Here is a 49,373-nt window from a genome sequence, read left to right as displayed (position 1 = left end):
CTGAATCTGCAGGCCGCGACTTTGTGCAATCTGTTGAAGATAATTTTCCGCTAAGTTTTTTTGCTCTTTTGCCGATTGCCAGCTCAGGACGCCAATAGTGACGGTAAAACCAAGCGTAATAGTCAGGCCACCGGCAAGCAGCATCTGGGTGCGGGTGGTCAGTGTTTTTTTTGCAGGTTGAGAAGTCATGCGGATTCCCCTGAAATCGATCGGCTTAATTGACTTCCCTGCCAGACAGACGCTTTTATGTTCCTTAAGGATCTATCGGCGCTCAATAAACGAACTTTAATTCTCATGACTCAAGTCAGACCTTAATCACAACGTTCATCATCAGGGGGAAAGCGCATGATTTCGAAAGAGAACGCAGAACATTATTTCTGGGGTGAGCAGTGTGAGGGTTGGCATCTGCTTAGAAGACACGATCTGAGCATTATTTATGAGCAGATGCCGCCTGCAACACATGAAATACGGCATTATCATGTGCGATCGCGGCAGTTCTTTTTTGTGCTGGAAGGCCAGCTCAGCCTTGAGGTGGAAGGTGTGGTGCATCATCTGCAGACGCAACAGGGAATTGAAATTCCCCCCGGCGCAAAACATCAGGCTCGCAATATCAGCGATAACAGCGTCACTTTTTTAGTCATTTCTCATCCCACAACGCGTGGCGATCGTCACGATGTCGTCTGAACACCGGGCGGGAAAGTGAAATTTTGGTAACTTATCGCGATGATTTTGACCTGAAACAATAAACGGGCGGAAAAAATATGTCAGTTTGTGCCCTCTTTTTTGGCGGGATGAAAAACCGGACTTATTCATGTGGAATCATACTGGCTGGCTTCACAGCTCTGCGCTTTGTTTTGGCTGGCTTGCCAGATATCTCCATCACTACGCTTTTGCCATCACACATTTGACTGGCTGATCGTAATGCAGGCAAGCACGGCGTAAACCAGTCAGTGCGCGCGAAGCGTTATGGAGAGAGCGTTGTGCGGGATAACAGGAGGGCAGTTCACAGGTAATGAACTGCCTGGAATGAACCATCAGGCCGCTTTAACGGCGCGGACTTTTTTCTCACTTTGCGCAGTCGCGTCAGCTGTTTCTGACACATTTTGCGCCGTGCCAGGTAATTTGCTGGTGCGAAGAATATGCTGTACCGCGTCTTTTTGCTCTGCCAGCAACAACCCTAAGGTTTCAGCCTGCGATTCGTCCATATCGGCCTGGTGTGCCAGTAACCAGTCGGTGAACGCCTCTGCCATATCCAGCATTTTATCGTAGGCATCGGCCTCTTTCTTATTGGCAAATGTCATCTTCTCTTCACCCTTTCTGACTACTACAAATTTGGTTTCGACAGCCATTTTATTGCCCTCACATACTGTTTATTTATACAGTATAACACAGTCGGCGACGTTTTCCAGTGAAGAAAAGACACAACGGTTAAACCTGCCCTGCTTACGCCATTCGGTGTGCATCAGGCCAGTAATTCTTCCATAAACTCAGCCAGCGCTTTACGGGGATCGTCCTCTTCCGACACGATCATTTCGATTCCCCATTGCCCCAATACTTCTTTTGCCACCGGGTTATTGCGATTGGTAAAAAGGTAAGATTTGGGTCGGGCGGTTGCCAGGCCTGTGCGCCCCCACATTTTTGTCAGCCGATAGAAGAGCAGACGAATATTAAAATCACTGATGCTGTAGCCAACAAACAAAACCGAATTGCCCATGACATCATGGGTCAGCTTGATATCTAACGGCGAATCAAAATAGAGGCGTTCAAAGTAGCTGCTTTCATCCAGTACGATAGAAGTATCGTCATCAAAGTCGCCATGAAGTTTGATGATATGACGTTTATCTTCGGTGAGTGAAACCAGATCGGCTGCATTCGCCACTTTTGAATAAGGCACGCCATGGGCCTCATGCGCGGCTTCCAGCCACCGATCGTAATTCGTGGTATAGATGCGTGAAAAGTTGCCCTGAGTGATCATGGTATGAATTTCAGAGCTGCGGACATCAATATCAGGCCGGTGCCATTCGCGATCCATCCAGCTTCGTAACGGTCCTAACGAACCTTTTTTCTGCTTGTAGTACTCAGCCAGAGAGAGGTGCGTACCGTAAGTATTAAAAATTTTCGGATCGTACCCCAGTTCATTAGCCAGATGAGCGATAAGCTCATGCCATTCAGGCAGGCCGAGATTACGGGAAAGACCGGCTCCGGCAAACAGAATGAGCTTGCCGGAATCGTATGCGCGTTTGAGCTCAGGTTTCATGCCACGCCTCGTGCAGTTTTTAAAAAGGCAGCAAAACGATCCAGCGCAATGCGACGGTTGGAAATTTCGTTTTTCTTCTCGCCCATCTCAGCGAAGGTTTGATCGTATCCTTCGGGAATAAAGATACAGTCCCACTGGAATCCATGGGGACCGGCAGGTTCAGGTGCAATAGTGCCGCGCAATTCGCCGAAAAACTGGTACATTTTGCGTCCGTCGCAATAACCCAGTACGGTTTTGGCGGTTACACCCTGACTGTCGAGGCCCTGTACCAGCGATGCAAAGCGATCGGCACCGAGGCGATTCCAGAAAATACGCGTCAGCCCCGCAGGCAAACCATTCAGGCCATCCAGATACAGCCCGGTGTGCTCAACAAAAAGCGGACGTCCGATAATAGAGAAGGCCTTCGTCAGTTTATCTCGCACTAAATCCAGTTCATTTTCCGTTTGAATTTCTTCAATGCGACGCGCGATGGGTACGACGTCCACGCCCACAGGTTCCAGTATTCCGCGGACCTCCGCCAGTTTTTGCTCATTGGCCGAAAGGAATCTGATTTTCATGCTTCTTCCACGTTGATTACGCTGCCTCAGTCAAATTTATCATTGAGACAGAACAAGAGGTTATCGCTGGTGAGTGTAGCGCAAATTCGCGCCTTTCTGGCGTGAACATTTGCGCAAAACGCGGGGTTACAGAGTAGAGCGGATAAAACAGAACAACGCAGGACGTGAATAAGTCCGAATAAGGCATGATGTAAAACACCGCTCCGTTTAATAAGCACCCGCTGCATTGGCTATTTAAAGACACACAATCTTTTGCGCATCGTCTGCGTTTTTGCACCTTTCCAAAGCGCGGAAATACCGTAAGCCACAGAGAAACCGGCCGCGAAGTTCTTTCAGGGGCTCTGTTCGCCAGCCAGACTGATGCAGGCATCATCATAGTACTGACAGTATCAAGTCACTAACGTTTTATTTTCCATCCAGTGCCTGACAGATGAATCGAAAATATTACGCATAGCATAAGCCGTTTATCCTGCGCTCTCTGTTCCGTTCGTCAAAGCCGCATCACTCGTCAGGGGCTGAACCTGTCTTTCACTGGCAGAGAGTGCTCTGGCGAGGCTGTATAAAAGAATCGGGAAGAAAGTCGGACGTGACGCCCTGACAAGGACCCGTGTATTTGTCGGTGGCAAAGCTGTTTTGCAAACGGCAGCGATGAACGTTTATATCTTTTATTGCTAATGTACGGCATGTGCAGACCAGTGCCGCCCTTCACACCGACTGTTCACCCTTCCGGCATTTCAAAATTCATCCTGAGGAAAATGATAAAGACGCCGCACTACGCATGTTTTTGTGAAAAGCGGTTTTGAATGGTTCCAGAAACCCCCTGCACGTTATTCTGTCAGACAGAGCGACTCACTTTTCAGACGTGGAATGAAAAGCATCCCATAGCGGAAAAGATGACAATATCCGCCTTAGCGAAAAGTGCAAGAATCTAATGGCAGCAATACGTTGTGTTTTCATAAGCAAACGGCATCACGTCCGCAGCCATATAAATGTTGTTGATCTGATAAATTCTTATAGCGACGATAACCTCCCGACTGGCTTTAAGTACAGTGACGGAGAGAGGCCATCAGGATGATATTAGCTACCCGTTTTTATTCTTGCCGTCACTTGTCAACGCTCCGCTTATAGCTCTGCTTTACAGCACGAAATGTGTGATTAAACCTTAAGACAGACAGGCGCGCGTACCCACAATGTTATCCATCATAGCGATCTATATTGCGCTGACTAACCGTGTTAAAAGAAGGATTTGTCCTGTAAGAAAAGTTGCAGACTTCAGTAATCGTCTGGCTTCACAAAAACTAATCCCGTGAACAGGAATGAACAAGACGGTTAACGCATTATCCGGCGATTAAGACACAACCATTTTGGAGCAGAATGAAGATAAGGACAATTTATCATGGGGAATTATTAACCTGACGTTATCATTTACCTGCGCTGGAATGAAGCGACTTTATTATGCCGTAATATCCCTGTAACTGGTAAGGAGGCAATGCATTACACACTGATTTTTATTGCTTTTTTAAGTAAATAAATGGGCGTTATTTTCAATACGTCACCGTAATATGCTACCGTTTATCACCTGGACCTCAACGAAAAAGGCGCTGACAATGCGTCTGGCATTTAAATTTTATGTATGTTTAATGCGTTTAAAATGCCGTAATAATCCTAAGCGGTAACAAATTTGTACATTTCAGACAGAAGAGATATTTCTTTCCTTGATTATTTTTCGTAGAATGACCCTGTTTAAATATTCGCTGTAATTTAAGGATTAACCAATGGATGCGCTCAAAGCATTAAATAACCTTCGTATTCTACGCGCACAAGCCCGGGAAATTGAGCTTGATGTGTTAAATGAAATGCTCGAAAAGCTTTCTGTCGTTGTCGCTGAACGCCGTGAAGAAGAAGAAGCTGAGCAAGCTATGCTGCGCGAGAAAGCAGATAAGTTAGCTAAGTATAAAGAAATGCTGATGAATGACGGCATTGATATTTCTGAACTGGTTGATTTGCCCACAGAGACAAAAACAAAAGCTAAGCGCGCACCTCGCCCTGCTAAATATCGCTATACCGATGAAAACGGTGAAACTAAATCGTGGACAGGCCAGGGCCGTACACCATCGCCAATTAAAAAGGCGCTGGACGCTGGCGGTTCGCTTGACGATTTCCTGATCTGACAAAATGCGCGGTATTGATTTCGATACCGCGCATTTTATTGGAAACATTGTTTTAAGAGATTATCTGCTCATCATCATTATTGATGAACTGGCTAATTGTAGCGTCTCATTCTCATACCGATGAGGGAGATGATGGTAGCTGTCGCTTTCAGTAATACGCTCAACCGTTTCTGAATACCGCTCCAGCGCAGTCCGCATTTGCACAACATAATCATGCGTATCGTAAACCCGATCGATTCCCTCTAATGCATGATTCATAATTTTTCTTGCCACATCGTTTGGCGTGTCCAGCGCGGCGAGTTTCGAACGTGCCGTTCGACGTAAATCACGCGGCGTGAAAGGTTCCAGCCCTAATCCCCGAGGCGCACGCAACATCCGGCGTAGTGCCTGATTCAGCGCACCTTTCGAAAGCGGCTGCATGACATCACGCGGCGCAGGTACGAGCCAGGGAGAAGCCGGATCGCTGGCGGCAATTAAGGCCTCAATACAACGGCGCATTAACGCTGAAATGGGTAAAGTATGTTCGCGCTGGGACTTGTTACGTGTTCCCTGCTTCCATAATCCGGATTGCAGATTAAATTCTGATTTCCGCGCCTGAACAACTTCGTCAGGCCGACGGGCGCTGACCAGACACAGACGTAAGGCCCAGCGTACCTGTTCTGACAACGACCAGTTATCCAGACCATGCCAGAAAACCCAAATCTCCGCGTCTGACAGTTGCCGGCTTCGTGGAGGTGACGCACGGCCCGCAATATCACGTTTCCTCAGTGAAGCCACGGGCGAATGCGCCAGGTAACCCTGCATTTCGGCCCAGGACAAAAACTGTTTAGTCAGAGCAAAAACGCGCCGGGCTTCCTCTTTTTTACCTTCAGAAATCAGGATGTTATAGAGCCTGTTTAATCGTAAACGCGTCAGGTTTTTTAGCGGTAAAGTGCCAATATTCGGCAACACATGCCTGAGTAGTGATGATATGGCAATTTCGGGACGACGTCGGGTGACAAGCAACGACAGTTTTACCCACACGCGGATAACCTGCTCCACTGTTCCTTCGTCGCCAAAATTATCCAGATCAGACAAGGAAGCATGTCTGATCTGATTGAGCCAACACATGACGTGACGGCCCACATGCGGCGATGTCATTTCTGTCAAAATTTCTGCCACTGCCTCTCCTGATCGTAAAACTGTCGGCCAGATTCTACCTTTCAACAGCCTGTGACTCCAGACCTGTTAAGTCTGGAGTCACAATGGTAGCGCTGTACGCTTTTTAAGAAAGTCATTAAGGAAAAGACTCTCATTATTTTTAAATGGACTGGTTAATAAACCCGCAGAGAACAACGCGATAAATGATGGATTATTTCCACAATGGCGCTTTCTCAGGAGATAAAGACGATGAATGGGATACGTCAGCTAACTGAAAAGTATGCGGTCAAAAATTCCGCGATGCGTTTTGTGCATTTGACAGCTATTCGCTGTACGGAGATCCGGGCAGGAAACCTCTGCGCACGTTCAGATGAACAGGCGCAGTAATAGCAAGTGAGATAGCTTCACTAATACCAGGAGGCGCAGATAAATTACGGGGTTCTGATCGTCGTGCTACCGCTTCATGAGTACGCCCCCTGCCATAAATTATGAGGCGCACCGCCAGTAAGATCTCTGCAATACCTGGCTCGGGCTACGGGAGAGATTATCGATAACAAGGCACTCTCGGGTTGACCATGTGGTCAGAATGCATTTGATACAGCGGCACCGCACTCTAACATTGAAAATGAAACAATTGCGCGTAACACCAGCCGCTTCAGCTCTTGCTAAACGTATAGTTAAAAACTCGTCCGTTTTGAGTTTGCACAGTAAGCGTCTTTCCCGCCGATGTATCCAGGGCCCTGGCCTGACTGTATTTCCACATCATGACCTGCTGCCCGTTGGGATAAGGTGATTCTGTATCAGGCGGTCCAAACATACGAATGAGCTCCGCGCGTGTCGTCTGACCGGGTTTAATCTTCTGAATAGTCGCCGTATCGAAATTGTGTCCCACAGAGTTAGAACATGCAGCAAGAACCCACACCAGGCCCATGATAATTAGTGATCGCATTACGTTGTTCCCGGAGATGAGTTTGACATGCGTTGCATCGCGCTGTGTTACAAGGGTTGTACTATTATGATATCGGCAAAATAAGCATTCACTGCAATAAATGTCCGAATGCGTATTATGGCCTACAGACCGCCCGATGGCGTACTAAAATTCCGTACTGGCATGTCGACATTATTAAAAACGTTGCGTGATGAATTATCGCTGCTCTCAGTCAATACGATTTCCGGTTTCGCCACCGCGAGACAAAGGCTGAAGGTGACGGCTATGGCCGTGCTGCATGTGGACGACTCGCCTGTTCACTCTGCCGACAGTCGTTAATTCTGCCGCCTGAATCACATCGATAAAGCACTAATTTTCAGTCGGTTAGCCAGACATCACTCTTTAAACACCCATTAACTTCGTGTGCCACACAGGATTGATCGCCACGTCATGCTGAACGCCAGCTTACCGGCAAAAAAATGCAGGCCGTTAACTGGCCTGCTCGCGTTATCCTGAAAATGGTTGGAACGATTTTTATGTCTGTAAAAAAGGAACAACTGCCCCTTTGTACAGAATAAAAAAATCACTTATTAGTTACACTGTCACTTTTTTTTAGTATGGCAGACAGTCGCTTCATTTTTTCAGCGAAGGCCTTAGCACACAGGCGTTCTTATAGACTCTCCAGATTCAGTGAAAGCCAGTTACCCTGTGCATAGCGTGCCAGACCGGCCTCCTCAAAGCGCCACAGATGGAGCCAGCCGTTATCGAGCAGTTTCCGGATAACCTCATGCTTACCAATCACTGCGTCAATGGCGCTTTGCGGCGCGTCGATAACAACGGTCAGGCGCAACGGCTCGTGCATCCAGTGCTCGCCGTCATGGAGCGACTGACGTGATAAACCGATCCGCAGATCGCCGCCATTACCCTCAAAGACACCGATACGGCCCCCCACTACGTTGTGCAGCACCTTATTGCCGCTCCCCAACCTTTGCGGATCGCATGTTGACGCGTGGTACTGCCAGTTGATCCAGTGTGTGACCAGCATGGGTGCGGTCATCAGGCCTTCCAGTAGACTGCCATCACTATCCTGACTCGCATCGTAGTCATGCAGAAAGCTGCGCCCGCCCAGGACTACGCCACGACTTCTGTGACGAGGGGCAATAAGAAAGGCTGCGTTGCCCGAAAGACCCCATTCGGGACGGGTTTGTGCCCCGTCATTAGCGCGACGGCGTAGTTGTCCGAGCAACACATCTTCGGGCGCACGCGGGTCCAGCTTAAGGGCGGGTGCCCGCTCGCGGCGGACCTGATCACTGGCTTGATTAAAAATTGGTTGCAATCGCTCACAGCGGGCGCGCGCACTTTGCGGCAACAAATCGAGATCAAACCACTCGATTTCATCGGTAGTCGTGTTATGCAGGGCGGCCACAAACGTCGTAGAGTCCGGAATCACTGTTCCTTGCGCTTGCAACCCCTGGCGAACCTGTGGTTCGTTAAGCAATTGCGCCAGGCTGCGTGCATTCACTTCACCGGTCTGGCCACAACAGGCACCACAGTCCAGTGCCGCTGCGTGGGCATTGTTAGCTGACTGGCTGCCATGTCCAACGAGGAGCACTATAGGTGCCAGATGCTGTTCCAGGCCCATGGCATGAAGAACCCCGGCAGCGAGCTTAACTTTAGCCTCAGTATCCAGCCCAACCAGTTGTGGGCGGCACGTCTCCCGAAACCGCGCAGGTAAGCCAGCAAGATCATCTCTGGCACGTGCTTTATTGCCCGGGCGTAACCAGTTTACCAGCTTGACCGAGTAGCCCAGTCCAACCGCTTCCACTAACGAGAAGGCAGCCCCCGGCCAGCGGTTAATCGCATTCCATTGATCGGCCATGGCAAATCGGGCGTGACGCGAACGACTGGCCTGGCTTTGCAGTGCCGCATCGGCTTTATATTGCGAACCCGCCTCCACGATACGGTCAGCGACCTCCAGGGAAGGCGCAAGTAAGCCGGGTAACTGGGGACGGCGGGCTTGCGTGCCCAGCGGTGTGTAGGCAACGGGAAGGCCAAAGAATCCTGCACAACCGATGGTCTGTATACCAGCACTCACGGTCTCAAGCGCACGGCGCAACGGTTCACTGCGCACATCAATGCAGAAAGCAGCCTGGGCTTCGATTGCCTGATGTTCCGTACCATGACCGTTTGCCGAGGCCAGCCGATGTGCCAACTCACGCTGATAGCCAATCTCCAGCGCCAGTTGCCATACTTCGTCAACCAGCATCGCCTGTTCCGCCGCATCCAGCACCTGGTGAGCCTGTTTCCAGGCGTGCTGAAGCGAAGCAAGCGCGTGCCGGGTTGCTGCATCATCTTTGCATTCCAACAGGATTACGCCCCAGGCTAAGCGAATCGTCAGCAACTCGCGCAGGTGTGGGTCCTTACCCCCCGCCAGTCCCGCCTGCCAGCTCAGATAGGCACACCAGGAAGCCCACCCATTCACGGTAAGCAGCACCGATTCCAGATAATCCGCCCATACAGCTTCAGGCAGGCCCAGACGTGCGATAAGCCAACGCTCCGCATCGGTAGCATTATCGGGTAAGGCATTGATAGCATTTGTGATATGGGGCAACCCCATTAACAAACCGATACCCTGATCGTGCCCCAGCGTATCCCGCCAGAAGGCATATAAGCCCTGCCGCTGAGGTTGCCAGTTCGCCTGATCTTCATCGAAGTAGGCGGCGCAGGTTTGACCAACCTGGTGCGTGATAGCCTGCCGCCAGGATAATCTCTGGTGCCGATCAGGATCGTTGTCGAGCACATCAATTAGCAGCGGCAATTGCACTGGTGAGGTTCTTGCCTGTAACGCATCCAGGCACTGTTCAGCCGTCAGACCGGTCGCTTGTGCTTCGGGCAGCTGATGTAGCGCCAGATTGAGATCGGCAAGGCTGATACGGCCCTCGCGCCAGGCCAGGAACTGCTGATCTCGCGATGGGAATACCCGGATACCGCCGAGTACCGCCATCCGGGCGGCCACCCTGCGTACCGGCATGCCAATACGCAACCAGTGAGGGTTGACAGCAATGGCGCGGTCCAGCGGCCATGTTGGTGCAATCGCCTGGCAGGCCTGGCTGCAAGCCTGCTCAATTGCAGCATGCCGGGAACAGGCGTTTTGTGTCGATTGCGTCAGGCTCGCCGAACCGGTTTTTTCGTTATTGACTAAGGTATCCATCAGTAGGCTCTCCAGTTTATTCGTATGGTTCAGCTCAGCCTGTCAGCAACAGGCGCGGTTGGCACTTCAGGTTCAACGTGCATAGAAACCCGGGATGTGAGGTTAACTGGCCATAAGCGCAGCGCCAGACGTGTGAAGGCTTCGTCAAGGTAAAAACCCGCATAACTCCATTGACGCAAGCGCGACAGGTGTTGCGGCTGCTTTTGCAATAACACCTGACAGAGATACAGGGCCGCCATGCCTGCCAGCGCGATCAGACCCAGACTGTCATCCGGCATATCCTGCAGGCCAAGCGGCAGCGCATGTGCTGACAGCGCAACTGTCGTCAGACAGATCACCGTGACGCACCCGAAAAGAAGCTGCGCCGACTTTCCAGACCCGCCCTCTGAAGCCTCGGGTAACCACAGTAACGGTGCCCAGGCCATACCAAGCACCACACTCCACCACCAGGGCCAGGCGGCAAGACCTGAGAGCATCAGCACCAGAAACACGGCGGTAATTGTCAGCACGGGGGCAAAAAACACGCTAAGGGTGCTGGGCAAAGCGGCCCGGTGCAAAGCCTGCAGGCGAGTGTCTCTTACACCTTCCGAGGCCGACAGGAAAGCATGGGCTTTATAGAGTGAATGGCCAATCAGATGCAGTGCCGCCAGCGTATAAAGGCCAAGCGCGCATTCGAGCAGCATGAAGCCCATCTGCGCAACGGTTGACCAGGCCAACCGCACTTTAATACTGATGCGAGTCAACATGACAATGCCTGCCAGCACAGCGGTCGCCAGCGCGAAAATCAGCAACAGGATGCGCGCAGCGTTTGCCTGATCTAACATGGGAGCGAAGCGCATAAGCACAAAGCCACCCAGATTGACGACGCCAGCATGCAAGAGCGCGGATACCGGTGTTGGCGCCTCCATCACCTGTATCAACCAGCCATGCACGGGTAGCAAGGCCGTACGAAAGATGACCGCCATTACGAGCAGAACGGCACTCGCCTGTAAGGACAGGGACATGCCATGCTGAGCGATATGCATCCCCAGAGCTGACAGCGAGAAACTACCTACATCCCACCAGGCGAGCGCGGCAGCGCCAAGCAACATCACGTCAGCCATGCGATCCGCAATGTGCTTTTTGTGTGCCGCAAGCCGCGCAAAAGGCCGATCGGGATAAAAGCAAAGCAAGTGCTGAAGTGCCACACCGACTGCGGCCCAGGCCGCGATGAGCAGCAGCCAGTTATCGGCGATCACGAGCAGATGCACGCTGCACAGCACAACGGCCAGTGCGCCAATATAGCCTCGCTGGTTGGCTTCCCCTTCAAGGTAACGCGCAGAAAATGAAGCGATAACCTTACCCAGCACTTGCACCAGTAAAGCCAAAACCAGGCCAAAAGAGGTTGCCATTATTACGCCCGTCCATTGCGCACCACTGATGCCCGCGGCAAGACACAGTCCGGTTAAGGCAATGGTACTCAACGAGACTCCCTGTAATACACGCCAAAGCATCGGCGTGGTAATCCAACTAAACCGCGTCAGTCCCGCTAATGCGGCCATTAGAAATGCTGGCGCCAAAAAACAGACCAGATGCAGAACATCAAGGATATTCATTGTATTTCCCTCATACGCTTAATTAGCCGTATGATCATTGACCTGAACTATTCTGTAAAATATATTTATTTGCACATTTCAATATTAAAAAACGAATAATGAACCTCAACCAGTTGAATTTTCATCACCTTTATTATTTCTGGCGCGTGGCCAGGCTTGGGCATCTGACGCGGGCTGCCGAAGAGTTGGCCACCTCGCAATCGGCCGTTTCGGTGCAAATTCGGCAACTGGAGGATCGACTTGGAGAAAGTTTGTTAATCCGTAAAGGTCGCCGTCTGATGCTGACAGACACAGGTCAGCTGGTTATGGCCTATGCCGACAACATCTTTGGTCTGAGCCAGGAGATGTTGGGACGGTTAAAAGGCACGTCAGCCGGTGTTACACGGTTACGCGTGGGCAGCGTGGCAACGCTGTCGCGAAATTATCAGGAAAACTGGATTCGGCCCGCGCTTACCGACCCTGCCATAGTACTGACACTGGAGTCCGGATTACTGGAGGGCCTGCTGGTCAGGCTGACGCAGCATAAGCTGGATGTGGTGCTGGCTAATGAGACAGTACCTGCCGATCCCGATCGTCCGTTGCGCTGCGTGTTCCTGGGCAGCCAGTCTATCTCCGTCGTCGGCCCCGCGAGCAAATGGGCGTCACAAAGCCTGCGCATCCCGGAAGACCTGGATGGCGTGGAGATTGCCCTGCCCGGCCCGCGCCATGCCCTGCGTGCGCAATTTGATGCTTTATGTTCTAAGGCCGGCGTGACGCCAAGACTGCGAGCCGAGGTGGACGACATGGCGATGCTGCGTCTGATCGCCCGCGACAGCGGCTGGCTCACCGTGTTGCCCGAGGTTGTGGTTCAGGATGAGCTACGCGCCGGCATTCTTGTCTCCGTGGGCCAGTCAGATGAACTGCAGGAGCGCTTCTTTGCCATCACAACACCACACCGGCATCGTATTGACGTGCTGGAGCAACTGCTGGCAGGGGCGCAAAAATTACAGGTGCCCAACTGAGTATCACGCCGATTGCAGGTTGCCTGGCAATGTATTGAATCGCCAAATAACTAAAATATAAATATGCATTGGTATAAAAGATACAGACGAAAGTCGCGTAAATTTCACACATTTTCAGATGCCCAGGAATTTTCATTGCAATTTCCACTGCAGGCATTACCCTGTATATAAAACGCATACATTTTATATACAGGATGAGTATGGGCATCGTAAAAATATCCGACGTGATGCATGAGAATCTTCGTATTGCCAGTCAGGCAATGAGCCGTTCGATCAACTCGCAGGCTGAGCACTGGTTAAAACTGGGCATGCTGGCCGAGCTCTATCCGCAGTTAACGCAAAATGAACTGGCGCAAACGCTCATTCGTATAGAAATGAACGGCGGTGCTGATATTCGCCAGGTGCTGCATAAGAGTGACCTGGCCCCACAGGGAGAAGTGTAATGGGAACAGTGAAAATACATTCCGCCGAAGAAATCGAAAAAGCTCGCGCGGCAGGTCATGCTGCAGCACAGGTGCTGGCCATGATCACACCGCACGTTCGTCCAGGCATTACGACGGAAGAGCTGGACGATATTTGCCACGATTTTATTGTCAATGAACTCAACGTGACGCCGGCTAATATCGGTTATCACGGTTATACGCGAACCACCTGCACCTCTGTAAACCACGTTGTCTGTCACGGCATCCCTGCGGCAAAAAAACTGAAAGACGGTGATATCGTGAATATCGATGTCGCCATTATCAAAGATGGCTGGTATGGCGACACAAGCCGCATGTATTTTGTTGGCACACCGTCCGTGCGCGCCAAACGCCTGGTCGATATCACTTACCAGTCGCTGGTTGCCGGTATAAAAACTGTCCGTCCTGGCGCGACCTTAGGCGATATAGGGGCAGCCATTCAGCGCATTGCTGAAAATGCCGGCTTTTCGGTTGTCAGAGAATATTGCGGTCATGGCGTCGGCGAGATTTATCATACCGACCCACAAATTTTGCATTACGGTACGCCCGGTGAAGGGATGCCCTTGAAAGCTGGTATGATTTTTACTATCGAGCCGATGATCAATGCCGGAAAAGCGGGCACCAGCGTGCTTTCCGATGGCTGGACGGTAGTCACGAAGGATCGATCACTCTCCGCACAGTGGGAGCATACCGTTGCCGTTACCGACACGGGTTTTGACCTGCTCACGCCCTGGCCCGAGGGAACGGGCGATTATCCCGCTATCTGAGTCAATAAAGCCGCCCTTAACAGGCGGCTTTATTTTTGCAGTATAAGATATCGTGCCCTGTGCTTAAAGACCTCGCCATAACTTTAAACCATTACGTCCTGAGCGCTTAACGTCATATAACGCTTCATCGGCACGGCGCAACCATTCGTGTATCGAACTGGCTTTTTCTGCACAGGCAATACCAATACTGACTGAACAGGTAAAATCGGGCGAAGCAGGCAACCGTAACTGCGTAATGCGCCACTGAATATGCTCAGCGAGTTTGACGATGCCAGCGTCATCAGCATCACGGACAATGACGCCCAGCTCATCGCCACCGAACCGCGCCGGTGTGTCTTTCATTCCCACACTGTCACGTAATAAACCTGAAATTTCCGCCAGAAGAAAATCCCCTGCTTCGTGACCATAGGTATCGTTAACATGTTTGAAATGGTCAACATCGATCAGAATCAGATAGGCTTTACTGTCTTCCACGGCGGGTACGAAGAAATTCGCTTTCGAGTCGACGTTCAAAAAGACGTCGATTAGGAATTTGCAAACCCGGATCCATTAATGCAATGCGTTCAAGTTCGCGATTTTTTTGACGCAGCATATACGTCAGATTATGGGATACAACGCTTAACGCCAGCATATAAAAGGTCGCCAGCGGTAATGTCAGCCAGGCTGTACGGAGGCTGAACGTCATTGATACCGGCGCACCTTCAAGCGTCCAGACCAGAAGAAAGGCAAAAAGAAATGACTGAAATGCGGACAAGAGCTGTGGCCAGCCGCCTGCTGCGTAACGGTCGGAAATTAATACTGCCATGATCACAAAACACGGCATGGGACTCAGCGCCAGCAACGCGACCCAGATACCGCCAAACGCCGCATCAAGTGTCAGATTTATTCTTTCCCTCGCGGTTGAATCACGCGCGGAAGCCGCAAGGCGATAGGCCAGAGACGGCCAGACGATGACATTACCGATCAGTAACGCAAAAATAGAGATGCCGTGACCCTGTTCTACTAATACAGAAGCGATTGGCATGGCACATAAAATCGTCCCTAATTGGCGCATTGCGAACATGCGACGAACAAATCGCGTCGATCGCATTTTGAGATGATTATCATCGGGTGAGTAATAGGTCATTCGAAGGCGTAATTAGCAGTCTATATAATGCAGTTTATCTACAAAAAGAGCAGGCAGCATGACTTTTTAAGATTCTTTCCGCTTTATTTATTATTTTTTCTGGTGAGAAAAAAATGTTAGCTGCCCGCATTTAAAAAATACGTTTAAGCCCAACGCGCAACATCACCTCATTGTCATGCATCAGGCTGTCAATTTAGCAATACATTGCCGCTATCTCCTGCGGCCCTTCGCGACCGACGCAGACCAGTTAAAATCGCTGACTTCACTGGCAGTCAGTGAGGACGGTTTCTTTTTTCGGACAGGTTTTTTGTTTTCCTTTTCTGCTTTTAACTTTTCTTTAAGCAATTTATCCGCCATCACCTGCTGACGCGCTTCAAGGTTAAGCGCTTTCTCTTTTTTGACGTCCGGTTCTTTACCCGTACGCTGGCGGTATTTTTCAATCAAATGATGAAGCACTTCATTGACGGCAAGTCGCTCTTCATCGCTGAACTGATCGATGGAAATCATTTTCTTGTCATTCATCGTCGCTTTCCTCGTCGTGGGATCATCGGCAGTGTACAACAAGCCGGATGAATAAAAGGCATTTGCTTGCCTCTTAACGCATTTTAACCGGGAACGTGAGTATCATTTCGTCTCAGGACAGCTAAAATAAGCGAAAATTAACAACGAGAATCTGGATAATGAAAATCCCCCTGCCTGACGATCATAAAGCATTTATCACCGCACTTCTGGACGAACCCGTTGACGTCATTGAGATGCACTCTCCCCACGCTGAACACATTGATCGCGCTTATACTGTCGCGCTAAAGCAAAAAAATCATGAGGCTGAGGCAGACTGGAAACGAACGATCACGTTTCTGGCCCTGTTCGTTTTTCTCTATGCGGCGCTGGGTGCATCACTGACGCTGGACCTGAGTCCCGCCGGGGCGAGTCACAAAAGTATTGAATACGCATTAGAAGCCGTGCCGGTGCTTATCGCCTTTTCCGGCTTTTTTATTTCTGTGCTTTACCTGTTTCTTGTGCGCGCGGGTTCACGTCAACGCCGTAACTGGCAACGAACACTTTTAATTCTGGAAAGGTATACCACTGGTCATGTATTTAAACTGACGCATCAGCAAGGCGCGGGTACCAGCAACTACTCGCTTTCATCCATCATGCTGGCGCTCGCGATGTTCATTTGCCTCACATGGTTAATCATCTATAACTACCTTACCTTCACTACCAGCGGTGTGTTTGGTAGCGTCATTTCACTGTTTATCAGTACGATGGTTTATGTCATTTTGGATATTCAGCTCCTGAAACCGTGGCAGTCAGAGGCTGAAAACGATCCCTCCGGTGTTGATGAAAATAAAGCCGATCGCTAACCTTCCATGGCCCGATATGCATCGGGCCAGCCTTTGCATCTGGCAGGCGAAACAGGCACATAGGTTAATGCCAGGGATAACCTAAAACGCTTAAAGTATGTTGTAACTATATTATGCCTCGTTGATGCTCAGCTTACGTTCAGGCTCGTCAGGGAGGCTGCTCACGATGAGTGAGCAACCCCTGAAAACATCGCTGCAAGTGACAACGTCACCTGTGGTTTCCGCAGGACGTGATTTGGGTTGGTTGATATCTGATTAGTGAAATCAGTCGAATGGAAATTCACGAGCCAGAACGCGGGCAATCACATTCAGCGCGCCCTCGTCCGTATTACTCTCGGTTTTAAAACGCGCGACAGCCGAGACAGCCTCACCCGCATTGGCCATTGCAAAACTAAAGCAGGCCTGACGTAACATCTCGATATCATTCGCGCTGTCGCCGACAGCCACTACTTCACAATCGCTAATGCCCCATTTTTGCTGAAGCAAAGCGATACCGTGCGCTTTATGGCAACCCGGAATAATCAGGTCAATAAAGCCATAACCGCTGGAAACGGGATGCATGATGTGATCGATTTCGCCCAATTGGGTATGCAAACGCGTCATCAGGCTTTCAATCCCTTCGTGCGCCAGATTGAGCGAGAACTTAAAGACAGTGTCATCAATATCGTAAAGGTTGTCGCGCTTCTCGAGTCGGTAATAATGATTTTTTAGCATGCCGATCACGCTATCCGGCATGGACGCGTGAACATAAGCGCTTTTGCGGCCACAAACAACGACGCTGATATCCGGTTCTCTGGACAGAATATCGAGTACGCTGTGTACCCTTTCTTTTGCCAGCTCGCCACAAAATATCACTTCATCGCCATGCGACACCCACGCACCGTTTTCTGCCACGAAGGCAATTTCATTTTTGATGTCAGGAAAATATCGCTGTAACTGGTAATACTGATTGCCGCTGGCGACCACAAAATGAATACCTTTTTCTTTGAGCAGAGCATACTGGCGTGAAAAGCGCTGGACATTGTACTGCTTGTTTTCATCAAGAAAGGTACCGTCCATATCCACTGCAATCATCCTTACTGCCATTTTACTCCCCCTTTGCTCCCGGCCTTAACAGGCTAACTGTGTGGTTAAGCTTACTCGCTGTAAGGATTATTGAAAGTTACAAACGCTGAATTTCCGCCTGTTATGGCAAATTGTGCCGTCGCGCCCAGATTGAAAGTTAAAGCTCTGTTAATAATGACCATCACCTTCGAATGAAGGTTACATAAATTTCATTCGAAATAACATCATCTGTTAAGAGGTTAATCTATGCGCGAAGGACTTCACTACACCCCACTTCCTGAGGACATCTCTGCCTCTATCCGTAACTTTAAGCAGCGCGCACGTAAGCAGATCGGCGACGTTGAGCGCGTATTTCGGCAAGTCTGTCAGAAAACAGAAGAGGCCATTGCCGAAGCGAGGCAGGAAGAGGCTCAAACCGGGAGCGCCTGGCCCATCGTCACGGGCGAGGCGATAGCCTCAGGCACGGTTTCCCCGGAAACGCGGGCGCGTATCAAGCGGCGCGGCTGTGTCGTCGTCCGGCAGCATTTCCCCCGTGAGCAGGCACTGGCCTGGGACGCCGACATGTTGCGTTATCTGGATGAAAACCAGTTTGATGCACAGTACCGCGGGCCAGGAGACAATTTTTTCGGCAGTCTTGAGGCATCCCGTCCAGAAATTTACCCCATTTACTGGTCTCAGGCTCAAATGCAGGCCCGTCAACGCCCGGAAATGCATCAGGTACAGTCGTTTCTGAACCGGTTATGGACCTATGAATCGGAGGGGCAGCGATGGTTTGATCCTGACGTGAATATCCTCTATCCAGACCGTATTCGTCGACGGCTACCGGGCACCACGTCAAAGGGACTGGGTGCGCATACCGATTCAGGCGCGCTGGAACGGTGGCTGTTGCCTGCTTATCAACGCGTCTTTCACGCCGTTTTTAACGGGGATATTGATCGCTACGATCCCTGGAATGCCGCTCACCGCAGCGACGTCGATGAATACGATGTACCGGACACCACAAAATGTTCTGTCTTCCGCACTTTCCAGGGCTGGACCGCGCTGTCCGATATGATCCCGGGTCAGGGTTTACTTCACGTTGTGCCCGTCCCCATGGCAATGGCCTATCTTCTGTTACGTCCACTGCTCTCCGATGTGCCGGAAGATGAACTGTGCGGTGTCGCACCCGGCCGCGTCCTGCCTGTTAATGAAAAATGGCATCCCCATTTGATGAAGGGCTTATGCCCGGTACCGGCTATTACCGCCGGCGATTCCGTTTGGTGGCATTGTGACCTTATTCACGCGGTCGCGCCGGTCGAAAACCAACAAGGCTGGGGAAATGTGATGTATATTCCTGCTGCGCCACTGTGCGATAAAAACCACGCGTATGCGCATCATGTGGCGCATGCGCTGAAGCAAGGTCATTCCCCTGCGGACTTCCCACCGGAGCATTACGAAGCTGACTGGAAGAATCGCTTTACCCTGGCCGACCTTAACCCACTCGGGAAACGCAGCCTGTGCCAGTCCTGATAAAAAAGAGTAAGCGGGTTAATGCCCGCTTTGGTTCAGTAGGATAAAGGGAGCCGGTATGAATACGCGCCAGGAAAAAATTATCGAACTGGTCAATGTGCGTGGCAGCATCACCGTCAGTGAACTGGCTCGCGTTGTCAGTGTGTCTGAGGTGACGATACGGCAGGATTTAACACAACTTGAACAGCAGCGCGTGTTACGTCGCGTTCACGGTGCAGCCGTCGCGCTGGACAGTGATAATGTGAGCACACGGATGAACACACGTTTCAGCATCAAACAGGCTCTGGCCCGTTATGCCGCCGGACGCGTCAATGAGGGCGAATCAGTTTTTATCGAGGGCGGCAGTACGAATGCCTTACTGGCACTTGCGCTTGCCGGTCGAAAAAATCTGACGCTTATCACCGTCAGTCACTATATCGCTCATCTGTTGAAAGAAGCCGATTGTGAGGTCATTGTGCTGGGAGGCCGGTTACAAAAGAGCAGTGAATCGATGACCGGGCCACTGACGCGTTACTGCATTCAGCAGACCCACTTTCATAAAGCGTTTATTGGTGCTGATGGCTGGCACCCGGAAACCGGTTTTACCGGTCGCGACATGCTACGGTGTGACGTGGTGGACGCTGTCCTGGCAAAAGACGCTGAGAGCTATGTCCTGACAGACAGCAGTAAATTCGGACAGCTTTATCCCTATCCTTTATCGCCCGGTTATGCGCCGCGTCATGTCATCACGGAACACGGGTTGCCCGCGGATACCGTGAACCGGCTTACAGAGCAAGGCACCGAGGTGATACCAGTGACGATCGCTTAAAGGTGGCTGACGGTTTCAGGGTGCGACGCTGACAGAATCGCGCGAAACCAGACTGGCGATAAAAGGCTTACGCTGCATTAACTCGCCGCCATCAAGCATGGCGACCAGCCGGTTGATAGTTTCATTGATCATGTCGGTAACCGGAAACTTCATGCTGGAGAGCGAGGGAATCACATACGGAGCCAGCGGGATGTCATCAAAACCTATCACCGAAACTCTGGCCGGTACGGCAATGTTGTTTTCCGTGAGTTGTTTAATGGCACCAATTGCCATTTCATCGTTGCTGGCTACGATAGCGCTGAAAGACTCGCCGCTGGCGAGCAGGGATTTGACCGCCAGCATGCCGCTTTGTGCGGTCCACTTACCCTGCACAATCAACTGGGGATTAGGCGCAATGCCCGCCGCGCTTAATGCAGCCTGATAACCGGAAAGTCGTTCCTGACTGGTAGGAGAATCCAGCGAGCCGGTGATAAACGCGATATCACGATGCCCCTGTTCAAGCAGATGATTGACAGCCAGCCGCCCTGCTGCCTGCTGGTCGCTGAATACACAAAAACTTTCATGAATGCGCAGGCGGCGATTGATTACCAGAATGGGTTGTTTGTGGTCGGAAATAATAGCATCCAGTTCATCAATACTCAGAAAGCGCGGATAGATGATGATGCCATCGCAGCGTAGATCGAGCAAAAACTGAATCGCCGCGCGCTCCTCAGCGGCAGTGTGCTTCCCGTCAGCCAGAATTAACTGACGATTCTGCTGCTCCATAATCCTGGCGGAATGCGACATTAACTCGCTGAAAATATTGCCGCTGTACAGTGTGTTAGTCACCACCAGCCCTATGGTTTGTGTACTTTTATTTGCCAGATTACGGGCCAGTAAATTGGGCCGATAGCCTGTCTCAGCGATAGCCTGCAAAACGTGTTCACGTTTCTCTTTGCCGACGTAACCGTTGCCCGACAATACCCGGGAAACCGTTGCTTTTGAGACACCGGCGCGTTTTGCCACTTCTGAAATCGTTGTCATATGAGGATCGCCAGAATTCTCAGCCTGAAAGCAGTCTACCTAAGTCTTTCATTATTTGAAATATTTACACGCCAGCCCACAGGGCGCGCCAGATCATTGACAGTGACCTTAATCACAGAAATAACACAGGGTGATTATTGGCGCTTGTGTCAGCCCCAAAACAGCTTCATGATTTTGTGAAACCGGTTTCCTATTTTGCCGTGCCGATCGTCAGTGGTCACGCAACGTTCCCCTGGCGAAAGACGTAAAACAATAAGACAGCCGTCATGAGCGGAAACCAGAACGCACTTCCCTCTACCCTACGAGAGAAACATCATGTCAGGAAATTATGCCGGGATTTCACAGGCTATCGTTACCGCCTTAGGTGGCCTGAACAACATTAGCGCCATTACGCATTGTATGACGCGCCTGCGTTTTGTCGTGAAAGACGACGACAGTGTCGATCTGGCGGCCCTGAAGGCCGTCAACGGCATCATGGGCGTCGTGCATACCGATACACAGTATCAGGTGATCATCGGGAATAATGTTGCCAAAGCCTATCAGGCCGTTCTGGCGCTCGGTCAACCGCAGGCTGAAAGCGCTGCGCCAGTTAAACGTCGTATCACGCTGAAAAGCATTGGTGCCGGTATTCTCGATGCGCTTGTCGGTACCATGTCACCACTGATTCCGGCGATCATTGGCGGATCGATGGTCAAACTGCTGGCCATGATTCTGGATATGGCGGGCGTTTTTGACAAAGGCTCGTCCACGCTGATCATCCTGAACGTTATCGGGGATGGGGCATTCTTCTTTTTACCGGTCATGGTAGCGGCTTCTGCCGCACTGAAATTTAAAACCAATATGTCACTGGCGATTGCTATTGCCGGCGTCCTGGTGCACCCCACTTTCATCGATTTAATGGCCAAAGCAGCTCAAGGCCAGCATGTCGAGTTTGCTTCTGTTCCGGTGACGGCGGTGAAATATACCTATACGGTGATCCCCGCGCTTGTGATGACGTGGATTCTGTCCCATATCGAACGTGGCGTGGATCGGATTACGCCTGCCGTCACCAAAAACTTCCTTAAGCCGATGCTGATTGTGCTGATTGCGGCACCGATTGCGATTGTATTAATAGGTCCCATTGGCATCTGGATCGGCAGCGGTATCTCTGCGCTGGTCTACACCATTCACGGCTATCTGGGCTGGCTTTCCGTGGCCATCATGGGCGGGCTGTGGCCGCTACTGGTAATGACCGGCATGCACCGGGTTTTTACCCCTACCATCATCCAGACGATTGCAGAAACAGGTAAAGAAGGCATGGTGATGCCTTCAGAAATTGGGGCCAACTTATCACTTGGCGGTTCGTCGCTGGCCGTCGCCTTTAAAACGAAAAACCGCGAATTACGCCAAACGGCGCTTGCAGCCGCGGCCTCCGCTATTGTGGCCGGTATTTCTGAGCCTGCTCTTTACGGTGTCGCCGTGCGCCTGAAACGCCCATTAATCGCCAGCCTGATGAGTGGCTTTATCTGCGGTGCCGTTGCCGGAATCGGCGGGCTTGCCAGCCATTCAATGGCTTCGCCAGGATTATTTACCAGCGTGCAGTTTTTTGATCCGTCCAATCCCCTGTCGATTGTCTGGGTCGTGGCGGTAATGGTGCTTTCTGTCGTGCTGTCGTTCATTCTTACTCTCATTCTGGGGTTTGAAGATATCCCTGAAACGACCCAGCCGTCTGCGCCCTCGTCCGTCGTCACCGCAGAAAAAGCGAACGCGGTTAACGCCAGTTAATTAATGATTACAGTATCAAAGAGGATGTCATGTCTGAGTCAGTATTCCCGGAAGGATTTTTATGGGGCGGTGCCCTGTCCGCAAACCAGTCAGAGGGCGCCTTTCTTGAAGGCGGGAAAGGATTAACGACCGTTGACATGTTACCGCTTGGCCCGGCACGCATGCCGGTGAAACTGGGGCAGGAAAAACGCGTCACACTGCGCGATGATGAATTTTATCCCAGCCATACCGCTATCGACTTTTATCATCGCTATCGCGAAGATATTGCGCTGATGGCAGAAATGGGATTCACCGTCTTTCGCACCTCTATCGCCTGGAGCCGACTTTTCCCTCGTGGAGATGAATTAACGCCCAACGAGCAGGGGCTGGCGTTTTACCGTGATCTGTTTACCGAATGTCGTCGCTATGGCATTGAGCCACTGGTGACGCTGTGCCATTTTGACGTGCCGATGCATCTGGTAACGGAATATGGATCGTGGCGTCATCGTAAAATGATCGCGTTTTTCGCACGCTATGCACGAAGCTGTTTTGAGGCATTCGACGGCCTTGTGAAATACTGGCTTACCTTCAATGAAATTAACATCATGCTGCATAGTCCGTTTTCAGGCGCTGGGCTGGTGTTTGAACCGGGTGAAAATACCGAGCAGGTTAAATATCAGGCCGCCCATCATGAACTGGTTGCCAGTGCGCTGGTAACGAAAATTGCTCATGAGGTCAACCCGGCCAACCAGGTAGGCTGCATGCTGGCAGGCGGCAATTTTTATCCCTGGTCAAGTAAACCCGACGATGTCTGGGCGGCACTGCAAAAGGATCGTGAAAATCTGTTTTTTATCGATGTGCAGGCACGGGGCGCCTACCCAGCGTATTCCGCGCGTCTGTTTCGAGAGAAAGGCATTGAGATCGTTATGGCGGAAGACGATGCGGAGATCCTTAAAAACACTGTCGATTTTGTTTCATTCAGTTATTACGCCTCTCGCTGCGCATCTGCTGATATGCATGACCAGAACAGCAGCGCAGCCAATGTCGTCAAATCGCTGACTAATCCGCACATCGCACGTAGTGAATGGGGTTGGGGCATTGATCCGCTTGGACTTCGCATCACCATGAATATTATGTACGACCGCTATCAGAAACCGCTGTTTTTAGTCGAGAACGGTCTGGGTGCACGTGACGAGTTAACACCAGAAGGCGAAATCATAGACGATTATCGTATCAGCTACCTGCGTGAGCATATTCGCGCCATGGCTGACGCGATTGGCGACGGTATTCCCGTACTGGGTTATACCACATGGGGCTGCATTGATTTGGTGGCGGCTTCGACCGGTGAAATGAGCAAGCGCTATGGTTTTGTCTATGTTGATCGGGACGACCACGGTAACGGGACGCTGGAAAGACGCCGGAAAAAATCGTTCTGGTGGTATAAGAAAGTCATCGCCAGCAATGGCCGCGATCTGGATTGAGTCGGTGTGCAGCCACGAGACGTGGCCAGACGCGACGGCGGTGAAGCATTTAAAGGGATAAGGCGACAGATAATACTGTCGCCTTCTGTTCCGGTTATTTTTGCAGCAGCCAGTGTTCAATCTCGCTGGCTGGCAGCGGTTTAGAAAAAAAGTAGCCCTGAATCTGGTCGCAACCATACTGCTTCAGCAGACTCAGCGTCGCTTCGGTTTCGACCCCTTCCGCCAGAACCGTATAATTCAGCTCCTTCAACATCTGAATAATGCTTCTGACAATCACTCTGGACGCCTGATCGTTGTCCATGCGGTTAATCAGAGACATATCAACTTTGATAACGTCTAAGGGAATTTCCTGTAAATAGCTGATGTTGCTGTAGCCTGTGCCAAAATCATCCAGAGAGATAACAAACCCCTCGGTTCTCAGCGCTTCCAGGCCGTTTATAGCAACATGGCTTTCTGTAATGAGTTCATTTTCAAGGCACTCCACGCCCATAAAGGACGTAGGCAAATCAGCAGCCTGCATTTTACTGGCCAAATCTGCCGCAAAGCCGGGGCGTGAAAAGTCACGTTCACTGACGTTAACTGAGACAGGAATTAACTGATATTCCTGTTTCCACGTTTTGAGTTGAACGATGACACGATCGATGACCCAGTCCGTCAGCACCGAGATCAGGTTTGTTTTTACAGCCAGGGGAACAAAATCGGCAGGGAACAGCTCGCCTCGTTCCGGGTGATGCCACCGGATCAACGCTTCCAGCCCCACGGTTTTGCCGGTTTTTAAACACACTTTGGGCTGATAAGCCAGATAAAGACCTTCGTCTTTTTTCAGCGCCTGTGCCAAATCATTCATGATGAGAAAATCATCCGTGCGGCGCGAATCATAAGCATGATCGAAGGTCATGGCACCGCAATTCTGATAAATGCATTCATGCAGTGCGCTTACCGCCTGACGAACGATTTCATTGGCATCTATCTCTCGGGAGACAAATTCTGTTTCACCTGCATAAACGTCGATATCGATCGTGATATTGTCCGCTAAATCCGCCTTCAAATTCTTGAGAACATCAATCGTGCTTTGTGCCGTGTACCCTTCAAGATAGGGCTGGATGAGGGCAAACCGACCCGGTGCGAATGAATAAAGCATATCATCGGACTCAAGTTCGAGGCGCGCACTGACCAGGCCGGCGATTTGCCGGAGCAGGTTTTCTACCGGCGCGATACCAAAGGTGCGCGAGAGTTCATAAGCATGCGGAATATCAATGCAGTCGATAAGAATAAGGCGGAAGCGTCGATCAGGATTGCTCACGGCCAGCTGCTGCATATCACGCAACAACCGCGGGCGATTAGGAAGATGCGTGATCAGGTCAGTAAAACTGGCCAGATTCCAGGCGTCCAGAAATGAGGTGACCAGCCTCGCTAACGACTTTAAGGTTTCGAGTTGCGCATCGTTAAAGGTATGGGGTTGCGTATCTGTGACACATAACGTGCCCAGAACCAACCCTTCAACATTACATAATGACACGCCCGCATAGAAGCGGATATGCGGCTCGCCTTCCACTAGCGGATGGAAAGAGAACCGATTGTCTTGCAGTGTATCCTGAATGACCAGTTGGCCGTCGCCATCAATAACATGTCGACACAAGGAAACATCACGTGACGACGCTTTAAGATTAAAGTTGCGGGAAACTTTAATGTATTGATTTTTGTCGTCAATAATTGAGATAAAACTGCCCGAAATGCCGAGTGCCTGCGCGGCAAGCTGTACAAATTTTTCCAGCACCTCATCCCTGGTTACATCAGGTGACAAAAGTGCTTTAACCGCTTTAAGACGATTTTCTTCATTGCCACTTTGATTATCGTGCACAACAGCCTCCCCATGTGCGGGTGCAAAACGCAGAAAACAATTTAGCCTAATTTTAAATATTTAGCGCCACATTGACCGACAATTTATAGCAAACAAGAGGCCATGCGAGACTGTATAACATGCAAGAAAAGGTTTTAAGTCATTTTTAACCGTAAATGTCACAACGTTCTGCGTTATGCCCGACACGCAGGCGGCACTTTTGGTGAGGAGACGACATCGCTGTCAATGTTCAGGCACAATAATCGATCAGCTTACCCCATTAAGGGTATTGGTCCACATTAAGCGGTTTTTTCTCCCGACGCTTCATCTTGCCACAGGCTGCCTCTCTCAGTAATGAATGCGCATTCAGTTATTACCTGTTGCGCGCCTGTAAGACTGCCGTTATGAAATATTACTTAAGCTTTTCTGTCAGAGATAAGAACTTAATAATGGCAAAACATCCTGACGGCACAGACGTTAATTAAATGCAAAATGTAAAGTTATGGAAGCAAAGATTAACAAACACGGTCGGGGGCTTCGTGATAGCGCGAGGAATACAGAACAGTTCAGGCATCTTAGTGTCTGCAGACACGATAAATGTCAGCAGACTTCTGGCTGAAAGCATAAGGAAATGGACGTTAGCCCGCTATCGCCGGCTACGGTATGCTGAACAGCTTTTCTTTTCGCTTATTAAACGACGCCCTGACGGTAATGATGGGCTGACACGCTGATAATTGGTACACTTATTGCCTTGGCGGAACAATGCCAATGCTGAACTCGATTAACAGGTTAAACAACCCTGCCAGTTGGCGCCAGCAGGTCTGGGTTGCTCAGGAAATGAAGTATGCTGACTGACGATCAACTGAATTACATTCTCAGCCACCCCGACGAATTTTCAGATCAGGTTGTGGCAATGGCGAAAGAGATACGGGTTTACCGTGCTGCGTTCGCACAGCCCTATGCGATCATTGAACCATTAGGTATGACGTTTATTGGCGATGAGAATGGCGCGATGGTGTGGCATCCGAAACACTACGAAGAAGGCGATACGCCGCTCTACCTCAGACCATCAATGGAAGAATAACCGTTGTGACGCATTCATACTTACACATCTGTAAATCCCCGTCCTGGCACGCCCCCCGTTCACCTTCATTCATGTCAACGCTGCGAGACTCATGTTACACACTGATCATCCCTTAGTCAGCCCAGCTCTTCACCCCGTAGCATCAACACTTCATCTATCCACGTTTAGTTTGATTCGAGACACTGCCTGGCGCTGCCATGATGCGTGTGGCGTGACCACCCGCTCTGCAGAAAGATAAGTGATTCGGTCACTTTTCATCGTCAACGCATACCGATGCCGTCCATTGTGGTTGTTAGCATCAGTCCCGGCTCTGCACTTACTGAATCACTGATGTGATGCGACAAGCGCGTGATTTAAGCGAGACCTCAATCATCACAACACGCGATCACCGTTCTCAGCCGCCATCAGGCGAGTCAGAAAACGCGGGTTGACCGCATTTCTCTGGGCCCCATCGTTGCGGCTTCTGCGCCCATCAGTTTTTGTAAGTTGTTACTGGCAAAATAATGCAGGCAACTCAGGCAGGATGAGCGATAGTCAACGCAGGCACGCTGCTGGACAGGAGCGCTTTCCTGACATCTGCGTCCAGATTAGCGTCAGTGACAATATCCGTCAGCGCATCCAGATGAACCACATTGAAAAGAGACCAGGCACCGTATTTTGAACTGTCTGCCAGCAAAACACGTCGCCTCGCATTGATGATCAAATCGTGTTTCAGAGCCGCTTTTTCTTCCGTGGGCGATGTCACGCCTTTCGTCATATCCCATCCATTACCACTCAGGAAAGCAATGTCAGGATTGATATTGTTCAGCATCTTCCGACCGTGATCGCCAATGCAGGACTGGCTGCTTTCATCGATTCGCCCACCAATGATGGTTACTTCAATCTGCTTAAACTCGGAGAGGAACAGCGCAATATGTAAGTCATTGGTGATCACACGTAGCGGCATATGGGTAATTTGCCGGGCCAGCTCAAACATCGTCGTCCCTGCATCAAGGATTACTGCATCGCCTGCTTTGATGAAGGTGGCTGCAACGCGCGCAATAGCATGTTTTTCAGGCTGATTCCGTGACGATTTTTCCAGCGTCGTCGGCTGCGATGGAATAAAGCGGTTAAGCGTTACGCCCCCGTGCGTGCGGCTGACCACTCCTTCCTGATCGAGTTTAATCAGATCACGCCTGATAGTGGCAGGAGAAGCGCCTGTGACCGAAACAAGCTGTTCAACCGTTACCAGATTATTTCCTTTCAGGTAATTCATTATCGATTCTAAACGACTGTTTTCTTTCATCTTCACATTGACCAGGGCGTTTTCTTTTTTTGGATCATGCAGATATGATCGCAAAGTGCGATTTTTCTGTCCAGGTAATACTGAGAAGATGATTGACTCAGCTCACGGGTGAGTAAATACCTTTGGATTCCTCACTGCACGACTGAAATGATGGTGATCCGCTTTCCTGCGCCATGCTTACTCTCATCGCGAAAGCATTCTGTTCAGCATGACTTCTCAGCGAGCGACGGCGTGTTAATGCTCTTAGATGAATATAAGGTTTCGTCCCACTTCGTCTGAAACGAGGACGGTAAAAATTTGATGTGAAAGGCGACAGGACTGATGCAGGCGTGAAGTCGGGACAGGTTGAATGCGGTCTCAGGAGCACTGCTGACGCAATCAAAACGGCAGCGGTCCCTGCTGCGAGTGATACGATGTCTTTATCGTGACATATAATATTAACCGGACCTTACATCGCGCTTCGATATTCCGGCCAGGCCACCGCGTCTGAATGAAGCGCACCTGAAGGAGCAAATAAACTGCCCTGGAAATTAATCACGCCCGCTGCTTCCAGCCACATCCACTCCTCCGCTTTCACGATGCCGGCAGCAATGACCGTAATCTCTAAGGCAGAGCAACATTTTATAATGGCCTGAACCACGGCTTGTTTCGGACCACTGCGGTGAACATCGGAAGTGATACTTGAGTCAATGCGAATCCGGTCGGGCTGAATATGTGTCAATAACGAGAGCCCGGCGGAACCGGCACCAAAATTATCGACGGACAGACTGATGCCCGCAGCCTTAAGCTCCCTGACGGCAACCGAAAAAGCTTCCACGCGTGAAATAACTTCCGTTTCGCTGACACCAATCACCACCTGCTCAGGGACCAGCCCTGCAGCATTTATGGCCGCAACAATGGTCTGAACCGCATCAGGTACGACAACCAGCGTCATAGGCAGCAGACTGACATACAGCGTCATCTCGTCCGGGCAGGCCCGCCCGGCCATCCTGAACGCTGTAATCACCGCGTCAAGATCGGCATCATGTAACTGCTTTGACGAATCGCGCTGTTCAGTACGACGAAGCCGTGCGTCCGCTATCGCCTCAATCGCCGTCACTTGACGGGCAAGCGGATCGACGACGGGACGGAAAGTAATACCCGATACCGAAGGCGTCACCTTGCTGGCAGTGGTGCTTTCCGGAATGAATTCCCAGTATTCGGAGGGCAATACCTCGAAGTAATTCTCTTTCTCACGCGCCTCAACAAAGGTACGCAGGAACTGCAACGCGCGGTCAGCATAAGTTAACTGGTACTTCGACGTGCCTTTATCCAGCACCGCCTGAAGCACAGTGGAACGATCATGCTCACGTAAATCAAACAATTCCATGCCGGCATTACCGAACCGACGCGAGGGCGCATAATCACGCATCAACTCGACCAGGTTATGGTGACGTCGATCAGCACAAATTCGCTGATAAATGGCAAGCACGCCCTCTTCCGGGCCTTCCAGTAACTGGAAAAAGTGCGTGCCATTGAACAACAGAATACCGGTCACATCATGAGACGCATTCAGTATGCTGGCATCATCCACCATTCCGGGTAGCGTCTTAACAGGAACGTCATCCGAGATATGGCTGCGATAAATTATTGTGGTCAGCAAAGGGCATCTCCAGCATCAACGTGATTGTAGTCGTCAGCTTATCAGTTATTCCTTTAACATGCAGGTCTCGGTGCGCGGACTGACGCAATAATTTACATTAAATTGCATCAGGGAGGAACAGTGATGGCGCGCAAGACAAAATAACACAAAGTAAACCCGGATCGGCTTCTCATTAATTATCGTTACTTTTTCAGCGGGGAACGATTACTGCCCTGACCTCTTTTTACAAGAGATATTTTTTAACTGCTAATGAGTGCGCTTTTATTTATTTTTTAACTCTATGTTTTAAAAGGCTTTAACCCACCTGCCGGTGACCCGCGCTTCTGGGTTTGCAGATTTATCCACCTGAAGCCGGCCCGACATGCCGCACGGAGAACGTCGGAAAATGTATCGCAGCCAGAAATTTGCCTTATAAAAAAGCGTAAGCGAAAATAAAATCTTCGTTCGAGGCTCCAGGGTTTCTGTTCTTTCCTCACCTGACGTATTAATCAATACGCATTAACTCCAAAAATAAACGGCCTTCATCCGGGACGTAAACGGTTATTCCATGACGGTTTAATATCGCAACGCATTAATTGCTTTCGCCTTTTATAGTGATTGGCTTTTATTTTTTAAAATCAACGTACAATTATTTTTTGCAATATCATTCAGCATATGGGCAGGAGCGGCAATGGCTCAGGAACCTGGCGACAAGGAATATCACCGCACCAGAACAACACAGTCACTGCGCGTCTCAGACAGAGGCCGGGATGAGGTGCTGAAAAAGTTTTTACGTCTGGCCTGTCAGTTAGTTGGTATTAATGGAAGTTATATCGCTGTCTTAAATGACGATAAGCATAGTGTGCGTGCCAATTACAATATTGAGCTGAGTGACACGACGCGCGAACAGGCCTTATGTCGGCATGTTGTCGAAAGTGATACGACGGTCATTGCACCCGATACCCGACTTGATCCGCGTTATGCCCATCACCCTTTGATTGTCCATGCCCCTTATATTCGCTTTTATGTCGGTACGCCGCTGAAAAACGCTCATGGACAGATACTGGGAACGCTATGCCTGACGGATACGGTGCCACGGACTTTTAGCCACCAGCAGAAACAGATCATTGAGTCACTGGCTGGATTGGTTGTTGCCTTTCTTGAAGCCTGGCATTCGGCGGCCTTTATCGAACCTGTTACCGGCATGGCCAATCGGGAACGTCTCTTTCGCGACATTCTGCATCTTGCCACGCTGAATGACACGGCACTGCGCCGTCTGGTGCTTATCGACTGTATTGATATGTCACGCGCCTACGACCTGTCCCGGTCACTGGGCATTGCGTCGCTGGAGTCCTTGCTTAAGGATGTCGCCACCCTGTTAAGGTTACGTCTTCGGCCTGCCAGTGGTGAGTCGATTTACACGATCGCGACTGGCCGCTTTGCGATTTTGACCCGTGCAGAAAGCCACGTTAGCGCAAAATGGGTTGAGGAACGGTTAAACGGGATTCATGCCGATATGGGCGACGGCCTCACTATGGCGTTGGCGACCTGTACCGCGCAGATCGACTTTATCGCCGGCCAGACCTTCCCCCAGGACGCTCTCAGACAGGCAGTCAATGCGCTGGAACGCGTGAGCGGTCCGTCCGTTCGTCTGTGTGATGCTGTTAGTGATGGAATTAAAGACGCGAGTTCCCCCGCTGATTTCACCTTAATGCGTGATCTGGCAGACGCGCTGCGGCGCAACCAGGGACTGTATCTGGTTTTCCAGCCCAACGTGTGCTTGCTCAGTGGTAAACCGGTTGGCCTCGAAGCGCAGATCCGTTGGCATCATCCCCAACGTGGAGAGCTGGCAGCCGATAACTTTACTTCACTGGCCGTTGGGACTGAGCTGGGCACAACACTCACGACCTGGCTGATTGACAGCACTATTGCCCGGCTTAAACGTCTACGTAATCATCCTATTCAGTTACCTGTCACAATCAGTATTCATGAGCGGGATGTGACAGATCGGGCGTTTGCAGAAAAGCTGGCGGAAAAAATGCTTAAGGCAACCTTACCTGTGTCAATGCTGGTCATCAAAATCGTTCAAAAAGAGCATATCATTGACAGCCCCTCAGCCATGCTGGGCCTGGAAATGCTAAGACGTATGGGATTCACAATGACATGGGAATATATCGCGAAAGGCTATCGCAAAATACGCTATCTGCGCGGGACGCCGCCTGATGTTATAAAACTGGATAAAACACTGGCCAACGAAATCCATACAAATATTACTTCCCGACTTATCGCACACAGTATTTTTACGACGCTTAAAGAGCTCAATCTCCTTGTTTTAGCCTACAGCGATCGTCCCGCCTCTGTGGTCACCTCAGATAACAGTGAGGCTACCTATGAATATTTCAACATTAAACCCATGACAGAAACGGAACTCGATCCCTGGCTGAAATGGAAGTTACCGGGGTAAGCGTTTTCTCCCCGTTCTGTACTCGTGGACCATCCTGCTGGTATTTATTTTCTGGCCAGATGGCGTTTCGTATCACGGGCCTGGATACGCGCTTCTGTGGGTGAGGGAAACAGATAATGGTACAGATCGCGATACAGGCTCAGATGTTTCACCACGCCCTCATGAATGGTCTTGGTAATATCGTTGATTAAAAAATCGCAGGTGGTGTTGAAGTTTCCCATTTTAAAAAAGGCTTTATCAAAAACCGTAATAATGCCTTCCCATTTCATCTGATATTCATCCCTGATCGGATCATGAGTTGCAATGAACAGGCCTTTGTGGGACTTCACACCATGTTTGCCCACATAGGTGGTTTGCGAATCGTAGCCACGTTTACTCCGCCAACGGCAAAATTCATAAGGCACATCATAATGGGGCAAAATAAAGTCGGGACAGCGGAAATTCTCGTCGCTTAACAGACCATCCAGCGTCACCGTGAAATGCAAAAAATCCTGCATAAAATCGAACTGACGCGTCTTGGTTAAGGTGACATTGATGGTGAAATTGCCTGAATGCACATACCAGTAGTTAGTAAAACCGTTGACCAGAATACAAAATACCTGCCAGTCGCTAAGCCGCCGGTCACCGGCTAATCCTCTGAAACGACTTATCATTAGCCTTGCTTTGGGATGCTGATACGCTTTGAACAACGGATCATTCATACCTTTCAGTAACATCAGGCCCACTCCTTTGTAATTTAGCGTATCCTGCCATGCCATTTTACTACTGAAAAGGTGCCGTCATCTGATTATGCGACGTTGCGCTTTCCTTTTGGGCACCGTCTTACTTATCGTTCTGTGATGCCGTCTGTAGCCATAAGCATCAGGCTGCATCATTGAATGTGCAGGCAAGGCTAAATTTTGCAAAAGGAAAAAAAGACGCGTTCAGAGAGATAATTCAGAAGGGATAGAGGGCTAGTGCGCGTTGCTGATGGGTCTGAACAAACGCATTTTTTAATTCACAGTAAACGTTACTCTCCCCCCGGCAGTCACGTTACGCGGCGTATTTCACTGCCGCATAGCTGTCGCGGATGTCTGGATATTTTCGCAAATAATCCCGAAACGCCAGATGCCGGATGATATCTGGACTGCCCTGGATAAAAGCATGGACGTGATGCGTACGGCGGCCCTGAAGGCCCTTGGTATAATAGCGTCTTCCTGGCATACCGTTTTCGCCACGCGCCTGATAGCCAGAGGCGCACAACGCTGACGTAATGTCAGACGAATCATGAGTAATCACTTCCAGCAAAATATCGATGATCGGTTTGGCCGCTAATCCTGGCACCGCAGTGCTACCAATATGATGAATAGCGACAAGGTGTTTACCCAATCTCGCCGCTAACACAGCCGCCTCAGCAGAGAAATGATTCGCCCATTCAGGGCAATACTCACTCACGATTATCTGACGCCCGTTTATCATTTCGCTTTTTAGCGCCCTTTTTTCTTGCGACCCGGCTGCGTAAATCGCTTGCGTGAAGCGGGCTTATCATCAGCTTTTACGCCCGTTTTAGGTTGGCTATTCCCTGGTTTTTTTGCAGGAGATTTTTTCTGCGGCGTCTTTTTTGCCGATTTGTCATCAGAAGTGGAATTTTCGAGCAGCTTAAACAGTTCGATTAATTCATCATCCGTCAGATCGCGCCATTCACCCAAAGGAATACCTTTGAGATTTACATTCATAATGCGCGTGCGTTCCAGTTTGGTGACTTCATACCCAAAGTGTTTGCACATACGACGGATCTGCCGATTAAGCCCCTGTACCAGCGTAATACGAAACACGTAGGGTGCTTCTTTCTTCACTTTGCACTTTTTGGTTACCGTGCCCAACATGGGAACGCCGGCTGCCATACCGGCAATAAATTCATCGGTAACGGGCTTATCAACAGTGACGACATATTCTTTTTCGTGGTTATTGCCTGCACGCAAAATTTTATTGACCAGATCGCCATGATTGGTCAGGAAAATAAGTCCCTGCGAATCTTTATCGAGACGACCGATGGGAAAAACGCGTTTACTGTGATTAACAAAATCACTGATGTTATCGCGTTCGCCCTCTTCCATTGTGGTGATAATGCCTGTGGGTTTATTCAGCGCAATCAGCACCAAATCATCTTCATCACGAGGCTCAATCAGCTGACCATTCACTTTTACGACATCGCCAGCAAAAACCTGGGCACCAACGGCTGCGCGTTTACCATTGATGAAAACGTTGCCCTGTTCGATAAAGCGATCGGCATCGCGGCGGGAGCAGATTCCGCTCTCACTGATGTATTTATTGAGTCGTGTTGATGAATGCGTCAGCATGGTTCCTCCAAAAACGCGCACTATACCTTACCCGCTCTCGCTTGCGAAGCAGAAGGCATTAAACTTTTGGCCCCTTCATCGGCCAGTAAAATCGGGCCATATCCTCTGCGTTTTGAACCTGAAAGTGCAGGCAGACGACGTGACACATCAGTCTCATCCCGCGCCTTTTTCGATGGCGCTGACCCGGGCCTGATCGATGCGACGCTCATAGGCCTGCACCGGACAGGTGCTAAAACCGCGCGCTCATGCCAAGGTTCCAGGTGACCTCATGATAATCACGCGCGCCCGCCACCGTCGACACAGCGGCAAAAGCGCTAACCGCATCGCCGATGGGGACATTGGCCCCTACAGCTATATCCGCCCAGTCTTTATCCTGATTAGAACGGCTTTGTCGGAAAGCCGTTCGTGTCGATTTCAGACCTGCACTCACCGACGTATCCGTGTCACCAAACTGATGGTTATAACTGACCTGTGCCCAGGGATTGATTCCTAATCCCTGGGTATCAATGCGCCACCCCACTGCCCCAGTTTGTGAATGCCGTGTTTGATCGGAGAAACGCATCGCACTGCTGCTGTCGCCGCGTTCCTGATAACCGTCGGCCCGCACATAATCCAGCGCATAGCTGACAACAGGCCCCGTGGTAATCGTCTCGTTTAAGGGAAAATCCCAACCGGTTTGAACCCGCGTGCCCATCAGCTTTCCACTACTGCTGCCCTGTTCAGTGCGGACCGCAGGGCCAAGTTTTATCTGACGTTCAATGCTGTCGTAATCCAGATCCGCATAATGGATATCGGCGTTGACCCACAGTCTGTCCATCAGTTGTAGCTGGCTCCAGAGTGCCACCATGTTGCCGTGCAGCCGGTAATCATAACGTTCAGAGGGATGCTGTCGTTGGCTGGCCGTTGACAGCAACGCCCCTGCCTGCAGGTTGTCGGTCAGCTGATAACCCATGCCGGCTGACAGGTTTGCGGTATCTGTGTCGCCATCATTAAAAACATCACTTTTGTTGCGCGCGTGCTGACCGGCGTAACCGCCAAACACAGTGAATTCTCCGGCTTCAGCGGGTTGCCTGCGCTGCTGCTGGAGATGACTGTCCAGGGTGTTATGCACATCCTGCAGCATCGACAGCGGTGCCTGCGTCAGTACCGCGACCTGGGCTGGTGCATCCAGGATTGACTGAATGTAGTCAGCAATCAGGGCATGCACCGCAGGGCTGGGATGAAGACGATCGGCAAACAAAAAAGTCTGTTGCGATGAGAAACCCGCTGTCGACGAAGTACAGACGGCGGAAGAGGTGCCCGGTGGACAGGCCATGCCTGCGGTGTTAGTAAGACCATAAAGCGCCGGACTGGCGATCACTTCATTAAAAAGCCCATTAATATCGACCCGAACAATATTCCCCTGTGCAGCCGCCAGCGCGTTTTCTTCCTGCTGATTGTAACGGGCCGTCAGAGAAGCCGCCTGATCGCTTAACTGCTGCCAGGCGGCGAACAGCTGTTGTGCGATCAGGTCACGAACCGCCGGTACGGCAGAGAGCTGCGCAGCAGCCTGATCGAAAGCCGTCTGGATAGCCTGCTGCCGTTCCGCCGTAGTGAACGTGGTCGCCGCGTTCAGTGACTGAAACGCCGCCGCCACCGCTGCGGAACCGGCCCCCTGAAGTATTCCTTCTATCAGGGCAGGCGTCGCACCGACATTCGGCACGGTTGGCACTATCACCGTACCAGCGCCCGCATTCAGTAACGCGCTGACCTGGCTGGCGGCCGCACCGGCGCTGTTGTCAACCAGAGAAAGCGCCAGCGAGGGGCTGGGAATGAGCGTGGCAGCGGCCAGGTCATTCCCGCCGATCCAGTGAATATAGAGCCCGTTGGAATCGGCCCGGCCATTCGTTGACGACAGATAGCGGGCAACCTGATCCTGGGTATTAAACTGCGGATTGAGAGCAGGCACCGCCACAGCACCGCCTGCCGCGTAATTACTCCCGCCCTGAGAGGACGGCTGCAGCATCAGTCCCGCGTCACGGGCGATGATTTCATCATAGAGTGGATGACTGGCAGAATCGTAGGTAAAACGGCCGACGTTGCCTGTATCACTCAGGCTGTCGCCAAATACGGTAAGACTGTCCCAGGCCATCACCGCTGGTGGGCTTACCAGGATGGCAAGCGCGACGAACGACACAGGAAACCATGCACGATTTTTCTTCATGACCAGCTCCGTTCAGGAAATAACAAGGATGGATAAATCAAAAGAACAGCAAATAAACATCACGGCTGAGTAATAGCCGCAGATTGAAGAACGCTCCAGACGAAAGCTGACGTGAGTTCGCAAAAACGAAAAATTTTTAAGCCATTCCGAAAAGTGTCAGCCACTTTTGCAAACCCGATCACGCCAGGTATTGAGGAAACACATCCAGGCGTTGCAGGGTGAGCGAAAGCGTTAAGCTGCGCCAGCCATGTACTGGCTCAACTCTCCTCTTGTCGTGTGACATCTGAACGAAGGATTTATTTTTTTATGGCAGGCTTAAGACCACGGTAGAAATCCTGTAGCCGTTTCATGGTCTTAGTCGTACGATCTGGCAGGGAAGCGGCCACCGAGAGAATCAACATTTCAAGGCAAACCATCACTGTGCCGTGTAACGGGATGCGCCCTTTTTCCCCGCCGCGTGGCACGTCAATAACCACATCCGCTTCCCGGGCAAAGAAGGCGTCGGTCGCATGGGTGAGAAGAATTATCGGAATGCCCAGCCTTTTGGCCTCACGCACCACTGTTATTCCTTCGCGATGTGCCGACTTTTGCGCCATCATGATCAGCACATCGCCCCGTTGCAGCGCCAGCATCTGTTCCGCCAGCGCAATACTTGAACGGTTAAGTGAGAAGGCTGGCAAACCGATGCGATTTAACAGGCGGACGGTGTAGTCAGCCAGAATACCCGAGGCGTTAATCCCGAAAACGGCCACCTGGCGGGCTTCACTCAGTAACCCCGTCGCTTCGGCCAGCGCCTGGCGGTTTTGCTCAGAGGCCAGTACCTGACACGCATGGAGATGCCCCTGCAATACGAAGTCTATCGACGACGAAACATCCCGCGTCATAGCATTGACGGTGCTCAGCATTTTCTCTTCTGAAGAGAGGCCGGGACCAAACCAGGCCTGAAGGACGTTTTTCAAATCGCGCAGTCCTGAAAAACCCAGCGCCTGAATGGCGCGAATCACGGTCGCATCCGATGTGTTGTTCGCGCGGGCGATATCCATGGCAGTGCTGTCCAGAACCGTTTCCCGGTTGGTGTGAAGATAATGTGCAACAGCCAGCAGGCGGGGTGAGAGTTGCTGTTCCCGCGAACGCAAACGCTCGCCCAATATATCTGTACGACTTCTGGCCTGCATCAAGGAAGCCTGTCCCGCTGATTACTGTTAAAAACACCGATGAGATGAAACACTCTCACGCCCCCGTTAAATCCTGAACGATAATGTGTGAACCTGACAGGGTAATCCCCTTCGACGATACTGTTCTTGCTTCGCCTGCGCTAAGCATGTCTCGCCCGGCTGTAGTCAGCAAGCCTTTTCTCCCTCACGAACAGCAAGGTTATGCTTCTTCACCTGGATACACTTCGCCAGAATAAATTTTTTAATTCATTAAAATTAATGACTTAACAATATAAAAACAGTTAAATCATCGTTAATACACTCTCCTGGAAATGTAGTAAAAATAAATGTTTTTATATTTACTACTACATTACTCAATGATTGAATGATTCTCAATTACAAAACAGCCTACCAGGACGGACGCAAAAACCTCCGCCTGAAGGCGAAAACCCCCCACGTTTAACGTGGCCTTTTACGTTTATTTGTTTTTGATGATCAGCGAAAAAATATAATGAAAACACGTCCAGGCGAGAGTAAGAACCTCAGATTTCAGCAGGCTTTAATAGTGGCGATCTGTTCCAGTGCCTGGCTTCCGGCCGGTAACAGCCTTGCCGCCACCGGGGATGATACCGTCACCGTCACCAGCGATGCTGACCGTGAAGAGGGCTATGCAGCCACCACCAGCAGCGTTGGCAGTAAAATGCCGACAGTGCGTCTCGACGAGGCCCAGTCTGTCAGTACCGTGACACAACAGCAGCTTGATGATTATCAGGTCAGCAATCTGAGCGATGCGATGCGCTTCGTCAGTGGTGTTGCGGAAGCCAACACGTTGGCAGGAACAGAGGACGGTTTCGTTCGCCGTGGCTTCGGTAGCAATTCTGATGGCTCGATATATCGCGATGGTATACGAAGCAGCCAGGGGTTAAATCTGGATGCGACCACGGAGCAGGTTGAGGTACTCAAGGGATCGGCATCTCTGCTCTATGGCATTCAAAATCCGGGCGGTATCATCAATGTCATCAGCAAAAAACCACGCTATTCATGGCAGTCTTCCGTCAGTGGGCGCTACGCAAGTGAAGGTGGTGGAGCCGGTACGCTCGATGTCACCGGCCCGCTGGGTAATGGTTTTGCTTTCAGGCTCATCGCAGAGAAGCAGCGTCAGGATTACTGGCGCAATTTTGGCAGTGATGCGCATTCTCTGCTCGCACCGTCATTGCAATGGTACGGTGAGAAAGCCAGCCTGTTGGTCAGCTACAGCGACTATCGTTATGACATTCCTTACGATCGCGGTACCGCTTTTATTAATGGCGCACCACTCGATGTCGGTTACAAACAGCGACTGGATGACAAAGCGAATCATGCCTGGGGACGTAATCAGGCACTGAACGCGCATTACGACTGGCAGTTCAACGACAGCTGGAGCACGCGCCTGACGCTTGGCTGGAATCAGCGCCGTTATGACAATAACGAAGTTCGGGTCACGGCGATTAATCCTGCTACCGGCGTGGTTACCCGGCGCGCCGATGCCAATCGCGGATTTAATCAGCAAACCAAATATCTGTCATGGGACGTCCTGGGGAATCCGGAGATATTCGGCATGGCGCATGCGCTGGTCTTCGGTACGGATTATGAAATGAACCAGACGTACCGGGCGCACCAGTATCAGGGCAAAAATGACCGCCGCTTTAACTACCTCAACCCCACTTATGACCTGCTGTCACCGGTAACCGACAGCACAACCGAAAATACGGCAAATGCTAACAACCTTAACCGTATCCACAGCCGTTCGGTCTATTTGAAAGACAGTATTTCGCTTACTCCAGACTGGATTGCGGTCATTGGCGGACGTTATCAACATTACGAACAACGCGCGTCAAAAGGATTTAATCCGGTCGTTGAAACGCTGAATGATGAGGGAAATACCTTCCTGCCGCAAATCGGGCTGATTTATAAAATCACACCGGATGTTTCGCTCTATGCCAGCATGAGTAAATCGTTCACCCCATCGACGGATGTCGACGATGAAGGAAACGTCAGTAAGCCTGAGCAGGGCACCACCTGGGAGGTTGGCAGCAAATGGCAACTTTCTCCGCGCCTCTTCGCCTCGCTGGCGCTGTACAGAATCGATGAAAAGCGGATGACACTGAACATCAACGGTACTAACCGTCCGATCAACAAGGCGCGCTCGCAGGGCGTTGAGGTTGAGCTTAATGGTGAAGTGGTCCAGAACTGGGATGTCAGTGCCAGTTACAGCTATGACAACGCTGAAATTGTCGATGACCGGATTAACCCGGCGAATAATGGCAATCGCTTACAGAACGCACCAGAGCAGTCCGGTGCGCTTTACCTGAGCCATAATCTGATCGTCAGCAACGTGCCCGGTGATTTTCGTGTCGGCGGCGGCGCCCGCTATGTTGGCAGTCGTGCTGGCGATCCTGACAACAGTTTCACCTTACCGGATTATGTCGTAGCGGACAGCTTTATTGCCTGGAACAACGCGTTGCTGGGCAAGAAAACACAGATACGACTGAATCTGAATAACCTGTTTAATCAACACTATTACACGTCGAGCGGCGGAAACCTGCGCGTACGTGAAGGTGAAACCCGCAACCTGATGGTACAAGCCCGTGTTGAATTCTGATTTCTGTAAACGCAGCCTGCTACGAACGCTCCTGCTGTTGGCTTTGACCTTCAGTAGCCTGGGCTGGGGCAAAACCATCACCGATATCAACGGCGATAAGGTCACCGTTCCCGATCATCCTGTGCGTATTGTGCTGGGCGAAAGCCGGATGCTTTACACCTACGCACTGCTGGAACCCGGCAACCCTTTCAAAAGGCTGGTCGGCTGGCCCGAGGATCTGAAAAAGTACGATCGACAGACATGGGATATTTTCGCGCGTCAGTTTCCTGAGATGCAGCATATCGCGTCATTAGGTCAGGAGGGATCAAATGACATCAACCCTGAGAAGGTGATCGCATTACAACCCGATGTGGTAATTTTGCCGGCACTGGCGCGCAGCAGTGAGGCCGGACAACGGCTGGAGCGCGTCCTGAAATCCGCGCATATCCCGGTCGTGAAAATCGACCTGCGGGTGCATCTCCTTGAAAATACGACCCGCAGCGTAGCCATTCTGGGAGAGGTGCTCGATCAGGGTGAGCGAGCCTCGGCTTTTAATGCGTTTTATCAGCAACATATGCAGACCCTTGCGCAGCGCCTCGCTCAGTTTCGCGGGAAGAAGCCCACCGTACTTCTGCAGTTGCATCTGGGACGTCGAAATGAATGCTGTGTGACGTCGGTAAACGGCAGCCTTGGTGAGATACTGGCGTTTGCCGGCGGCGAAAACATTGCCAGCAAAACGGTTTCCGGCGTTTTCGGCCGGTTGAATGAAGAAACGGTGATTGCGTCAAATCCGGACTTCTATTTTGCAACGGGCAGCGGCGATCGTAATGATACGTCCGATCTGCGTATTGGCCCTGCCATCACGCAGGCTGAAACGCGCGCCTCGCTGCGGCAACTGACCGCGCAACAAACGGGCCTGAAGTCGTTGCGTGCGTTGCAGGACGGCCACGCGGCGGCCCTGTGGCATAATTTTTACCTCAGCCCCTGGCACGTTGTCGCGGCAGAATTTTTTGCCAAAACGCTTCATCCCGCGCTCTTTAACGATATTGATCCTGAAAAAACGCTGCGCCAGCTGTTTACTGATTTTCTGCCGGTTCCGTATTCCGGCACCTATTTCTGTCAGCTGACACCCAATACCTGATCACGGATTGTCCGGCGGCGTAGTGGTGACACCGGACAACGCAACGTCTTAACAGTGATTTTTTACCCGTACGATGTCGGCCATGACAGACAGCGCGATTTCCGCGGGGGTTTTACTTCCGATAGCCAGACCAACAGGCGCAATGATCCGTGCGAGCTCATCGTTATCCAACCCTGCAATGGTCTGTAAACGCGTCTTGCGCCTGGCCGTATTTTTAGCCGACCCCATAATGCCAATGTAAAACGCATGAGTGTTGACCGCTTCCATCATGGTTAGCTCATCTATGCGCGGATCGTGGGTTAATGAGACGATGGCTACCGCAGCATGCGCACCGTTGAGCTCCAGCCAGCGCGCGGGATGCTGAGGGACGATCGTAATCGTATCCTGGCCCGTAAAATGACCTTCCAGCTCACTTAACATCTCTGAGCGATGCTCACATACCCGAACATGAAAGCCCAGGATTTGTGCCAGCCGGATGCACTCAAAGGCCACGGTAGAGTAACCTGCCACCAGCAATTCCGGGACGGCACCAACCGGTAACACGACCTCTGGATGCTGATAACGAAGCACCGGCAGCGCCGCCGTCATCGCCATAGTTTGCCAGGTGGCACGTTTGCTCACAGTGACCGTTTTGAGCAGTCGTGTTTTGCCACGCAACGCCTGATGCATCGCTTGTAACATCTGGCCGCTGTCGTTATCGGCAACCAAATATTCCACCAGCACGTCGAGGCTACCGCCACAGGGCAACTGCACCTGCGTTTGCCTTCCGCCTTCACCATAACGGACAACCTGACTGTGGATGCGGTAATGCCCCTCAGCCAGCCGTGCCAGAAAGTCTTCTTCTATACAGCCGCCGGAAAGCGAGCCGCATCCTTCTCCACTGTCACTGATCACCATCATCGTGCCAGGTGCGCGCGGTGAAGAGCCCCAGGTCTGCAACACAGTGCACAGCCAGACGGCCCGTCCCGCATGATGCCAGCCTAATGCCGTTTCAATCACTCGTTGATCTAACGTCATCATGGGCTGCACCTCATTCGCCGTAAATCATCCGGATAATCAACATCCTCCAGGCAACCGCGATCCCGAAGTGGCACGTAATGTACAGGATGATGTTGTAACAGTTGCTGCGCACCAGTATCACCGGTCAGCTGGCGCAGCGCGGGGAAAAAAGCGGCCGAAAAACCCACAGGATGACCAGCACGGTCGTCAACCCAGGGACGCACCAGCGGATACGTGCTTAACGCCCTGTTTACCGCCCTGTAGCTTGCAGCGGTAAGCCACGGCATATCGCCCAGCGCCACGATCACGCCATCATAATCCGTGCAGGCACTGACGCCCGCCGCTATCGACTCGCCCAGCCCGGCGCTGGCACACAACACCCGCACCGCATCACCTAGCAGAGAATGAATGGCCACGTCTTCGGGACGCGATACCACGACCACCTCCATTCCGCTCGCCCTCGCCTGATCAAGCGTATGTTTCAGCACGGCTTTGCCATTCAAAGCCGTCAGTAGCTTATGTTCGCCACTGGCATGCCGAAACCTGCGGCCCATCCCTGCCGCCGTTAATACAATGGCCGTTTTCATCTCAGCGCGTTCCTTCGCATGTTTAGAGAATCTTATCCAGCGTGATGGGCAGATCGCGAACCCGCTTGCCCGTAGCATGGTAAACCGCATTACTGATCGCGGCCGCCACGCCCACGATGCCCAGTTCACCAACCGTTTTGCCGCCCATCCGGGTCGCTTTATAATCCGGCAGGCCAACATCAATCGTGGTAATCGCCGGGATATCCGCGTTCACGGGAATCAGATAATCGGCAAGATTGTTGTTCAGCACTCTGCCGTTGCGCGGATCGATAATGCCTTCCTCAAGCAAGGCCTGTCCCACGCCCATAATCATGCCGCCAACCCACTGACTGCGGGCCAGTTTGGGGTTATAAAGCCGGCCGCTGTCAAACGCCGCGACCATACGTTTAATCCGGATGGTGCCAAAGTCCTCGTCCACTCTCACTTCGACAAACTGTGCACTCCAGCTGTGTGCGGAGACGTCTTCCGGGCGGCTCATTTCACCCAGGCTACCGGTCACACTGTCCCGTTCCTCGGCAGACATATCCGCTGAGAACGTGCCGCCTTCGACGCACAGCACGGATGCGTTCGTCAGGCTGACCAGTGCACCAAAAGAAACAGTCTGAGAAGGGTTAGCGGTAACACAAATCGCCCCGTTCGCCAGGCTGAGTTCATGCGGAGGGATGCCTTTCAGAGGCGAGCCCGTTAATTCGCTTGCGAGCGTGACTAAGCGCGCGCGCATTTTTTTGGCGGTGTCATCAACCGCAGCCGTCAGGTTTCCTGCCAGCTGAGAGCCCCCCGCGACGCCGGCTCGTGGCAGTTGCGTATCGCCCAGTTCAACTTCAATGCAGTGTGAATCCACCCCTAAGATATCAGCGGCGGTTTGCGCCAGAATCGTGTATGTCCCGGTGCCGATGTCAGCTCCCGCGCACTGCACAACAATCTGCCCCTGAGAGGAAAGCAGGATTTTTGCCTCCGCCGGCATGGTATTAACCGGATACGTGCCCGATGCCATGCCCCAGCCAATTAATTCACGCCCTTCGCGCATCGAACGAGGCGCCATAATGCGTTTATCCCAACCGAAGGCTTCCGCCCCTTTTTCATAGGCTTCTTTCAGACGACGTGAACTCCAGGGCAACCCCAACTGATAATCGTGATCTGCCCAGTTGCGTAAGCGAAAGGCCAGCGGATCGAGATTTAGCGCATAAGCCATTTCATCCATCGCCACCTCAAGCCCGAATGCACTGGGATTCTCACCCGGTGCGCGCATCCAGCCTGGCGTGACGGTATTGATGGGCCTGACCTGGTGCTGCGCCGAGAGATTTTCAATAGCGTACATGCGCCCCGTCACCTTACTGCAGTTTTCAGCGAAGACATCAATCAGTGACGTTTCACTGAAGCTGCGCAAAATCACCGACTGAATTTTCCCGTCGCGTGTCGCTCCCATCTCCAGCTGCTGTGACGTGGCAGGACGTCCCCCTAAACCCGTGAAGGTTTGTGGCCGCGTCAGTGACACCCGAACCGGACGATTAAGCGCGCGCGAGGCCACGCAGGCCAGCGCTACGTGCGTATAGGGCACCGGCTTAGAGCCAAAACCTCCACCCACATAGGGCGAGATGACGTGAACATCTTTTGGCGAGATCCCCATCCATTCGGCGATTTCAACCTGCGCCCCTGCCACCCACTGACTGGGTTCCCAGACGGTTATGCGGCCCTGCTCCCAGTGTGCAATACAGGCATGGGGCTCCATCGGCATGTTATATTCGCGTGGCGTGGTATAACGCTGATTAATCCGCACGTCTGCACGTTCCATGGCGGCCTGAGCCTCACCTAAATCGATGTCCTGCTTTGTAGTCGGCTTAGGCTCCACCCCTTCATCCGTCGCCGAGATCAGAGCAGGCGTCGTCTCATAGTGGATATCGACCAGGGAAGCGGCATAAGTTGCCTGTTCAAATGTCTCTGCTACGACCAGGCCAATGTTCTGACCATTGTGAATAATCACATCGTCCTGAATGGGCGTATAGGTTGTCTGCGCCGCACCGCCATCAGCGATAGCCGTCGGCTTATTGATTCTGAGTGAATTAAGATGCGTATAAACGGCAATCACACCTGTCGCACGTTCCGCTTTGGCCGTATCGATATGTGAGATGCGGCCACTGGCAATTGTCGATTGCAGGACGACGCCATGCAGCACGCGGTCGGGCTTATGCTCTACAGCATAACGGGCTTTTCCCGTGACTTTGATCTTGCCCTCACCGCGGGTACGCGGTGTGCCAAGACCGGAAGGGCTGGCAGAGGCGCGACGGTGAGGATTGACGCTTTGCTTATCCGCGGACAGCACATCGTTGTCGGACCGCGCCAGGCCGTTGTTATGTTTTGTCATGCCTGCTCCCCCGCAGCCAGCAGCGCGCGGGCAATCACGCGCGGCGTTAACGTTATTTTGTAAGCGTTGTGCGCCAGCGCGCGCGTTTCCTGAGTGATTAACTCTGCGGCCTTATACAGGCTTTGCTCCTCAAACCGCTGTCCGGTTAACGCATGTTCCACTTGACGGGCACGCCAGGGCTTGGTTGCGACACCACCTAACGCGATATGAACGGTCTCTATCCGTCCCTGCGCAAGCGTTAATCCCACGGCCGCACTCGCGCTGGCGAATTCGTAAGAAGTCCGATCGCGTACTTTCAGGTAATGGGACTGTTTTAATGCTAAGGAACGGGGAATTTCGATGGCGACGATAATTTCATCGGGTTGTAAGGCGTGCTCATGCTGCGGCGTCTCGCCGGGCAACAGAAAAAAGTCGTCAACCGGAATGCGCCGCGTATTTTGACGGCTGTTTTGGACAATAATCGTCGCGTCAAAGGCCGTCAGCGCGACGGCCAGATCACCAGGATAGACCGCCACACATTGTTCACTGCCGCCCAGAATAGCGTGACTCGCATTGATGCCGTGCAGCGCTGCACATCCTGAGCCCGGCGTGCGTTTATTGCAGGCGGAAAAGGTGGCCGGATCGCGGTAATAGGCGCAACGGGTACGCTGGCAGAGATTGCCGCCAATGGTTGCCATATTACGGATTTGAGGCGACGCCGCCTGCCACAGACTGCCATACAGCGCGGGGGCCAGGGCCTCACAATCAGGATGACTGGCCAGTTCACTCATGGTGACCAGCGCCCCAATGGTGATTTTATCGTCGCCGAATTTGAGCGTTGACAGATCCGACAAGCCGGCAATATCGGTGAGAAGTGAGGGAGTCAGTACGCCACATTTCATCAAATCAAGTTGCGTCGTTCCGCCCGCGATAAGCTGATTGTCAGCGTGCTGTTTAGCGCCTGCTGCATCCGTTACTGACCGGGCAACCTGCCAGCGAAATTCGTTCATCGTACGTCCTCCGCCATTTCAGCTGCAGCCTGCTTTATCGCATCAATGATAAAAGGATACGCGCCACAGCGGCAGAGATTACCGCTCATGTATTCACGAATCTCGTCGTCTGAGCCTGTATGACCTTCTTTAATACAGGCGACCGCAGACATAATCTGCCCGGGCGTGCAGTAGCCGCACTGAAAACCGTCATGTTCAATAAAACAGCGCTGTACCGGGTGCAGCTCACCCGATGCCTGTTCCAGACCTTCAATCGTGGTGACGGCTTTTTCTTGCGTCTGAACAGCCAGCGTCAGGCAACTCAGGACACGCTGACCGTTCACCAGCACTGTACAGGCGCCGCACTGGCCCTGATCGCATCCTTTTTTAGTGCCGGTCAGATCAAGATGATCGCGCAGTGCATCTAATAATGTGACGCGAGGATCGACCGTTAACTGCCGGGTCTCACCATTGACCTGCATCGTGAGTGGTATTTTTTCTGACATTATCTGTTTCCCATGGTTGCAGGGCCGGTTACGTGATATGAGGCTTATCGCTAACGGGCGAAATTAAAAACGTGAAGCGCGGATAACCCTGATGTTTACATGCGTATGTCCGTCATTAGGTTTAGCACTTATTTTTTGGGTCGGAGATAAAAACGAGAAGAATGTCTGCTGTGCTTGACGCTGACCGTCCAGACAAGGGTGACGGTCAGCGAAACAGCGAAGATTAATGGGCAGGTAAACGTGGGCCTTTAACGTGCGCGATCAACAAACTGATCATAAAAACGAAAGCGAATAAGACAACGATGGTCGGTGCTGGGGCACTGTCGATAAAAAATGACAAATATACACCGCTGAGCGATACCATTACGGAAATGAAAGCGGCCAGAATCAACGCATGTGAAAAACGACGTGTCAGTAAGACAGCAATCGCGCCGGGCGCAATCAACAAAGAAATGGAAAGAATGATGCCCACCGCTTTTAACGTCGCCACAATCGTCAGAGAAACCATGGCTAACAAGCCATAATGCAGCCAGCGCACCGCCAGGCCACAAGCCCGCGCCTGCTGGACATCGAAACTGAATACCATCAGGTCACGCCATTTCAGGATAACAAGTATTACCACTGTCGCAGCCATCGCCCCTGTCTGAATAATGTCATCACGGCTGATTCCCAGCATATCGCCAAAGAGAATATGGTCGAGATGAATCGCGGGTTTTAACGCAACAAACATAATCAGGCCGGTGGCAAACATGCCCGAAAAAACAATCCCCAGTACCGTATCCTGTTTGATTCTGCTGTTATCTTTAAGATAGCCGCTGGCAATCGCGCAGAAAAAACCCGCGCTGAAAGCGCCTGTGGCAAGCGGTAATGACAGCATCCATGCCAGCACAACACCGGGAAACACGGCATGGCTCATGGCATCCCCCATTAGCGCCCACCCTTTCAGAACCAGAAAGACAGACAACAGCGCACAGGGAATAGCAACGATACAGGCAATTAACAGGGCGTGGTTCATAAAACCAAACTGAAAAGGTTCCAGCCACATCATCATATCTCCTGCATCCGGCGACGCCGATGGTTCGCGAGTAAACCGTGCTTAGGTGCAAACACAAAAGTCAGCAGAAACAGCAACGTCTGGGCCACCACAATGATTCCTCCTGTCGCACCATCGAGATAATAACTTGCCCAGGCACCCGCAAAGCTGGTCAGGCTGCCGATGGCGACAGCAATAGCCAGTAAACGTGGAAAGCGATCGGTCAGCAGCCATGCGGTTGCGCCCGGTGTTACCACCAGACTGATTACTAAAAAAGCCCCAACCGTTTGTAATGCCGCTACGGTTGAAACTGCAAGTAAGGTGAAAAACAGTATTTTGAGCCGTCCCGGCTGTAACCCCACGGCGCGAGCATGGTTCTCATCGAAGAAAGCCACCATTAAATCTTTCCATTTGAAAAATAAAATCGTGGCAGACGTGATCCCGATAACAGCCAACTGAACAATATCCGCGGGGGCGATAGCCAGAATATTGCCCAGTATGATGGTTTGAATATTCACCGACAGGGGATTCAGTGAAACCATAAACAGCCCTAACCCGAAAAACGAAGAAAATACCAGACCAATAATGGCATCTTCTTTTAAACGTGTACGCTGATTCAGCACTAGCATGCTCCCCGCCGCTAATCCCCCCGACAGGAATGCACCAAAGGCAAACGGAAGCCCCAGCATGTACGCGCCTGCCACGCCCGGCACGATAGCGTGCGACAGCGCATCGCCGATAAGCGACCAGCCTTTTAGCATCAGGTAGCATGAAAGAAAGGCACACAATCCACCCACCATTGCGGCAATCCACATGGCATTCAACATATATTGATAACTGAAGGGTTCAAATAATAGCGTCATGGCTGACCTCGTACTGAACGCCTGTCAGGCGATGCGGGTAAAAGAGGCTTATCATCCATGACCTCACGTAGTTCACCCTCAACCATCACATGGCGAA

Annotated in this window: 40 protein-coding genes and 2 pseudogenes (1 of these 42 only partly in view); 15 read left to right on the top strand and 27 right to left on the bottom strand. The window is 51.5% G+C overall.

The window, feature by feature from the left end:
• Nucleotides 1-189: hypothetical protein (locus RAC90_RS17860; protein ID WP_375124594.1), on the bottom strand; the 189-nt coding region annotated here is incomplete at its 3' end.
• A gap of 156 nt (nt 190-345) precedes the next feature.
• Here RAC90_RS17860 and RAC90_RS17855 point away from each other — a divergent pair.
• On the top strand, nt 346-684 hold the full coding sequence (locus RAC90_RS17855) for a cupin domain-containing protein (RefSeq protein WP_277284342.1): 339 nt from the start codon (nt 346-348) through the stop codon (nt 682-684).
• 350 nt (nt 685-1,034) lie between these two features.
• Here RAC90_RS17855 and RAC90_RS17850 read toward each other — a convergent pair whose 3' ends face one another.
• The 3 genes from RAC90_RS17850 to RAC90_RS17840 all read right to left on the bottom strand — a co-directional run bounded on the left by RAC90_RS17850 (nt 1,035) and on the right by RAC90_RS17840 (nt 2,814).
• Nucleotides 1,035-1,349 (bottom strand): YebG family protein, encoded by a 315-nt coding sequence (locus RAC90_RS17850; protein WP_006121982.1) that lies wholly within the window; start codon nt 1,347-1,349, stop codon nt 1,035-1,037.
• Between the two features lie 113 nt (nt 1,350-1,462).
• On the bottom strand, nt 1,463-2,257 hold the full coding sequence (locus RAC90_RS17845) for an SIR2 family protein (protein ID WP_033742404.1): 795 nt from the start codon (nt 2,255-2,257) through the stop codon (nt 1,463-1,465).
• Nucleotides 2,254-2,814: a non-canonical purine NTP pyrophosphatase gene (locus tag RAC90_RS17840; RefSeq protein ID WP_033742402.1), complete on the bottom strand. Its 561-nt coding sequence runs from the start codon at nt 2,812-2,814 to the stop codon at nt 2,254-2,256. Before RAC90_RS17840 ends, RAC90_RS17845 begins: the two co-directional genes overlap by 4 nt.
• Before the next feature lie 1,775 nt (nt 2,815-4,589).
• Here RAC90_RS17840 and RAC90_RS17835 point away from each other — a divergent pair.
• Complete coding sequence (locus RAC90_RS17835) at nt 4,590-4,985, top strand: H-NS family nucleoid-associated regulatory protein (protein WP_006121986.1); 396 nt, start codon at nt 4,590-4,592, stop codon at nt 4,983-4,985.
• Between the two features lie 60 nt (nt 4,986-5,045).
• On the opposite strand, the gene RAC90_RS17830 is transcribed toward RAC90_RS17835, so the two are convergent.
• Nucleotides 5,046-6,125, bottom strand: a complete 1,080-nt coding sequence (locus RAC90_RS17830; protein ID WP_033742617.1) for a site-specific integrase — start codon at nt 6,123-6,125, stop codon at nt 5,046-5,048.
• Nucleotides 6,126-7,191: 1,066 nt separating this feature from the next.
• On the opposite strand from RAC90_RS17830, the gene RAC90_RS17825 reads away from it, so the two are divergent.
• Complete coding sequence (locus RAC90_RS17825; RefSeq protein WP_277284337.1) at nt 7,192-7,392, top strand: hypothetical protein; 201 nt, start codon at nt 7,192-7,194, stop codon at nt 7,390-7,392.
• Nucleotides 7,393-7,723: 331 nt separating this feature from the next.
• Here the strand turns inward: RAC90_RS17825 and RAC90_RS17820 are convergent, their stop codons facing one another.
• Together RAC90_RS17820 and RAC90_RS17815 are read right to left on the bottom strand one after the other, a co-directional pair.
• A complete protein-coding gene (locus tag RAC90_RS17820; protein ID WP_375124593.1) occupies nt 7,724-10,264 on the bottom strand; it encodes a YbcC family protein in 2,541 nt (846 codons plus the stop codon).
• A gap of 29 nt (nt 10,265-10,293) precedes the next feature.
• Nucleotides 10,294-11,805 (bottom strand): NADH-quinone oxidoreductase subunit L, encoded by a 1,512-nt coding sequence (locus RAC90_RS17815; RefSeq protein WP_277284908.1) that lies wholly within the window; start codon nt 11,803-11,805, stop codon nt 10,294-10,296.
• A gap of 152 nt (nt 11,806-11,957) precedes the next feature.
• Here RAC90_RS17815 and RAC90_RS17810 point away from each other — a divergent pair, with 152 nt between their 5' ends.
• The 3 genes from RAC90_RS17810 to map all read left to right on the top strand — a co-directional run bounded on the left by RAC90_RS17810 (nt 11,958) and on the right by map (nt 14,088).
• A complete protein-coding gene (locus RAC90_RS17810; protein ID WP_006121992.1) occupies nt 11,958-12,860 on the top strand; it encodes a LysR family transcriptional regulator in 903 nt (300 codons plus the stop codon).
• A gap of 200 nt (nt 12,861-13,060) precedes the next feature.
• Nucleotides 13,061-13,303, top strand: a complete 243-nt coding sequence (locus RAC90_RS17805) for a ParD-like family protein (RefSeq protein ID WP_039339494.1) — start codon at nt 13,061-13,063, stop codon at nt 13,301-13,303.
• A complete protein-coding gene (map, locus tag RAC90_RS17800; RefSeq protein ID WP_006121994.1) occupies nt 13,303-14,088 on the top strand; it encodes a type I methionyl aminopeptidase in 786 nt (261 codons plus the stop codon). The genes RAC90_RS17805 and map overlap by 1 nt, the downstream gene beginning before the upstream one ends.
• Before the next feature lie 63 nt (nt 14,089-14,151).
• On the opposite strand, the pseudogene RAC90_RS17795 reads toward map, so the two are convergent.
• Together RAC90_RS17795 and RAC90_RS17790 are read right to left on the bottom strand one after the other, a co-directional pair.
• A pseudogene (locus tag RAC90_RS17795) lies at nt 14,152-15,214 on the bottom strand (diguanylate cyclase).
• 210 nt (nt 15,215-15,424) lie between these two features.
• Nucleotides 15,425-15,736, bottom strand: coding sequence for a hypothetical protein (locus tag RAC90_RS17790; RefSeq protein WP_006121995.1), 312 nt, complete (start codon nt 15,734-15,736; stop codon nt 15,425-15,427).
• 158 nt (nt 15,737-15,894) lie between these two features.
• Here RAC90_RS17790 and RAC90_RS17785 point away from each other — a divergent pair, with 158 nt between their 5' ends.
• Nucleotides 15,895-16,578 (top strand): hypothetical protein, encoded by a 684-nt coding sequence (locus RAC90_RS17785; protein ID WP_375124592.1) that lies wholly within the window; start codon nt 15,895-15,897, stop codon nt 16,576-16,578.
• 264 nt (nt 16,579-16,842) lie between these two features.
• Here RAC90_RS17785 and RAC90_RS17780 read toward each other — a convergent pair whose 3' ends face one another.
• Complete coding sequence (locus RAC90_RS17780) at nt 16,843-17,664, bottom strand: Cof-type HAD-IIB family hydrolase (protein ID WP_277284326.1); 822 nt, start codon at nt 17,662-17,664, stop codon at nt 16,843-16,845.
• A gap of 225 nt (nt 17,665-17,889) precedes the next feature.
• Here RAC90_RS17780 and RAC90_RS17775 point away from each other — a divergent pair, with 225 nt between their 5' ends.
• Nucleotides 17,890-19,152: a YbiU family protein gene (locus tag RAC90_RS17775; RefSeq protein ID WP_375124591.1), complete on the top strand. Its 1,263-nt coding sequence runs from the start codon at nt 17,890-17,892 to the stop codon at nt 19,150-19,152.
• Between the two features lie 58 nt (nt 19,153-19,210).
• Nucleotides 19,211-19,960, top strand: a complete 750-nt coding sequence (locus RAC90_RS17770; protein WP_375124590.1) for a DNA-binding transcriptional regulator YciT — start codon at nt 19,211-19,213, stop codon at nt 19,958-19,960.
• A gap of 15 nt (nt 19,961-19,975) precedes the next feature.
• Here RAC90_RS17770 and RAC90_RS17765 read toward each other — a convergent pair whose 3' ends face one another.
• The gene (locus tag RAC90_RS17765; RefSeq protein ID WP_110268503.1) at nt 19,976-20,983 is read right to left on the bottom strand and encodes a LacI family DNA-binding transcriptional regulator; all 1,008 of its coding nucleotides are present in this window, start codon (nt 20,981-20,983) and stop codon (nt 19,976-19,978) included.
• A 315-nt stretch (nt 20,984-21,298) separates the two neighbouring features.
• Between RAC90_RS17765 and ascF the strand changes: the two genes are divergently transcribed.
• Together ascF and RAC90_RS17755 are read left to right on the top strand one after the other, a co-directional pair.
• Nucleotides 21,299-22,747, top strand: a complete 1,449-nt coding sequence (ascF, locus tag RAC90_RS17760; protein WP_058702514.1) for a PTS cellobiose/arbutin/salicin transporter subunit IIBC — start codon at nt 21,299-21,301, stop codon at nt 22,745-22,747.
• Nucleotides 22,748-22,776: 29 nt separating this feature from the next.
• A complete protein-coding gene (locus tag RAC90_RS17755; protein ID WP_375124589.1) occupies nt 22,777-24,207 on the top strand; it encodes a 6-phospho-beta-glucosidase in 1,431 nt (476 codons plus the stop codon).
• A gap of 94 nt (nt 24,208-24,301) precedes the next feature.
• Here RAC90_RS17755 and RAC90_RS17750 read toward each other — a convergent pair whose 3' ends face one another.
• Nucleotides 24,302-26,068: a GGDEF and EAL domain-containing protein gene (locus RAC90_RS17750; protein ID WP_058702513.1), complete on the bottom strand. Its 1,767-nt coding sequence runs from the start codon at nt 26,066-26,068 to the stop codon at nt 24,302-24,304.
• 823 nt (nt 26,069-26,891) lie between these two features.
• Here RAC90_RS17750 and RAC90_RS17745 point away from each other — a divergent pair.
• Entirely contained in the window at nt 26,892-27,131 is a 240-nt protein-coding gene (locus RAC90_RS17745) for a hypothetical protein (RefSeq protein WP_006122003.1), read from the top strand.
• A gap of 514 nt (nt 27,132-27,645) precedes the next feature.
• On the opposite strand, the gene RAC90_RS17740 is transcribed toward RAC90_RS17745, so the two are convergent.
• Nucleotides 27,646-28,416 (bottom strand): DeoR/GlpR family DNA-binding transcription regulator, encoded by a 771-nt coding sequence (locus RAC90_RS17740; protein ID WP_033742616.1) that lies wholly within the window; start codon nt 28,414-28,416, stop codon nt 27,646-27,648.
• Between the two features lie 448 nt (nt 28,417-28,864).
• A complete protein-coding gene (locus RAC90_RS17735; protein WP_054634040.1) occupies nt 28,865-30,058 on the bottom strand; it encodes a diguanylate phosphodiesterase in 1,194 nt (397 codons plus the stop codon).
• A gap of 670 nt (nt 30,059-30,728) precedes the next feature.
• Here RAC90_RS17735 and RAC90_RS17730 point away from each other — a divergent pair.
• Entirely contained in the window at nt 30,729-32,501 is a 1,773-nt protein-coding gene (locus tag RAC90_RS17730) for an EAL domain-containing protein (protein WP_375124588.1), read from the top strand.
• Nucleotides 32,502-32,545: 44 nt separating this feature from the next.
• On the opposite strand, the gene RAC90_RS17725 is transcribed toward RAC90_RS17730, so the two are convergent.
• From RAC90_RS17725 to RAC90_RS17705, 5 genes and pseudogenes are all read right to left on the bottom strand, one after another.
• Nucleotides 32,546-33,217 (bottom strand): hypothetical protein, encoded by a 672-nt coding sequence (locus tag RAC90_RS17725; protein WP_033742365.1) that lies wholly within the window; start codon nt 33,215-33,217, stop codon nt 32,546-32,548.
• A gap of 220 nt (nt 33,218-33,437) precedes the next feature.
• Nucleotides 33,438-33,959, bottom strand: a pseudogene (locus RAC90_RS17720) (GrpB family protein).
• 8 nt (nt 33,960-33,967) lie between these two features.
• Nucleotides 33,968-34,840, bottom strand: coding sequence for a 23S rRNA pseudouridine(2604) synthase RluF (gene rluF, locus RAC90_RS17715; protein WP_375124587.1), 873 nt, complete (start codon nt 34,838-34,840; stop codon nt 33,968-33,970).
• Between the two features lie 229 nt (nt 34,841-35,069).
• The gene (locus RAC90_RS17710) at nt 35,070-37,043 is read right to left on the bottom strand and encodes an autotransporter outer membrane beta-barrel domain-containing protein (RefSeq protein ID WP_375124586.1); all 1,974 of its coding nucleotides are present in this window, start codon (nt 37,041-37,043) and stop codon (nt 35,070-35,072) included.
• Between the two features lie 296 nt (nt 37,044-37,339).
• Nucleotides 37,340-38,218 carry a MurR/RpiR family transcriptional regulator gene (locus RAC90_RS17705; RefSeq protein ID WP_375124585.1) on the bottom strand — a complete coding sequence of 293 codons (879 nt, stop codon included), beginning with the start codon at nt 38,216-38,218 and terminating at the stop codon, nt 37,340-37,342.
• A 490-nt stretch (nt 38,219-38,708) separates the two neighbouring features.
• Here RAC90_RS17705 and RAC90_RS17700 point away from each other — a divergent pair, with 490 nt between their 5' ends.
• Together RAC90_RS17700 and RAC90_RS17695 are read left to right on the top strand one after the other, a co-directional pair.
• On the top strand, nt 38,709-40,838 hold the full coding sequence (locus RAC90_RS17700) for a TonB-dependent siderophore receptor (RefSeq protein ID WP_375124584.1): 2,130 nt from the start codon (nt 38,709-38,711) through the stop codon (nt 40,836-40,838).
• Nucleotides 40,825-41,958 (top strand): ABC transporter substrate-binding protein, encoded by a 1,134-nt coding sequence (locus tag RAC90_RS17695; RefSeq protein ID WP_033742357.1) that lies wholly within the window; start codon nt 40,825-40,827, stop codon nt 41,956-41,958. The genes RAC90_RS17700 and RAC90_RS17695 overlap by 14 nt, the downstream gene beginning before the upstream one ends.
• A gap of 48 nt (nt 41,959-42,006) precedes the next feature.
• Here the strand turns inward: RAC90_RS17695 and RAC90_RS17690 are convergent, their stop codons facing one another.
• From RAC90_RS17690 to RAC90_RS17655, 8 genes are all read right to left on the bottom strand, one after another.
• Nucleotides 42,007-42,978 (bottom strand): XdhC family protein, encoded by a 972-nt coding sequence (locus RAC90_RS17690; protein ID WP_039339530.1) that lies wholly within the window; start codon nt 42,976-42,978, stop codon nt 42,007-42,009.
• Entirely contained in the window at nt 42,975-43,544 is a 570-nt protein-coding gene (locus RAC90_RS17685) for a nucleotidyltransferase family protein (RefSeq protein ID WP_289368371.1), read from the bottom strand. The genes RAC90_RS17690 and RAC90_RS17685 overlap by 4 nt, the downstream gene beginning before the upstream one ends.
• Nucleotides 43,545-43,566: 22 nt before the next feature.
• Nucleotides 43,567-45,906, bottom strand: a complete 2,340-nt coding sequence (locus RAC90_RS17680) for a xanthine dehydrogenase family protein molybdopterin-binding subunit (protein ID WP_205954600.1) — start codon at nt 45,904-45,906, stop codon at nt 43,567-43,569.
• Nucleotides 45,903-46,895 carry a xanthine dehydrogenase family protein subunit M gene (locus RAC90_RS17675; protein WP_205954601.1) on the bottom strand — a complete coding sequence of 331 codons (993 nt, stop codon included), beginning with the start codon at nt 46,893-46,895 and terminating at the stop codon, nt 45,903-45,905. Before RAC90_RS17675 ends, RAC90_RS17680 begins: the two co-directional genes overlap by 4 nt.
• The gene (locus tag RAC90_RS17670) at nt 46,892-47,380 is read right to left on the bottom strand and encodes a (2Fe-2S)-binding protein (RefSeq protein WP_033742349.1); all 489 of its coding nucleotides are present in this window, start codon (nt 47,378-47,380) and stop codon (nt 46,892-46,894) included. The genes RAC90_RS17675 and RAC90_RS17670 overlap by 4 nt, the downstream gene beginning before the upstream one ends.
• A gap of 223 nt (nt 47,381-47,603) precedes the next feature.
• On the bottom strand, nt 47,604-48,425 hold the full coding sequence (locus tag RAC90_RS17665) for a metal ABC transporter permease (RefSeq protein ID WP_277284907.1): 822 nt from the start codon (nt 48,423-48,425) through the stop codon (nt 47,604-47,606).
• 2 nt (nt 48,426-48,427) lie between these two features.
• The gene (gene sitC / locus RAC90_RS17660; protein WP_162286562.1) at nt 48,428-49,276 is read right to left on the bottom strand and encodes an iron/manganese ABC transporter permease subunit SitC; all 849 of its coding nucleotides are present in this window, start codon (nt 49,274-49,276) and stop codon (nt 48,428-48,430) included.
• Nucleotides 49,273-49,373, bottom strand: partial view of a manganese/iron ABC transporter ATP-binding protein gene (locus RAC90_RS17655; RefSeq protein WP_133745708.1) — the 3' portion only. It continues 718 nt past the right edge of the window; the window shows 101 of its 819 coding nt (coding positions 719-819); its start codon lies off the right edge, out of view — the gene reads right to left on this strand; it ends in the stop codon at nt 49,273-49,275. Before RAC90_RS17655 ends, sitC begins: the two co-directional genes overlap by 4 nt.

Origin of the sequence: Pantoea sp. CS_6, from assembly GCF_041954745.1 — a bacterium.
GTDB lineage: Bacteria > Pseudomonadota > Gammaproteobacteria > Enterobacterales > Enterobacteriaceae > Pantoea > Pantoea stewartii.
Note: the sequence above shows the minus strand (reverse complement) of the source record. Positions and strands in the feature narration are given on the sequence as shown.

What these genes read in the sequence shown, in the direction of transcription:
- RAC90_RS17815 (WP_277284908.1), bottom strand. Translation starts at nt 11,805, where the DNA reads ATGGCCGCATTAGCGGGACTGACGCGGTTTAGTTGGATTACCACGCCG.
- RAC90_RS17855 (WP_277284342.1), top strand. Translation starts at nt 346, where the DNA reads ATGATTTCGAAAGAGAACGCAGAACATTATTTCTGGGGTGAGCAGTGT.
- RAC90_RS17850 (WP_006121982.1), bottom strand. Translation starts at nt 1,349, where the DNA reads ATGGCTGTCGAAACCAAATTTGTAGTAGTCAGAAAGGGTGAAGAGAAG.
- RAC90_RS17710 (WP_375124586.1), bottom strand. Translation starts at nt 37,043, where the DNA reads ATGAAGAAAAATCGTGCATGGTTTCCTGTGTCGTTCGTCGCGCTTGCC.
- RAC90_RS17745 (WP_006122003.1), top strand. Translation starts at nt 26,892, where the DNA reads ATGCTGACTGACGATCAACTGAATTACATTCTCAGCCACCCCGACGAA.
- RAC90_RS17755 (WP_375124589.1), top strand. Translation starts at nt 22,777, where the DNA reads ATGTCTGAGTCAGTATTCCCGGAAGGATTTTTATGGGGCGGTGCCCTG.
- RAC90_RS17685 (WP_289368371.1), bottom strand. Translation starts at nt 43,544, where the DNA reads ATGAAAACGGCCATTGTATTAACGGCGGCAGGGATGGGCCGCAGGTTT.
- map (WP_006121994.1), top strand. Translation starts at nt 13,303, where the DNA reads ATGGGAACAGTGAAAATACATTCCGCCGAAGAAATCGAAAAAGCTCGC.
- RAC90_RS17765 (WP_110268503.1), bottom strand. Translation starts at nt 20,983, where the DNA reads ATGACAACGATTTCAGAAGTGGCAAAACGCGCCGGTGTCTCAAAAGCA.
- RAC90_RS17820 (WP_375124593.1), bottom strand. Translation starts at nt 10,264, where the DNA reads ATGGATACCTTAGTCAATAACGAAAAAACCGGTTCGGCGAGCCTGACG.
- RAC90_RS17725 (WP_033742365.1), bottom strand. Translation starts at nt 33,217, where the DNA reads ATGTTACTGAAAGGTATGAATGATCCGTTGTTCAAAGCGTATCAGCAT.
- ascF (WP_058702514.1), top strand. Translation starts at nt 21,299, where the DNA reads ATGTCAGGAAATTATGCCGGGATTTCACAGGCTATCGTTACCGCCTTA.
- RAC90_RS17770 (WP_375124590.1), top strand. Translation starts at nt 19,211, where the DNA reads ATGAATACGCGCCAGGAAAAAATTATCGAACTGGTCAATGTGCGTGGC.
- RAC90_RS17690 (WP_039339530.1), bottom strand. Translation starts at nt 42,978, where the DNA reads ATGATGACGTTAGATCAACGAGTGATTGAAACGGCATTAGGCTGGCAT.
- rluF (WP_375124587.1), bottom strand. Translation starts at nt 34,840, where the DNA reads ATGCTGACGCATTCATCAACACGACTCAATAAATACATCAGTGAGAGC.
- RAC90_RS17835 (WP_006121986.1), top strand. Translation starts at nt 4,590, where the DNA reads ATGGATGCGCTCAAAGCATTAAATAACCTTCGTATTCTACGCGCACAA.
- RAC90_RS17730 (WP_375124588.1), top strand. Translation starts at nt 30,729, where the DNA reads ATGGCTCAGGAACCTGGCGACAAGGAATATCACCGCACCAGAACAACA.
- sitC (WP_162286562.1), bottom strand. Translation starts at nt 49,276, where the DNA reads ATGACGCTATTATTTGAACCCTTCAGTTATCAATATATGTTGAATGCC.
- RAC90_RS17790 (WP_006121995.1), bottom strand. Translation starts at nt 15,736, where the DNA reads ATGAATGACAAGAAAATGATTTCCATCGATCAGTTCAGCGATGAAGAG.
- RAC90_RS17775 (WP_375124591.1), top strand. Translation starts at nt 17,890, where the DNA reads ATGCGCGAAGGACTTCACTACACCCCACTTCCTGAGGACATCTCTGCC.
- RAC90_RS17840 (WP_033742402.1), bottom strand. Translation starts at nt 2,814, where the DNA reads ATGAAAATCAGATTCCTTTCGGCCAATGAGCAAAAACTGGCGGAGGTC.
- RAC90_RS17785 (WP_375124592.1), top strand. Translation starts at nt 15,895, where the DNA reads ATGAAAATCCCCCTGCCTGACGATCATAAAGCATTTATCACCGCACTT.
- RAC90_RS17665 (WP_277284907.1), bottom strand. Translation starts at nt 48,425, where the DNA reads ATGTGGCTGGAACCTTTTCAGTTTGGTTTTATGAACCACGCCCTGTTA.
- RAC90_RS17675 (WP_205954601.1), bottom strand. Translation starts at nt 46,895, where the DNA reads ATGAACGAATTTCGCTGGCAGGTTGCCCGGTCAGTAACGGATGCAGCA.
- RAC90_RS17680 (WP_205954600.1), bottom strand. Translation starts at nt 45,906, where the DNA reads ATGACAAAACATAACAACGGCCTGGCGCGGTCCGACAACGATGTGCTG.
- RAC90_RS17705 (WP_375124585.1), bottom strand. Translation starts at nt 38,218, where the DNA reads ATGCAGGCCAGAAGTCGTACAGATATATTGGGCGAGCGTTTGCGTTCG.
- RAC90_RS17740 (WP_033742616.1), bottom strand. Translation starts at nt 28,416, where the DNA reads ATGAAAGAAAACAGTCGTTTAGAATCGATAATGAATTACCTGAAAGGA.
- RAC90_RS17700 (WP_375124584.1), top strand. Translation starts at nt 38,709, where the DNA reads ATGAAAACACGTCCAGGCGAGAGTAAGAACCTCAGATTTCAGCAGGCT.
- RAC90_RS17805 (WP_039339494.1), top strand. Translation starts at nt 13,061, where the DNA reads ATGGGCATCGTAAAAATATCCGACGTGATGCATGAGAATCTTCGTATT.
- RAC90_RS17810 (WP_006121992.1), top strand. Translation starts at nt 11,958, where the DNA reads ATGAACCTCAACCAGTTGAATTTTCATCACCTTTATTATTTCTGGCGC.
- RAC90_RS17780 (WP_277284326.1), bottom strand. Translation starts at nt 17,664, where the DNA reads ATGGCAGTAAGGATGATTGCAGTGGATATGGACGGTACCTTTCTTGAT.
- RAC90_RS17670 (WP_033742349.1), bottom strand. Translation starts at nt 47,380, where the DNA reads ATGTCAGAAAAAATACCACTCACGATGCAGGTCAATGGTGAGACCCGG.
- RAC90_RS17825 (WP_277284337.1), top strand. Translation starts at nt 7,192, where the DNA reads ATGGCCTACAGACCGCCCGATGGCGTACTAAAATTCCGTACTGGCATG.
- RAC90_RS17845 (WP_033742404.1), bottom strand. Translation starts at nt 2,257, where the DNA reads ATGAAACCTGAGCTCAAACGCGCATACGATTCCGGCAAGCTCATTCTG.
- RAC90_RS17830 (WP_033742617.1), bottom strand. Translation starts at nt 6,125, where the DNA reads ATGACATCGCCGCATGTGGGCCGTCACGTCATGTGTTGGCTCAATCAG.